We start from the raw sequence: 57,671 nt of genomic DNA, 5'->3' as shown, positions 1-57,671 counted from the left end.
AATTGCAGCTCCTCGCGATGCAATCCGCAGCCAATAAAGCCACCACGACCGGTTCGACGGACACATTCACCTTGGAACTGATGAAAAAGTTCATGGACCCCGCTTCCGCGAACATGTCGTTCAACGTATTCTCCAATACGGATTCCGGCTGGCTCGTCACGGGCAACACTACGCAGGAACCCGCCAAGATACTGATCGCCGCCGGGGCAACTCTGACGGTGCCGATCATCGCCGGCATGGCTTTCCCGGCTTTTGCGAAAGGGCGTGAAAAAGCCCAGCAAAATGTCTGCATCGCCAATCTCAAGATGATCGATGGTGCCACTCAGCAATGGGCTTTGGAGACCCGCAAGACAGATAAAAGCCGGGTGAACCTTCAAGCCGTCGCCAAGTATCTCAAGAACGGTGTCCTGCCCACGTGCCCCAATAATGGCACCTATTCCGTCACCATCGTGGAAGAGGCACCCAAGTGCAGCCACCCCGGCCATGCGCTTCCTTGATGGAGCGCGGATCATCCCAATACAAAGCAACTCCCGGATATCGGGCTACGTAATTTAGTTTCCTCTCCCCTACCTAAGGACTGAGCATTACCCATAAGTGGTCACCAGCGTCCAGCCAGCGGGAACTCCCTTATTAAGGTGGGGCAAAGCTGCCGCTTTGCCCTGACTTTGGCCTTCACCGCCGACCTCTCAAATGAAACCGGCCCCCGAAAAACGCAGCTCTCCCTGTCCTCAGTCTTGTTCATTCACGCTTTATAGACTTGTGGGTAATGCTCAGACCTAAGGAGGAGAGTTTTGGGATGACGTTTGAACGCGCCGGAAATTCCAGGCGAGCACCAGCATGACCAAGACGGTAAGCGCCGAAAGAGCTCTCCCCCAACCAAACCGGAAGTCATGATAGTAGATGCGCACGGTGCTATGCCCTTGAGGGATCACCACCGCCTGAAACGCATGGTTGGCCCGCATCACCTGCGCAGGCATGTCATTCACATAGGCTCGCATGCTGGGATGCCACGATTGTGCGATGACTGCCACCGTGGTTTTTTCCGCATATGCTTGAAACGTGATCTCATGGGATTTCACCAACAAGTTGCTCACGCTGGCCTGGAGACATTGCACCGGGTCTGGAGACGAGACCGGTTGGGATAGCCACACCGTCTCTCGAGGGTTGAAATCCTCCGCGAGGACGCCGGCCAAGGCTTTCTTTTCATCCGCTTCCACTATGATCTGCTGCCCCGCTGTCACCAGTTTCATGGCGTTCGTCCGCGCCACCCACTCCACCGCTGACTTGGGGGACGTCTCATAACGCGCTCCCAAGAAATCCAGCAAGGCCGCCGGAGGCGGTGTGTTCGTCATGGCATAGATTTTATCCTCGAGTTCTTTTTGCCACTTCAAGGGCAAGGTGGAGGAACCGTTCACCTTGGGTGTGCTGTCCAGCAGATTGAGATTCGACCACAGGGCGAGACGTCGGCCGAAGAATTCCTGCTCAAACTCGGGGACCGTGCTCATCAGCATCATGTCCTCTGCCTTCGACGAGATGAAGACACGGTAAAAATTCTCTGCCGTCACTTTGGGAAGCTGTTGATGCTCGCGAACGACGTTTGCCTCGAACACCCGCGCCGGCAGTGTGGGATTCAGCTTGGGATAATGCAGGCACGCATCGCCGATGAAAAGCGAGAGCACCGCCAGTTGTGCCAGGCGGCGCTTCATCACCTCGCTCTCCAGCAAGATGAAACGTAAAAGCGTCAGCGCACCGGCGAACACAAAGAAACGGATCAAGGTATTGCTGCGGATCACCTGCCAGTTGTCATACCCATGACGGCAAACCCAGGCGACGCCCACCGTCAAGAGCATGAGTCCCGCCACACTGCCGATGATCCAGCCAAAGCGCCTGCTTTCCCGCAACGCATCTCCTGCGCGACCGCTCGCCAGCGCCTGCCAGCCGAACGCCGCCAGCAAAATGAGCGCAGGAACCGCGAGGTAAATGAACTTCACCGGGAAGCGGATCAGCGACCACACGGGGATCATCTTACGCACCGCTTCATAGCCGGGCAGGTTGCCACCCATGGCGAGTATCAGCCCGAGCAAGGCTATGCCCGCCCACACCCAGCGGATCCGCCGCTCACTCTTCACCACGCCAAAGACCGCCAGCACCAGCACCGCTGCACCACAATAATACGTGCTGATGAATTGCTGCCCTTCCTGGTAGAATGTGCCCTGATACGTCATGATCTGCCGGATCATCGGCAGGAAAAGATTCACCCAGCCCCAGAGCGGGATGGACCAGTTGTTCGTGCTGAATCCAGGCGTGCGATAGGAGAGGTCCAGAGTTTGCAGGAACGGCAGCAATTGTGCCGCACTCAGTCCGGTGACCAGCGCGATCACGCCCGCGAAACGCCCAAAATACTTCATCACCCGGCCATGAAGCCACCAATCCCCCATCACCCACACCAGTGCGGTGAACCAGGTGAACAGGATGAGTTCCGGCACACCAGAAAGCATCTGCAGGGTGGCGATCACCGCCGCGCCCAGCACCCACTTGCCGCCGAGTGTCCATGCCTTGCGCACGCTCCACAGCACCCATGGCAACCAGCCGAGCACCACCGCATAGTTCGGCCACATGAGCCCCGAAAGGGTTGCGCCATTGAACACATAAAGTGTCCCCGCCAACGCACAGGCAAAGCCCCCCAGTCGCAAATCGGCAGCCAGTTTCCGCATGCCCATACCGGCGATCCAAAGGTGCAACAGGCAGAAGAAACCGAGCGACCAGGGCATCGGCAGCACCACCATCAGCAGGCTGAGCGGATACAAAACCATCGTGCCCCATTGCGCGAGGAACGGTGCGCCGCAATCACTGTACGGATTCCACAGCGGCAATTCGCCCGCCAGGATGGATTCCCGGTAGTGATGCACAAAACCATAACCGAGCACGCCATAATCGCGGAAGAACAACGCCTTGCTGCCAAAGAAAACTCCCGGGTGCGTGAGGATGAGCGCCAGCGCAAGGAAGGCACCGAAAGCGCGTGCAGGATGCGCCTCCGCCCACGCCAGCAAACGCATTTTCGGATCGGCATCGGGCTGGTTCACAAAATCGCCTTTTTCATGATCCGGAGAGGCAAAAGCAGAGACAGCACGGCGGCCAATGCCGTGAACCACTTGATGATATTGACGGGCGTCTTGACCGGATTCCTCGCGGTATTGTCCTGCATCGGGCGTAGTGTTGCCTGAGTTCCAAGCCCTTGTCATGCCGGAATCTGCGCGTGTGGTTCCTTGCCCCGATTGGCGGCAAAACGTGTTTAGGACTGGCCTTGTGTGTTCGGCTCCAGTACCAGCTAGGTCCGATATGGATAGCCGACGGGATTTCTATGACGCTCGTGCCGCTTTGCGCCCCCAGGAGGCGAATCGTCACTATCACCTGTTGCTCCAGCGGTACTTCGCCTTTTTCGTGCCGCCCGGCCTGCGTGTGCTGGAGGTGGGTTGCGGTGTAGGCGATCTTTTGGCTGCTGTGAAGCCGTCCCAAGGCGTCGGCATCGATTTCAGCCCCCAGACGGTCGCCCTGGCCAAGGAGCGGCACCCGACACTGGAATTTCAGGTGGCACAGGCGGCGGCGCTGCCTGATCTGGAGCCGTTTGACTACATCATCCTCTCCGATCTGGTGAATGATGTGCCGGATGTGCAGGCCGTCCTCGAGCAATTGCACAAGGTGTCCCATCCGCGCACGCGCATCGTGATCAATTTCTTCAACAACGTCTGGCGACCGATGCTCTCGGCGGCGGAAAGCATGGGACAAAAAGCTCCCACCATGTTGCAGAACTGGCTCTCCAGTTCTGATATGCAGAACCTGCTGCATCTCGCCGGCTGGGAGATGGTGAAAACGGACACCCGCATCCTCTGGCCGGTGAACACACCGTTGCTGGGGCCATTCCTGAACCGCTTCATCGCGCCTTTCCTGCGTCCGTTTTGTCTCACGGTCTTCATGGTGGCGCGGCCGCGGCCGCAAGTGCCTGCAGACCGGCATTACTCCTGTTCCGTGGTCATTCCCGCCCGCAATGAGGCCGGTAATATCGAAGCTGCCGTGCAACGCACTCCCGAGATGGGCAAAGGCACGGAGATCATCTTCATCGAAGGGCATTCGAAAGATAACACTTGGGATGAGATCCAGCGCGTCGCGGCCAAATATCCGGACCGCAAGATCAAGGTGCTCAAACAGCAGAGCAAGGGCAAGGGCGGTGCCGTGCGTGAAGCCTTCGCAGCCGCCACGGGCGACATCCTGTTCATCCTGGATGCCGATCTCACCATGCCGCCCGAGGAATTGCCCAAATTCTACGAAGCGGCCCGCAATGGCACGGCTGATTTCGTGAACGGCGTGCGGCTCGTCTACCCGATGGAAAACGAGGCCATGCAATTCCTGAACATGATCGCCAATCACTGCTTCGGCCTCGCCTTCAGCTGGCTGCTGGGACAGCGGATCAAGGACACTCTCTGCGGCACCAAGGTCGTGTTCCGGCGGGAGTACGACGAGATCGCGCGAAACCGCAATTACTTCGGTGATTTCGATCCTTTCGGTGATTTCGACCTGCTCTTCGGCGCGGCCAAGCTGAATCTGCGCATCATCGACCTGCCCATTCGTTATCAGGCACGCACTTACGGGGAGACGAATATCCACCGCTGGAGCCACGGATGGTTGCTGCTTCGGATGGTCATCTTCGCAGCCAAACGGTTGAAGTTCCTCTCATGAGTTCCCTGCCGCTGCAACAGCATCAAAAGGAGATTCAGGCCAACCAGGCCGTCTGGGCTGAGAAACCGCTTTTGCGCGCCGTTTATGCCGGACTGTATGCGCGGATACTGCCGCATATCGATGTCCGTACTCCGGGCATCGTACTGGAGATCGGTTCCGGGATGGGCAATCTGAAAACTCATCTGCCCACAGCGGTCTGCTCCGATCTGTTCCGTGGTCCGGCCATCGATGTGATGTGCGATGGTTACGATCTGCCTTTTGCCGATGAGAGCGTTTCCCATCTCGTGCTGTTCGATGTGTTCCATCATCTGGAAGTGCCCAAGGCATTTCTGCGTTCTGCCCGCCGGGTGCTGAAGCCAGGCGGGAAAATCATCATCATGGACCCTTACATCAGCCTGAGCAGTTATGTGGTGTATGGGGCGTTCCATCACGAGCCTGTGGCGATGGGCGACCTGATCCGTAAGGAAGATGTTTTTCCCGGCCCCCGCCATTACTACGCCGCACAAGGCAATACCACGCGCCTCTTTTTCCGGGATGAATGGCCCGAGTGGTTGCAAGGATGGAATGTCCGCCATCGTGAACCCTTCAGCGCCTTCTCCTACTTTTTAGCTGGCGGCTTCAGCCGCCGGGCGTTTTACCCGCTTGGTTGGCTGCCTTTTTTCCGCAAGCTGGACCGCTGTCTGACACCTTGGCCCAAACTCTTCGGCGGCAGATGTGTCATCGTGCTGGAGAAACCTGTGTCCTGAAGGCATCATCTAGCGCCTTCAGAAAGCATTTCAAATCAGAGAAATCAGGCAGGACGGCGAGGGCGCCCTCAGCGCGTAAACGCACAGCGCGCTCACCCGAGCCGATGCCGATGAACGGCCAGTTCAAGGCTTTGCACGCGCGGGCATCCCACACACCGTCACCGATGTAGATCACTTTCTCGCGGGCACCGAACCGTTCCGCGGCGCGTTGGCGGGATATCTGCATGATGGTCACACGGTCCGGGGCGTCATCCGATGACGCAGCCGGATGATCTTCAAAGCGCATTCCCGCGCTGCGCATCTTCAAACTGGCAGATGCGCCCCAGGCACCGGTGGCGAGGGAGACGCCGTATGCAGTTTCGCCGGTCAGATGCTTGAGCATGGCGGGAGCGCCAGCGATAGGCACCATGGGATTTTCCGCAAGCATCTGGCCAAGTAACGCGAGGAAGTGATCGCGGAAGGCATGTAACTCATCCTTGGCCGGCGTGCGACCAGTGCGCGTCTCGTGGAGTTCGTGCAAAAGACCTGCATCGGTGACGTGTTTGTATTTGGACCAATCCGTGTCCACGTCGTGAAAGTTCCAGACTTCGGCGAGGGCGCGGATGAAGCAGATGTCATCTGCTTGCACGGAATGGGTCAACGTGCCGTCGATGTCGAAGATGATGTGAGGCATGGGTGAGAGAGAAAGCCAGTTGGGATTGGGATGATTTTCACATGTTCCGGGCACCCCTCACTCCGGCCCTCTCCCCTCCAAGGGGCGAGGGTGGTGAGGAGCGCCTCTGTGTTTTTCAGCTATAGAGTGAAGTTCATGGCGAGATTTATTTAGTGGTGCCGGTCAATGACAAGTCGCTGAACTCGATGTCCGTATCGAAGCCGCCCCAGACTTCCCAGCCGACGAGGAGGCACGCGAGGAAGTAATCTTCGGCGCGATAGATGCGGCGCTTGCCGTGTTGGAAGGATCGCTGCGTGGCGGCGGAGAGGCCTTCGCGGATGAGCTGTTTCACATCGATGTCATAGGAAATTTTGCGACCGGCTTCGAGTGTGGGTTGGCTGCCGGAGAAATAGACGCCATCACCGAATTGATCGAGTCCGAGCCAAGGTGTGGAACCGGGCACGTGGCGATTATCACCTTCCGAATAGATCGCGGGCACGAGCATGTAGAACTTACCGCCATCAGCGACGCGGTTCGCCGTCTTGGGCATGATGACGATGGCGAAGTAGAAGATGGCGTGGTTGGGGGCTTTGTAGTCAGAGCTATGGTCCCACGTGCTGCTGCGGACGAGGCGATTCAGCTTCACCTTCGCTTGCAGGCGCAGCCGGTCGTATTTCTCGAAGGTCAGTTTTTCCGCGTCCGGAATGATCGTGAGTGGATTGTTGTCTTTGGCGAAGTGCTGGCCGATGAGGAAGTGAGGCCAGACGGTGTGAGGATTGCCATACTTGGGTGGCTTGCCGCTTTTATCCGGCAAGTTCAGCGCGCCGCCTTCGCGCCATTCTTTGCCGGTATCGTAGAGCAGATGCACGCGGCCTTTTTCGAGGAGGCATTGCTTGGCGAGGTTGGTCGTCTGCCAGATGAATTCGCCGGGAGCTTTCACCGTGGGCGTCTCGCGATGGTGCGCGAAATGGAGTTGCTCGCTGATCTCCCAGAACGCCCATTGGGCATTGGTGAGGCCTTTGCTTTGCCAGCGGGTGAGGCAATCGGCGCGTTCAGTTGCGGGCAAGTGATTGGCATAGCCTTGCGTGATACCGTGAAGGAGTCGGGGATCGCGAAGGAGTTGTTTGGATTGGGAATCGGCGGCGTGGGTGGAGAGAGTTAATGCGTGAAAGCAGAGGATAAAGAACAGCGCGATATGTTGGCGGATGAACATCTGGAAGGATGATGCGGGAGATAGGGAGTGTCCTCAAGGTGGATTGAAGGCAGAAAGGATGCAACCCGGTCCGGGTAGGGGGGATTTCAATGTGCTTACCCAGGGCAGGTCTGCTCCTGCGTCGCAGACCAACCCTGGGCTGATTGATTGGAACCCCGTTGTTGGGGTTCAGGTAGAAAAAATTCCGTTTCCGAGTCAGGAACTTAAGCGCGCATGCGACGGCTCCGCATCTCTACAGTGTGACACATTCGAGCCAGAGTTCCACGGCTTCGGCGAGCATGGCGTGGGCTTGGTTACGGGGCTTGCCCTGGTTGGCGACCTAATTCCGGACAGGTGGGCACATGCCAGCGTTCGTTCTTCTTGATGACAGCCGTGAGCGAGGGCAGTTCGATGACTGCTCCATCTTTATAAATCCAGCCTGGTCTCATATTAGTGGGATTCTCCAAATAGTCTCGGCGGCAAGCGAAGTTGTGAGGCTGCTCCAAGGATGCAAACCGCAGTGGATTTTTGAGGTGATGTCGAAACGATCGTAATGGTTCAGGATGCGATGTCTGGGGGGGAAGCCAGAGGCTGAAAAGGAAAGCCTCCGGCTTCGAGACATTTTCTTGCCCACGTCCCTCACACCGCCACGTCCGATTCCACCGTCCCGGTTTCTTCATTCTCACGCTGGAACAGGCTGAAGCCGAGTGTGAGAGGTCCCACGCGGCCGATGAACATGAGGGCGATGAGGATCCATTTGCCTCCAGCGGTCAGATCACCCGTGATGCCCATGCTGAGGCCCACGGTGCTGAAGGCGGAGACGGTCTCGAAGAAGAGGGGCAGGAAACCGTGCTTCTCCGTCAGGCAAAGCAGGAACAGGCCACCGGTCATCAGGCTGATATAAAGCGTGGTGGAAGCGGCGGCCGTGCGCAGGCGGATGGGCGGCACGGCGTGTTTCCAGAACTGCACTTGGCGATGTCCGCGCAAGGTGGACGCGAGAATGGCGTAGAGCGCGGACACACTGGTGGTCTTGATACCACCGCCTGTGCCGCTGGGCGAGGCACCCACGATCATGGCGAAGAACAGCAGCACCAGGGAAGCGGAGGAAAGATTGCCGATGCTGATGGTGTTGAAGCCCGCCGTGGTGGACGCGCTCATGATCTGGAAGGCGGCGGCGAGGAAGCGTTCCTTGGCCGGGAGCAACTGGATGGACGGCTCGGCAAAATAGAAGAGCGGCGTGGTGATGAGCCAGATGGCGGCGGTCATGAGCAAGATGAGCTTCGACGTGAGGGTGATGGTGTGCTGCTTGCGGGTGGCGGCGAGCCAGGCATCTTGCAGGACGATGAAACCGATCGCGCCGAGATAGCAGAGCGCGCCGATGGTGAGGTTCACGGTGGTATTGCCGGCAAAGGCTTCGAGGCTGTTGTTGTTCAAACTGAAACCGGCGGTGGCAAAGGCGGAGACGCAGTGAAAGAGCGCGGACCAGAAGGGGTTCTCCACGCCGGCCGCGCGGAATTCAAAGTAAAGCAGCGCGGTGCCGATCGTCTCAATGAGAAGGGTGAAGACGAGCACCTGGCGCACGAAGAGTGGGAGGTCAAAGCCCTTGGGGAGGGAGAATTCCGCGTGCAGAATCTTCAGGCGCACGGGCGAGAGCGTCTGGCCGCGCGAGAGGATGAGCGCGGAGGAGACGGTCATGTAACCAATGCCGCCGAGCTGGAAGAGGATGAGCAGCACCAGTTCACCCCAGAAGGTGTAGCTGTCACTCACGCTCACGGTCGTGAGTCCGGTGGTGGACACGGCGGAGACGACGTTGAAGAGATTGTCCAGCCACGCGACAGGCTGCGCCTGCGCGGGTGGCAGACAGAGCAGCAGCGTGCCGATGAGGACGTAGGAGAGAAACCCCAGCACGAGAAGCTGGGCCGGCTTGAGAGAGACCAACCAGTTTTTCACAGTTCACCAAACCGCCTCCGGCAAGGAAGGCGGGTCCATGTTCAAGGACGGCGTCGCCAGCGAGGCTCAAAAGCTCCGCCAACGGCACAGGCCAATCAGTTTTCAAACGGGGTGATCGTGGACGCCGTGGACTTCACGGCGCAGAGGACCGCCCTTCCAAACGCCGACGAGGTTAGCTGACGGGCTAGGTCTCAGAAGTGACCCCGAAGGCCAGTTGCCTGGCATCGTGCGCCCCGTCCCGGTGTGACCCGGGAGTTTGGGTTCCCCGTGCTGACTTGCAGGAAGGCAAGGCAGCTTAGGCTGCGAACAAGGGAACGCTCGGACAATGGGGTGGGTTTGTCAATGCGGGCATAAATATGCGGTTTGGGGCAATTTTCAGGTCAAACAAGTGAGGAGGCGGATTCCGCGAATTGTCGCTATTTTTAGGTAGGGAAAATTAAGGCTCGGCTGTTGGTTTTCGTTTTAACTTGTTTATTTCGAGTTTGTTAGGGGGGTAAAATATTTTCAGAAAAGGGGAGGCATGGACAGCCAATGTCCTACCCCCCTCTACATACTGATCGCAGAAAAGTAAAAGAAAGGTTCAGTATGAAGCTGACGGAACAGAGTGAGTTGAAGTTGGAAACGTGGTGCAGGCCGGTGAGTCGCCGGTATCGGAAGATCAGCCAGGCCAGTTGGTGGTTTGGGCAGATGCGGAGGGCCGTCGAGCAAGCTTGTCCCGCGGGAATGAAGAATGAGGAGGGGAAACATCGAACACCGGTTGCACCGGTTGGCCTATGCATCGAACTCTGAACATCGAGCGGGGGCCGGTGGCACCGGCGGGCCAATGGGGAAGGGAACATGGAACATTGGAGGAAAAAGGTAGGTTAGTGGCGGAAGTGTCCGCCAAGGTAGGGACTGCCGGCTGGAATCCGGCAGCACATTAGTTGAATTATTGGGCGGCGGGAGCGTCGGTTTTCTCGTTGCTTCGAGGTGGCAGCACAGGTTGATATTATGCGCATGAATTTCACAGGTTGGACACGGAGCGGGTTGACCGGGGCCATGGCGATGTTGTGGCTGGCGGGTGTGGTGTCCCTGTGTGCGGCAGATGTCGCGGTGCCAGCGAAGGAGGCGGTGAAGCGGTTCAAGCTGGAGGACGGGCTTCGGCTGGAACTGGCGGCGGCGGAACCGCAGATCGCGAGTCCGGTGGCGGTGGCGTGGGATGAATCGGGGAAGATGCTGGTGGCGGAGAATCGCGGGTATCCCACGGGACCGGGCGAGGGGAAGCCGCCGGTGGGTGTCTTGGCGCAACTGGAGGATGTGGATGGCGATGGTTACTACGAGAAGCGCACGGTGTTCGCGGATGGGCTGACGTATCCGAACGGTTTGCAGCGGTGGATGGGTGGCTGGATCGTGACGTGCGCGCCGGATGTGCTTTACTTCAAAGACACGAATGGCGATGGCAAAGCGGATGTGCGGGAGGTGTGGTTGACGGGGTTCGGCACGAACCAGACGACGCAGTTGCGCGTGAGTCATCCGACGCTTGGGCCGGATGGCTGGATCTATCTGACGAGCGGGTTGACGGGGGGAGAGATCACGTCGCCGAAGAATCGGAAGATGGCGGCGGTGAAGTTCACGAAGAATGATTCGCGCTTCAATCCGCGCACGTTTGAATTCGAAGTGCTCGGCGGCACGGGCCAATACGGGATGACGTTCGATGCGTTTGGACGGAGGTTCACCACCTCGAATCGCAATCCGTTGCAACACATCGTGCTGGAGCCGCGGCATCTGAAGCGGAATCCGCATTATGCTTTTTCCGAGATGGTGCAGGATGTCGCGCCTTCGGGTGATGCGGGCAAGGTACATCCGTTGAGCGCGGATGGCACGACGGCGTCATTCATGCCCAGCTTGATGAGCGCGCCGCATGCGGGGTCATTCACCTCGGCGTGCGGCAGTCATATATTTTACGGCAGTGCGCTGACACCGAAACATGTGGGTGATGTCTTCGTGTGTGAGCCGGCGCAGAACCTGGTGCAGCGGCAGGTGCTCCTGCTCAACGGGGCTTCGTTCCGTTCGGAACCGGCGGATGAGAAGAGCGATTTTCTGGCGACGGCGGATAGCTGGTTCCGCCCGGTGTATGCGACGACGGGGCCGGAGGGCGCGCTGTATATCTGCGACATGTATCGCCGGGTGGTGGATCACCCGCAGTATCTGCCGGAGAACATCCGCAAGACGGCAGATTTCGAGAGCGGCAAAGACATGGGCCGTATCTATCGCGTGGTGGGCGCGGAGATCCCGGCAAAGGAATTGGCGGAGAAACGGCTGCCAAACCTGGCAAAGTTGAGTGCCGATGAGGCCATGCGCAAGCTGATGGCCACGAACGGCTGGGTGCGAGAAGTGGCGCGGCGGCGCCTGATCGAGAACCCGGACGGGATGAACCGCACGGAGATGCAGCGGTTGTCACGCGCACGGGGAAATGATTACGGCGCGGCGGCGGCGGTTTCGGCTTCTTTTGCCACGCGGCCGCGGGATGAAAATTTCATGCGCGGGCTGCTGGCGAATTCCTCGGCGGACATCCGGGAGATGGGTTTGGCCATCGCGGAACGCAGTTATACGGATTCGCAATTCCTGGTGGAGGTGATCAGCCGCTCGGCGGAGGACCGGGATGCGCGGGTGCGGTTCCAATGTGCGCTGGCTCTCGGGGAAGGAAAGGATTCGCGGAGCATCGCACCTCTGTTGCGCATCGCGTTGCGTGACGGCGAGGACAAGTGGACACGTGCCGCTGTGCTGACATCCATCGGTGCTCAGGCGGATGAATTGTTCAAAGGCCTGGTGGAGGAGGGGAATCGCGGTACGCCGGTGAATCCCGTGCTCATGCAGTCGATGGGGCAGATACTGGCAGCGAGCCAGCCGCCGGAGAAAATGATCTACCTGCTGACGCTGGTGAACGCAGAGACGGAGCCGGACTGGCCGCTGGCATTTCTGAGCGGCGTGGCGGAGGGCTTGCGCGGCAAGGTAAAGGGGAAGGAAAGTTCGCCCGTGTTGAATTTGGTGGCGATGGAAACGGCGTATTCCGCTGAAGCCACTGGCGTGGTGAAGGCACTTTTCGAACGCGCCTTGAAGGCGGTGCAGAATGTGGAAGCAGGTGATGCCCGGCGCCTCGCGGCCATCGGATTGCTGGCACAGGCGGATTACGCACAGGCGGGAGATATTTTGCTGAGCCTGGTTGATCCGAAGCAGGCGAAAGAATTGCAGATCGCGGCGATCCGTTCGCTGGGTGTGATGAACGAGGTGAAGGTGGGCGAGACGTTGCTGGGCCGTGAACGTTGGCGCGCGTATTCGCCGCCGGTGCGTGAGGCCGTGATCAGCACGGCGATGTCACAGGTGCGTTTCCTGCCGGCGTTGCTGGATGCGGTCGAGGCGGGACATGTGCAGGTATGGTCGCTGACCCCTGCACGACGGACGCAATTGACGAAGCATAAGGATGAGAAGATCCGCACGCGCGCGGAAGTGCTGTTCCAAGGCGGAGGCGGCGGAGATCGCATGAAGGTGTATGAGGAATACAAATCGGTCTTGGCGCTGAAGTCGGACGCTAAGAACGGCCATGAGATGTTCAAGAAAGCGTGTGCGTCGTGTCACAAGCTCGGTAGCGATGGCGCGAATGTGGGGCCGGATCTTACGGGTGTGAAGAACCAGACGGCGGAAGTGCTGCTCCTGCACATCTTGGTGCCCGAGTTCGAGATTTATCCGGGCTACATCAGTTACGAAGTGGAGACGAAAGATGGCGAAAGCCTCACGGGATTGCTGGCATCGGAGACGGCATCGAGCGTGACGTTGAAGCGGGCCTTGGGCCAGGAGGACACGATTTTGAGGGCGAATATCGCGAAGATGGCATCCACGAGCCTGTCGCTCATGCCGCAGGAACTGGAGAAGACGATGACGAAGCAGGAGCTGGCGGACTTGATCGGTTTTCTGAAAGGGAACTGAGCGTAGAAAGTTTACTCACCCTTCTTCGCGTTGATGCGCCCGGTGTCGGACATGACCTTGATCTTGGTGTAATAGGCACGAAGGTCGGCGAGGTGTTGGACGGCGGGCTTGCGGGTGAGGGTGTAACCGGTCATGGCCTGATCGCTGCACAGTGGCGGATCGGCATGGAGGAGTTCTCCGGGTTCGAGCGGGGCATTGTCCTGCTGGAAGGCCCAGAGGGGTTCGAGATTTAAGGTCGTGTTGGGATCAGCCTGCACGGCTTCGATGAAATCGGGCAACGTGAGGTTGAGTTCAGTGATGTGGCCCAGTTCGGCTTCCATCATCGCCACGAGGCCATTGCGTAGAAGAAACTGGTTTCCGAGATAATCTTGGCCGAAGGGGATGTCCGTGGCTCCCATAGCACGGTAATATGTGTGGAAAGCGTGCTCGCTCATCCAAACACGGCGCAGGGAGTGCCACTCAGGATCACGGCTGGCCCCGCGGATGTGCAAGCCGCCACTGAATTGGACGAAGCCATTGATCTGCTCCAGCAAGGCGCGCAGCTCCGGCGGCAGCAGTTCGAACAGTTCGGGATCGTCCACTGGCGGCCCCTGATATGTCACTTGCACGAGTTCCATGATTATCCCCAACACCCCGAACGTGACGGCCTGCGACGTATGACTTCAAACGTCATCATGTCGAAAACATGCTCAGGTGTTCGCCGCAACATAGTGGGACAATGTGCCAGTGTCGAGTGTTGCCGCAGCCAGACGACTTGCAAAATGGGTGATGTCACCCGTTCTGCCGGGCCATTTTGCGAGGGAAAATAAATCCGTTTCACGTTTGCGCGGCTCACGGAAAAAAGCTATCTTTAACATAATCAACCAAAACCAACGCCGGAGATTTATCCGCGTGGTGGTAAAGGGTTTCAGGGCATGCCGCCTGCGGCTGGGTCTTCCGCCCAACCAACACATCCATCATGCAAACTCACGGGACTCTCGACCACCTTCTTAGCCAGAAAAACCAGGCGCTCTGGAGCATCTCTCCTCATGCGACCGTCTTCGAGGCCATCCAGATGATGGCCGATCATAATGTCGGCAGCGTGATGGTCATGCGGGAGGGCGAATTGCTCGGCGTGCTTTCAGAACGCGACTACACGCGCAAAGTCATCCTGAAAGGCCGCCAATCCCGTCAGACCTTGGTGGATGAGATCATGACCTCGCCCGTCATCACGGCACCGTTGAATCTCAGTATTGAGGATGCCCTTCGTATCATGAGCGAACGCCGCGTGCGCCATCTGCCCGTGATGCATGATGGCAACGTGGTGGGTGTCGTCTCCTTGGGCGATCTCATCAAATGGGTCGTAGCCGCCCAAGACGCCACCATCATCCAGCTGGAGAGCTACATCACCGGCAGCAGCTACGCTTAATTTTTCTATGTAACAAATCCTCGTCCTCGGTGTCTTGCTCGTGAAGTATGGGCACCGAAACGATGGATGAACTGGGACAGGACGCCGCTGCTGTAGCTGCAGTGCGTGCGGGTGATGCGGAGCGTTACCGTGAACTGGTGGAGCGCCATGAAAGGCGCGTTTTCGGTGTGGCATGGAGCCGTTTGGGAGACGTGGCGCTGGCCGAAGAGGCGACACAAGAAACTTTCATCAAAGGCTTTCACCGTCTGTGGTTGCTGGCAGATGGAACCAAATTTTCCGGCTGGATCGCCTCCATAGCCCGCAATACCGCCATCAATGTTGGCCTGCGGCATCGTCGTGAATTGGAAAAGCGCGAGCGCTGGGCCTTGGATCAGCCTGTGGCTCAAACCTCCGATGATTCTCATGAGAGTTACGATCCGGATACCCTTCAAAAAACCCTGACCCAATTGTCCCCGGTGCATCGCGAGTGTCTGGTCCTGTTCTATCTGGAAGGTAAAAGCGGTGAAGAGGCGGCGAAAGCTCTGGGGATTTCAGAATCGGCATTTCGCGTGCGTCTGCTGCGGGCAAAAGGCGCGTTACGCGAGAAACTTGAGCTCGCGTTGGATGAATCACTCACCAAGTTGCGACCGTCCAAGCCCTTGGTGCCTGCCATCATGCTTTCGATATTAACCGCTTCTTCAGCGCAAGCAGCGGTGACTGGTGCGGGGCTGGGACTGGGAGCCAAAGTGTTTTCCTCCGTGAGTAAATCGGTGCTACCATCTTTGCTGGCGCCGTTCCTTGGATTGATCGGCCTGTTGCCGGGCATGCTATTGGCGTGGCGTTCACGCCAGCTGGAGCGGGAAAACTTTCGCGAGCCGGACGGTTTTCGAACTCGTTTGCATGACCATTTCAGCCGGAGTTTCTTGTGGGGATTCCCTCTGCTTCTGGCCTTGTTTGTAGTGCTCCAACAATTGGGGACAGCCACGTGGGGGCTACGAAAAACTCTCTGCATTCTGACGCTCCTATTATCAATCCCTACCGCCCTTGGATTGCGTTTGTTGACCATCAATCGTAACCGGTTTTATGTGGTAAGTGTCTTGGGAACTTGCGTGATCTATGCCGTTTTCGTGGCGGTAGCCTTGGATGTTTTGCCGATGACGGCTGTATCTCTATCCGTGATCTTTTCCAGTTTTATCTCGCTCTTTTCGGGCGAACGCCCGGTTCGAATGGATTACAACCTGTTCCTTCGCGCCGTCCAAAATCTCTTGGTGCCGAAGAGAAAAATTGAGGCACAGTTGGTTACGACGTTGAATAGTGACGGATTGCTATCCTTCGCCCGCTTCTTGGGGAGCAAATGGCTGGCTAATGACTATCGCTGGAATAAGCAAGGGCTACAGTTGTTTCTACCTCCGGTGAAGGGCTCTTTTTTGAGCAATATGATGCGAGTCTTTATCCCTTTTAGAATGGGTTTGTCATCTGTTGTTTTGCAATGGGACGGCTTGGTGTCGGCGCATTTAGGGCGGGAAGATTTGACCGCTTTGCACGCCATGGAGGCAGGTGGGTTATGCGCCACCGCCACTCTCGAAAAACAAGTCGAGGCGGCGGTGGCGCAGTCTTGGCGAGATTTCCGAGCGGGTGATTTGGTCTTGGCCCGACGGAGTCTGGGAGAGATTTCTGATGAAGTGGTGTTCCTAGTTCCTCCCGTTCATTCCAAAGGCGTTCGTTGGCAACGGCTAGTCATGGGGATTTGTTTGCCCTTGTTTGCCGGACTTTTGCTCGCTCTGTATTGTCGCCCGCTTTGGTTTGAAAACCTCAAGCCGGTCGCTCGTAGTGAAATGGAAATCCGCTCTGCCTTGCGAGAATTCAGCCATAAATCTGACAAAGATATGCTGGGCGATAGAGCAGTGTCTGCCTTACTGCATTCTTTCGTTCGTCCGGCGAAAGAAGATTTCGAGCCGGAAACCTTGAGGATATTGCAGAGCCACTTGCTGCAATCTCAGGGGTTTGGCGCGGAGGTGGCTGTGCCTGAAAAGCTGGTCCGGTTGAACTATTCACAAATGCTTGGGCCAGCACTGGCAGCGGGATGGTTCACGCTCGCTGACTTTCAAGTGACACCGGAACAAATGGCGGAATATCTCCATAAGGATCGGCACGCATCCGCGAGATGGATGCTTTCGAAAAGGCTCGTGCGCATTGACGATGCTGAATACACGATAGAAATCTTGGAGTCATGGCAGATGGCGCGGTTGCGATTTTTGCGTCAAGTGAACAGCCTTGATCTGTTGGAGCGCGAGAAACTCATCCGGCAACTGGCTTCCTGGCAGGTGACCTCTGCTGCGGCTTATGCGGATCGCCCTCCGTTGCCGAACTGGCGTCAGGCACGAGGTCTGTTTGCGACGGTGAATTCACCGGTTCTGGCAGATACTTATAATGTCGTGGCGGCGCTCGAATTGTTGGGCGGTTTGGATCGCATTGACCGCGAGGCCTGCATCCAAGGTGTTCTTCGGCTGCATCGCGGCGAAGGGTTTTTCTTTGGCAGACCCATGCAAGGTGAGCGGAAACTTTCCATTCGCGGCGATGCCCGCGATACCTTTTGCGCTTTTGAGGTCCTTCGCATCCTTGATGGGCTGAACCGCATTGATGACTTGGCGGACTGGAAATTCCGAGTGCGTTCCAATCGCCAGCCGGATGAGGTCCCCGGCGATGAGATCGAAGCTTGGCTCTGCCAGCAGCGCTTGCAGCGCGTCATTCGTGAGCAAAAAGAAAATCCCCAAGCTCCGGTCCGTTCTTTGTCTGAGCCTTGATTGCTCTGGCCAAGCCGATGCCTTTTTCCTACCTTTCGTTGCGTCCCTGAAACGCAGCGCATGAATCTCTCGAAGTACCCCCGGAACGTACGGCTCTTTGTGCTGTTCCGGATGCTCTTCAACGCGCGCTTCTATTATCCTGTCTTCGCGGTGATGTTCCTGGATTACGGTCTTTCCATGGGCGAGTTCGCCTTGCTGAACGTCGCTTGGGCAGCCGCGATCGTGGGCTTGGAAGTCCCTTCCGGTGCTTTGGCGGATCGTTTTGGCCGCAGTTTGATGGTCAAGTTAGCCGCTGCATTGATGGTTCTGGAAATGGCCATCATCGCTTTTGTGCCCGTTGGTAATCATGCACTGGTGCTCGGTGCATTCCTCTTGAATCGAATCCTTAGTGGCGCAGCAGAGGCCTTGGCCAGCGGCGCGGATGAAGCGCTCGCCTATGATTCTTTGGTGGAGGCAGGGATGCAAAACGAATGGCCGCGCATTCTGGAAGCCATGATGCGTTGGCAGGCCTTGGGCTTTACCGTGGCGATGCTCGTCGGCGCAGCGGTGTTCGATCCCATCTTCATCCAATCCATCGGTGGCATGCTGGGCTTGGACTGGCAGGTGGATAAATCCCTCACCATGCGCCTGCCGGTGATTCTCACGCTCATTTCGGCGGCGGTCATTTTCTTTGCCTGCTTGAGTTTGAAGGAAGCAAAGCTGGTCACTCATCAGGATACGGCCGAAGCCAGCGGCACTATAGATCTCATGCGGCAGGCTGGTGGCTGGATTCTGCGTACGCCAGCCGTGCTCGGCCTGCTGGTGGTGGGTTTGTTGCACGATAGTTTCACACGCGTTTATCTCACGGTAGGTTCGGAATATTACCGGCTGATTAAACTGCCTGAATTTTCCTTCGGCATCATCGGTGCGGTGTTTGCCGCCATGGGTTTTGGTCTGCCTATCTTGTCGCGCTGGCTCGCGGAGAATCGCCCGCAAGGTTTTAACTTCAGTCTCGTAGCTCTATTGAACGCCTTGGGCCTGATCGGTCTGGGCGTGGCCTTGCCTTACTTTGGGCTTATGTTCCCGCTCCTCATGCGCATCGGCATGGGCTTTATGAATTTCTTCATGTCGCACTACCTGAACCAGTTGGTGGATTCGCGGCAGCGCGCTACAGTGCTGAGTTTTCGCGGGCTTATCTTCAATTTTGGTTACGGCTTCATGCTGCTTGTGTATGCGGGCATCTACCAGATCCACGGCATGAGCATGCCTGGAAATGAGGATGAAATCTTCCGACGCAGTTTGGCTACCTTGCCGATCCTCTTTTTCGCGGCGGGTATTGTCGTCTGGATCATCGCCCGCCGCTGCCGAGCTCAGAATGGCCACGGTATGAAGGCTTAAGGCGCACCTTTTCCCATGCATTGACCTTTGCCCGAAGCACGGTAGCATAACTATTGGTTCCCATCGCGTTGCAGGACGATTTTAAAGAACCAAAACCGTCATATGCGTAAACTGGCATTTCTAGCAGTCGTGCTTTTTGCGGGCGTCGCCGCCTTAGCCGTAGCGTCTCATTTCAAAACGGTTGGCCAGCTTGAGGCACGCATCCAACAACTTGAAGCCAAGGTGCTGACGGCTCACTCTCAAAGCGAATCTGCTCTCGCTGCGAGTAAAGCCGCCCGCCGCAGCAACAGCGCTGCAGCTACTGCTGCTGCCTATGATGATTCCAATCTAAACCTCCGTGTCGCAGATGCGGAGGATTCCATCGTCGAACTGCGTCGCGCCACGGATTACCTGATGGAGCACGGCCAGATCCCGCTCGCCGATCGCAAGATCGAGGAGCTCGCCGCCAAACTTGCAGATGGCACGTTGCCCGATGCCGAACGCTTGAATGCCTTACGTCTGTTGCGTCGTGGACGTGCTTTGTCTGATACGGCTGCGACATCTGCGGTCAACTGGCTCCAAGTGGCTGCCACGGATGACCTGAAGCGCGAGATCCTTCGCGGCTTGGAGAACGCCACCAACGGCGTCATCAAACAACCGATGCTCGCTTTCGCAGATAATCCAAACAATGCGCTCCGTGAACAGGCTTTCGAGAACTTGCAATCCTTCGTGAACGACCCCGCGGTGGAACAAATGCTGTGGGCCAAGCTGCAAACCGAGACAGACCCGCGCGCACGTCAGGAAATCATTCAAGGTCTCACGCGGGGCGATGCCACTCCGGAACGAATCGCCAGTCTGCAAGCACGGGCACAGAATCCAACCGCTTCCATGGAAGAACGATTGCTCGCCTTGCAAGCCTTGCGCGGTTCACGCACGGAAGTGCAGCAGATCGTCGCTTCGTTCGCTGCCACGGCGCAAAGCACTCAAGACCCGAATTTGCGCGCACAGATATTCGGAGCTTTTGATGGCATTGCCGATCCAACGCTAAAAGTGCCGCTCGTCTATGGTTTGCAAGATGGGAATGCCCAAGTGCGTGCCCGCGCGGCGGATGCCTTGAGCAACTACGCCAACGATCCCGCCGTCCAGCAATGGCTCCGCTACGTGGTGGATAATGACAGCGATCCACGCGTTCGTCGTGAAGCCATGCAAGCTTTGGAAGAAGGGCAACGTCGCGGGGGCCCGCAAGGTCAGGGGCAACGCCGTAATTGATTCTGCCCGAGAAAACTTTTCAGCCCGTTCCTCTTTCGCTATCGTGTGCCGCACGATGAGCAAGGCGATCATTCAACCGCCCGAAGGTGGCACCCGCTACTTGGTGTTGGGCGATGAGGTTTTGGTGAAAGTCCACGGTAAGGACACCAAGGGGCTGTATTCCCAAGTTTCCGTAGGCGGTCTGGCGGGCAAAGGTCCGCCGATGCACATCCACCATCGCGAGAACGAGACGTTCTACTGCATCAGCGGCGAATTCAAAGTCATCTGCGCCGGAACGGAATATAAACTCACACCTGGCATGGTGGCGCATCTTCCCCAAGGCGTGCCGCATCGCTTTGAAGCCAGCGGCCCCGGTGATAACCGTATGCTCGTGACCATCACGCCCGCAGGCTTTGAAGGTTTCTTCGAAGAAGTCGGCGCGATGAGTGCGGAGGAGCAGCAGCAGAATATCCCGCAAGTGATCGCGATTGGAGAGAAATACGGTTTGGAGTTTCTGCGGGAATAGATAGGTCTATTCCTGAATTGCCAGCCGCCCGATTCCGTCTATAAGAGCAGCGAACCATATATGAAATCTCTGCTCACTTTTGTTGCGCTCACGGCAACCGCGCTTTCACTTTCCGCCGCGGATGTGGAAAAAGGCTTCAAGCCCATCTTCAACGGCAAAGACCTGACCGGTTGGCGCGGTAACCCGGAACTCTGGTCCGTGCAAGACGGCGCCATCACTGGCAAGACGCCTGCCGATCCCGCTGACGCGAAGAAATCCGTGCTTAAACACAACACGTTCCTCGTCTATACGAACGGCAACGTGAGCGATTTCGAACTGCGCCTCTCCTACAAGATCGTCGCGGGCAACTCTGGCATCCAATACCGCAGCAAGGAACTCTCACAAGGTGACTTCGGTCCGATCGTCGGTGGTTATCAGGCAGATTTCGAAGCCGGCAAGACCTACAGCGGCATCCTCTACGAGGAACGCGGTCGAGGCATCCTCGCCCAGCGGGGGCAGAAGACCACGGTGAAGCCGGAGGTGGAAGTGGATCAAAAAGGCAAGAAAGTGAAGAAAGCCGATGTGCAGGTGACTGGCGAAGTCGGCAAATCCGATGAGATCCAGGCAGGCATCAAGAACGAGGACTGGAATGACTACGTGGTCATCGCCAAAGGCAACCACCTCCAGCACTTCATCAACGGCAAACAAACTGTGGATGTGACGGATGAAGATGCAGATAAACGTGCCAAAGAAGGCATCCTTGCCCTTCAGATCCACGTGGGCCCGCCGATGACTGTTCAGTTCAAGAACGTGCGGATCAAAGAGTTGAAGTAGGCTTTTCAGGACAAAATGTGTAGGGGGCGTCTCGGTAAACGGGGCGCCCCAGTTTATTTTTTGCGGAACGGAGCGGAGATGCGATTGCAATTCGCAGGGGAGAGGTAAATGATTGCAGTGTTTTGCATGCCTGCAAGGTGCTGATCCTCCGGCTTTAAAGCAGGTCAGGCGGGGCGGTTAATTTTTCCCCAGCCTGGCGAAAATACCCATTGATTCGAGTCTGATTAACCGTATTCTCTGCGCTCCGCTGTTGGGAAATCCTCAGAGTGCAGATGTTTCTTACATGCGCGCTGGTCGGTTTGATCGCGCAGATGATTGATGGTGCCTTGGGCATGGCCTATGGCGTCAGTTGCAATACTTTCCTGCTCAGTGTCGGAATCGCCCCCGCAGCCGCGGCTGCCAGTGTGAAGACGGCTGAAGTCTTCACCACGGGCGTCTCCGGCTTGGCTCATCTCAAGCTGGGGAACGTCGATAAAAAGCTTTTTCACCGGCTGGTATTTCCCGGCGTAATCGGCGGTGTCTTAGGGGCTTATATCCTGACTAACTTGGACGGAGACAAGATCAAGCCCTACATCGCCATCTATCTCCTTATCATGGGCGCGGTGATCATCAAGAAGGCTTTCAAACGACCGGTACATAAGGAAGAGAAGCATCATCATGTGTCAGCGCTGGGGTTCTTTGGCGCGTTTATGGATGCCATCGGTGGCGGCGGCTGGGGTCCTATTGTGACTTCTACACTATTGGCTGGCGGACGTGAGCCGAGAACCGCCATCGGTTCTGTGAATACAGCCGAGTTCTTTGTCACCATTGCCCAAGCGGCCACGTTTACGGCGTTCTTGGGTTTGAAACATGGACCGGTAGTTCTGGGATTGATCATCGGTGGTGTGGCGGCGGCTCCTGTGGCCGCTTACGTGGTGAAACATATTCCAGCCAAGAAACTTATGATTACAGTGGGGGTGCTGATCATCTTGTTGAGCATCCGTACGCTGCTGCTGAGCTTCAAGTAAGCGTCTTTTTACCCGGTTGCATCAAAAAAGTTCTAGGGCCATTTTTCAGACATCAGATTGATTGTCATTTCTGGGGTTGGCATGCTTTAGGCTAGTCTCATCAAGTGTGTCTCCTTGGCGATAGCCCCCGGTAGCGGCGCCCGCCGCGCCGGGGGCACTTCTCTGGAATACGGAGAATCAGCTGGAAAATGAAATCGTGAAAATACTTGTCCGTCAGGAAGTCACGAACCAATTTCTCAGTGACTTGGGCAGATGGGTGCCGGATGAAGCGGAAGCCATGAGCTTTCCGAACCGCACCAGTGCCTTCCTCTTCTGCATCCGATTCTACATATCCGGCGTCCAAGTCGTCGTTCATCATGATGACGGTCATTGGGAGAGGGCCTAGTTTTTCCCGGGGTTGACAGCAGGCGCGGGCAAAGGGACTTTACCTCTATGGGGACAGGTTGAAGAGTAAGTTTTCAATCTCGTCCAAGCATCTCATGGGCAGCAAACAGACAATAACGATCATCATCGCGATATTGCTCGTGGCAGGCATGGGTTTCCTGCTCCATCGACAGCAAAAATTGGAGCAGGCGTGGATGACGGAGCGTGCCTTGTTGCACGATCAGACGGCCATGCAGAAGCAGCAGCAAGCACAGGCCGAGGCTGCGCAAAAGCAGGCGACGGAACGTGCGTCCCATCTGCAGGAGCAATTGGCCGCCGCGACCAACGAATTGGAGTCGGCCAGGCTCAAGGTGGAAGCCTACGAAGCCAAGCGCCAGATCGAGGCTCAAGCGCTGGCGGCAGAGGTGAAAAAGAATTCAGACTTAAGCGCGTTAAAAGCCGAGGTCCCCGAGCCGAAAACGGTCACCACCGCCACCAGCGGGAAAAAAGAGCAGAAGATACTGACATTCCCGAAGTTGATGGGGCCTGGCGGAAAAATACTGGCGACAGATGCGGAATTTCGCACGCAATTCGGCCGTCGTTTTGTTTTCAAATCCAGTGAGGGGCGGGCAGTTGCTTATGATGTGGATGAGTTGCATCCTGGCGTGCTCCTGCACCTTGGCTTGAACCGCGAAGCATCGGTGGCTGCTCAATCGGAGATAGACCGGCAGGCACAAGTCGCGGAGCAGAAGTATCGCGCCAATCTCGCGGCCCGCGCGGAAGTCGAGAAGAAGAACGCAGAGATCCGCGCCAAGATGATGGTGGAATATGCAAAACTGACAGAAGAGCGCCGCAAATCTAAACTGGAGGAAGACTTGAAGATTCAGGCGGCAGAAACGGAGCGGTTAAAGGCAGAAGCCTCGATGCGTGCCGCCGATGCGGCAGTGGAAGAGGCCTTGCGACCATTTTATCCTGAGTACTTTATCCAGCAAGTCCTGACCCCGCCGGTCATCGTCGTGCCGCAGCCGCCCAACCAGCCGCAGCAATACAATCAGCCCACCAATCCGTTTGTCCGCGATCCGCGGGTCAACTGACAAGGAGCTTTAAGTCAGGAATTCTTCAACGCATCGATGCCCATCTGCGGTGTCCAGATCTTGGGGCCACTGTCAGCTTTCGTCTCCAGACGACGCGCTTTCAGTTCGATGTAAGGCGGTATGAACGCCGAGCGATGGCTGAAGCTGCCGTGCGCGGCATCCTTCTCCGTATAGCGCGGCTCCATCACTTCTTCGATGATGAAGCCGGCCTTGCACAGGCCGCCGAGCAGATCGCCCCAGCGATGCACGAACTCCATCGTGCCGGCTTCACGATGCACACTGGGCGCGCTCTCAGGTAACGGTCCTTGGCGATAATACTCCTCCTGCACCACGTAACCATAAGGTGTCGGCTTGAGCGTCGCTTGCAAATTGAGCGGCTGCTTGTGCTTGCTCATATACATACCACCTGGTTTCGTTACGCGCGCCACTTCATGGTAAACCTTGCGAATGTCTGGCACGTAACATGTGCTCACAGGTTGCACCACCACATCGAAGGTAGCTGATGCAAGCTGTGACAAATCATCCATGGACGCTGCGAGCGTTTCGAGCTTGAGCCCGCGTTGCTTAGCCACCGCATGGTCTTGCTCCAGCATGGCCGGGCTGATGTCCACCACCGTCACAATCGAACCCACAGCGGCGAAGAGCGGACCTTGTCTTCCGCCGCCACTGCCGAGACAGAGCACACGCTTGCCCGCGATGGGTTGCGGCAACCAACCGATGCGATCCAGGGCGAGCAGGGGATTGCGGAAATCTTCTTCCGTGGCCACGGAAGTGTGGCGCTTCTTCTCTCGAACGCGCGCATCCCATGCCTCGCGATTATGTTCGTAAACGTCCATTGCAGGGAAATTGATAGACTAAAACTTTGCCGTGCTCAATCAGTTGCGCCAGCGCCAGATGCCCGCCAGCACACTGCCGATGACGGAATGGAAAACACTGGAAATGGCGCAAGGCACGGCCGTGAGCGGTTCAGCGGGGAAATGTTTCTTTGCAAGCACAACGCCGAGACCGGAGTTTTGCATGCCCACTTCGATAGAAACGGTACGGCACACTTGTTTGTCATAACCCAAGATGCGGGCGAAAAGGTACCCGAGCAAAAAGCCCAGCGCATGCAAGAGAAACACTGCAAGAATCAGTTTCCCTGCTGAGTCTTTGACCGCCGTTGCGCTCTGGCCGATGATGCTCGCACAGATCAATGCAATGGTAACTACTGAGATGAGCGGGGCTACAGGCTGGATCGAATTTACCAGTTTCGGTGAATAATGATTCGCCAGCAGCCCGATGACGACCGGAAGGATGACCACTTGCACCGTGCTGAAGAACAGGCCCCAAGCATCCACATGGATCAAAGTTCCGGCGAGCCATTTGGTCAGCAATGGCGTCATGAAAACGGCGGCAAACGTGGTGCACATCGTCATCAGCACCGACAAAGCGACGTTCGCACGGGCGAGAAACGTCACCACGTTCGAGGCCGTTCCGCCCGGACAGCAGGAGACCAGGATCAAGCCTACGGCAAAAGGCGTCGGAAGCTCTAACATTCTCGCCACGCTCCAGCCGAGAAAGGGCATGATTGAGAATTGTGCGAAGAATCCCACGGCGATCGGACGCGGCATCTTCAGCACGTCTTTGAAATCTTGGAACGTCAGCGTCACGCCCATGCCCAACATGATGATCGCCAGGCCGAGCACGATGAGATTGCTATCGAACCACGTGAAGAGCGGCGGATGCACCAGCGCGAGCAAGCCTCCGGCCAGCACCCAAACGGGAAACAGATTGGTGGCGTGCGCGAGCAGACGTTGCATAAGTGCGCTGTGTATAGGCGGGAGGCCAGCGCTTCACAATGGAAAACGGGCATTGCCAGCGGTGAACGAAGCTGCTAACCAATCTGACGTCAGCCGGAAGCGGGTGTGGTTCAATGGTAGAACGTGGGCTTCCCAAGCCTGAAACGAGGGTTCGATTCCCTTCACCCGCTCCATTTCTTTCCACTTTCCCCTATGCATATTCAGGCGGTTGCTCAGCAGCGTTGACTGCCTTGGAAATTGCGAGACAGTGGTGGCTCATATCCCTATGAAATCCCTTTGCTTGGTGCTGTGCGTTTCTGTTCTGGCGTTGAACCTGTTCGGCGCGGACAAACCGGAGCGCCCGAATATCATCCTTATGATGGGTGATGATCATGGTTGGGAGGAGACCGGGTACAACGGGCATCCGCATGTAAAAACACCCGTGCTCGATGAGATGGCACGATCCGGTCTCCGCTTTGACCGGTTCTATGCTGCGCACCCGAGCTGTTCCCCGACCCGAGCCAGCTTCCTGACCGGCCGGCATCCGAACCGGATGGGCACATTCGCCCCCGGCTGGTCCTTCCGTCCGCAAGAGGTGACCATAGCGCAGATTCTCCGGAATGCCGGCTATCGCTGCGGCCATTTTGGTAAATGGCATGTTGGAGCGGTGAAGCAGGAGTCGCCTGTAAGTCCCGGGGCGATGGGGTTTCACGAATGGCTTTCGCATGACAATTTTTTCGAACTGAACCCGTCCCTCTCACGGAACGGCGGTGCGCCGGAAGTCTTCAAAGGAGAAAGCTCGGAAGTCCTGGTCAACGAGACGATTCGTTTTATCGATGCGGCAACGCAGGCAAAGCAGCCTTTCCTGACCGTCGTCTGGTTTGGTTCACCACACGAACCTTACAGTGGAGGCTCCGCCGATCTGGCCCTGTATGATGATCTGCCCGGCAAATACAAAAAGCCCGTCAAGCTGACCTCCAACGAGACTGGCGGGGCGGTGACACGGCCACAGGGCGAGGTCTTGCGCGAACGTTATGCTGAGATCACCGCGATGGACCGGGCCATCGGTACCTTGCGCAAGCATCTGGCGGCGCAAGGCCTGAGGGAAAATACGTTGATCTTTTACTGCGGGGATAATGGCACCTCAGCGGACGCTGCCTTGGGATTTCCCCATCGCGGTGTCAAAGGGCAGGTGTACGAGGGCGGCATCCTGGTGCCGGGAATCATCGAGTGGCCCGCCCGCATCCCCAAACCACGGGTCACCGATTTCCGCGCGTCCACCAGCGATCTTTTGCCCACGCTGTGTGCTCTCGCCGGCCAACCCTTGCCCTCCCGACCGCTGGATGGCGTGGATCTCAGTCCGGTTTTGACAGACAAGCTCCAGGTGCGATCCAGTCCCTTATATTTCTGGGAATACAACACCTCCCGATTCGCCGGCAGCAAGCCTGAGCCGTATATTGATCCCAAGCTCCAGGCCGGAACCACTCCGCTGGTCAAATTGCAGGGTGGCAAAGCGACCCGCGATTTTACCAACTACCGGCACCCGGCCATCACAGAACTGGATTATCGGGGACCGCGCGCGATCCTCGATGGGAATTTCAAGCTGGTGGTTCACGAAGGGAAGGATGACGTGCTGCGGCAGGAACTCTTTGACCTGAAAGCGGATCCGGCTGAAAAACAGAACCTGTTTAACGAGCGGCCGGACACCGCCCGTAAACTCCAAGCCCAGCTCCGGGAGTGGCAACAATCAACGCTCAAGAGCCTCACCGGTGCCGACTATGGGAAGTGACTTCAACCGCTGGGCGTCGTGAGGTCTGTTCCTAGTTTTGCAGGTGTATAGGTGTTTCCTATCGTTGGATAAGGAAACAAGTATTTCAACTATTGAGACCGGGATGGTTTGATAGGGATATCGCAAACACCGGTTTTGTCTGGTTTTAATTTTTAACCGATAGAAGGGAAAACAAGCACATGTCATCAACCGAAACCAAATGCCCGTTCACACATGCCACCGCTGGTGGCGGCACGACTAATCGCGACTGGTGGCCGAACCAGTTGAGAGTGGACTTGCTGAATCAGCATTCTTCCAAATCCGACCCGATGGGGGAGGAGTTTGATTATGCGAAAGAGTTCGCGAGCCTTGATTATGCAGCATTGAAGAAGGACATCGCAGCGTTGATGACGGATTCGCAGGATTGGTGGCCGGCGGACTTCGGTCATTACGGTCCGCTGTTCATCCGCATGGCCTGGCACAGTGCGGGTACTTATCGCACCGGTGATGGCCGTGGTGGCGGTGGTCGTGGTCAGCAACGCTTTGCTCCGCTGAATAGCTGGCCGGATAACGTGAGCCTGGACAAGGCGCGTCGATTGCTCTGGCCGATCAAGCAGAAGTATGGCCGCAAGATTTCCTGGGCGGACTTGATGATACTTACGGGCAATGTCGCGCTGGAGACGATGGGCTTCAAGACGTTCGGTTTCGCGGGCGGACGTGCTGATACTTGGGAGCCGGATATGGATGTGTATTGGGGCCGCGAGGTCAAATGGCTCGGCGGTGATATCCGTTACGCGCATGGTTCCGAAGGTGTGGAGAAAGAACACGGCGTGCTTGTCTCAGAGGATGATGCAGACGGAAAGATCCACAGCCGCAATCTGGAGAATCCGCTGGCGGCGGTGCAGATGGGGTTGATCTATGTGAATCCGGAAGGTCCGGATGGCAATCCTGATCCGATCGCAGCGGCGCGTGACATCCGCGACACGTTCGGTCGCATGGCGATGAATGATGAAGAGACGGTGGCGCTGATCGCGGGTGGTCACACGTTTGGCAAGACGCATGGTGCCGCGCCGGCATCGCATGTGGGCAAGGAGCCGGAAGCGGCTTGCCTTAGTGAGCAGGGCTTCGGATGGAGCAACAGTTTCGGTACGGGCAAAGGCGGCGATACGATCACGAGCGGCTTGGAAGTCACGTGGACCACGACGCCGACGAAGTGGAGCAACAACTTCTTCGAAAACTTGTTCGGCTACGAATGGGAACTCACGAAGAGTCCGGCAGGTGCGCATCAGTGGACGCCGAAGAACGGTGCGGGAAATGGCAAGGTGCCTCATGCGCATGATGAAGGGAAACGCATCGCGCCTTCCATGCTGACGACGGATCTCGCACTGCGCTTTGATCCGGCTTACGAGAAGATATCGCGCCGATTCCTGGAGAATCCTGCGCAGTTCGCTGACGCGTTTGCACGGGCTTGGTTCAAGCTCACTCATCGTGATATGGGGCCGCGGGCACGTTACCTTGGGCCAGAGGTGCCGAAGGAAGAGCTCATCTGGCAGGATCCGATTCCGGCGGTGAATCATCCGTTGATCAATGAGCAGGATGCGGCAGTGCTGAAGGGCAAGATTCTGGCATCGGGCCTGACTGTCTCCGAACTGGTTTCTACGGCTTGGGCATCTGCGTCGACGTTCCGTGGTTCGGACAAGCGTGGCGGTGCGAATGGTGCGCGCATCCGTCTGGCGCCGCAGAAGGATTGGGCGGTCAATCAACCGGCTCAATTGGCGAAAGTGATCAAGACTTTGGAGGGCATCCAGAGCGCGTTCCAAGCGGGTGGCAAGAAAGTCTCGCTGGCAGACTTGATCGTGGTCGGTGGCTGCGCTGGTGTGGAGCAGGCGGCGAAGAATGCGGGCCACACGGTTACGGTGCCGTTCACGCCGGGGCGCGCGGATGCTTCGCAAGAGCAGACGGATGTGGAATCTTTCGCTGTGATGGAACCTGTCGCGGATGGTTTCCGGAATCATCTCAAGAAGAGATATCGTGTCCCGGCGGAAGCATTGCTGATCGACAAGGCGCAGTTGCTGACATTGACGGCCCCTGAAATGACGGTGCTCATCGGCGGCCTGCGAGTCTTGAAGACCAATGTGGGAAACACGCCGTACGGTGTCTTCACCAAGCGTCCGGAAGCGTTGACGAATGACTTCTTCGTGAACTTGCTCGACATGGGCACTGAGTGGAAGCCGGTGTCATCAGATGCAGAAGTGTTCGATGGGCGTGATCGTGCCACGGGTAAGACGAAATGGAGCGGCACGCGTGTGGACCTGGTCTTCGGATCGGATTCACGTCTGCGCGCGGTGGCAGAGGTCTATGCCAGTGCGGATGCGGAGAAGAAGTTTGTGAAGGACTTCGTTGCTGCGTGGGCCAAGGTGATGAACCTGGACCGCTTTGATCTCGAGTAAGTTTGACTCTACTCATGCAAAACAAAAGGCCGTCCATTTCTGGGCGGCCTTTTTGTTTTTAAGTGGACTGAGTGACGAGCCGAGTTATTCCTGCGGGTAAACGATGATGCGGTCATGGACGATGATGGCGAGGTCGTTCTTGCCATCGCCGGTGAGGTCGATGACCACGGCTTCGCGCGGTTCGGGCTGGCCGCCGCGACGGCCACGGAAGGTGCGTTCCTCGAAAACCTGCCAGCGATTGGCGGGCGAGAGGTGGTGCGGCTTCTCATAGGTGACGATGTCGATGTAGTTCTTGCCGGTCTCAAGGAACACGAGGTCTTTCACCTTGTCGTTATTCAGATCACCGGAGACGACGTCCATGAGGTAGGCGTCTTTGATAGGAGATTCGTAGCTGTCCAGTTCGGTGAGTTCCCAGACCTGGCCAGCGGGATTCAGCCAGCCGATGCTGTTCGCGCCGATGAGGGAGAGTGTGTTCGCGGAAGTGGCGTTCATGGCCATGGGCAACAGCGTGTTGAAGTCAGTAACGGCGAGGGAGAGATTTTTTACTGCCTGCCAGACGCCGGATTCGCTGCGCTCACAGACGGTAAGCGCTTTGCGTTCGGCATCCAGGAGGAAGAGTGTGGCGGCTTTGCCTTTGCCTGAAGGAACTGCGGCGGCACCGGTGATGCGGGAGTTCGCGGCGGAGCCGTTGATTTGCTCTTTCACCTTCAAGCGCCAGAGAGTGTCTTTGCTGCTTTCGCCGTTTTTGTTTTCTTCACGCTCGAGAACAACGGCGCGGAGGAAGTTCTTTTGCGCGAGGAGGAGTTCGGGTTTGCCATCCGCATCGGCATCCAGCGTGGCCATCCAAGGTTGCTCCATAGTGCCGCCAGGAGGGGCGACATCGATCTCTTCGAATTTACCATCCGCCTGCTGACGGAGGATTTTCACCTTCTCGTAGGGGATGAGCACAAGCAGATCAGTGAGCCCGTCCTGATCCACGTCATGCAGATGCATGGCGGCGGGGTTGGACTTGAAGCTGTCGGAGAGCTTGTGCGTGACAGGTGCGCCTTTCGGTGTGAGGAACTGGAGACTGCGTTTGCCGTCGTCATCTACGATGACGGCGAGTTGCTGCTTATCGCCTTTCAAAATGGCGCCGGCGGCGAAGGCGAGGGGGCGACCCTTGATGGGCAGCACTTCAGGAAAGGCAAGGCGGCCTTTCGCGGAGAAGCGGGTGACGCCGATCTGACGTTCATCGCTGCTGAGCAGGAAGACTTCTTTCTGGCCATCGTCATCCCAATCGGCAGCGGCGAGATCGGTGACGCCAGCGAGCGAAGGGAAGGTTTGAGGTGAGCCGAGGCCACCTTTCGCCTGCGCGAGATAGACGGTGATCTGGCCGCTGTTCGGCTCGGCGACGATGAGATCATCGCGCTTGTCCTTGTTCACATCCAGCCAGAGTGTGCCGCGACGGGATTTGTCGGTGCGCGTGAGCGGGAGGACTTCCATCTGGCCGAGCTTGAGTTGGCCGAGGGTGGATTCGGCGTTCTTTTGCGTGAAGTTATAGATCTGCGCGCGGCCGGAGGCTTGTGCGATGGTGACGATCTCGGTACGGCCATCGCCATCGAGGTCATCGGACCAATAGGAGCGGATGGGTGGCTGCTCGAAATGGGTCTCAGGTCCGAGATTGCCCTCGGTGTCTTGCAGACGGAAGCGGAAAGGGTTCGCGTTATCCCAATTCACGAGCAGAAGGTCATCGCGACCATCGCCGTTGATGTCCAATACTTGCAGCGCTTTCACATTGCCGGTGAAGGGAATCTTTTCAGGTTCGGCGAGCGTGCCATCTTCTTTTTGTTTCAGGACGTAAAGGAAGCTCTCGGACAGGAGGATGAGATCATTGCGTTTGTCGCCGTTGATGTCGCCCTCGGTAAGACCGTTGGGAGTGAGCTGACCGTCATCGATGGGCCAGCGCTTGGGGGTGCTCCAGCCGTTCTTGCCGTCGTTGAGGATGACGACGAGTTCTTTGGGTTCGCCATAGTAGGCGATGTCCGGCTTTTTATCGCCGTTCAAATCTTTTACCGCGATGCTGGCGATGCGCTTCTCGGAGGCGATGGCGTCGATCTTGAAGCGGGCGTCGGTGGGCAATTCATTGATCTCTTTTTTAGCACCGATGACTTCTTTGCGCTTCTCGGGCGGTTTACCGGTCTGGTTGAAGAGGATGTTGATCTTGGAGCGCGAGTTGTTGACGACGATGAGGTCGTTGAGGCCATCGCCATCGATATCGGCAGAACGGAGGAGGCTGAACTGGCTATCGATGGGGTAAATCTCTTTGCCAGCGAAGCCGAAGGTCTTGGGGGCATCAGCGGCGGTGGTGCTTAACAGGGAACCAGAGAGGGCACCGAGCCCCGCGTAGGCTTTCAGACGTTGAAATACGGAGGCCTTGGAAACGTGCGGAGAAAACTCGCGGCGAAACATGGCGGGAAGGTGCCAGTGAATGAGGCGGTTGGCCAGTCCAAGATTTAAGGAAAGGGTTTAGCCGCAGCCCCGACTAGAAGCCGGGGTAAAATGGGCACAGATCAACACGGATGGGGAAGAGAGATTTACGATTTTGGAATTACGATTTACGGGACCGAGGGGGAGGCGCTTGGGTCAACCAGCCTGCTGTCGATTGATGGCGTCGACGTGGCGGGGCCAGACGAGGTGGAAATCTTTGCTGGTTATAATGGTGGTGTTGGGAGTGAAACGGCCGACTGGTTCCATCTGCATCATGCCGTAATCATCCATATTATGGGTTTCATCGTAAACCAGAACAGTGCCGGATTCGAAGAGCTGGATCTGTCGCCCTACGAAACCTTCTTCTGATGTCTCATAATAAATCGCCGACTTTCCCCACGCGCTGCGACGGGGGAAGAAGCCGTCGTCTTGTTCAACGGTTTGCTTGAAATATTTGATGAAGGGATTCGCAGGCAACGGATCAAGGTTTCTTAGGAGTTTCCGGCAGGGCGAAGGCGACGATGCTGCCGCCACTAGGGCGACCGGATTTGCCGCCGCCGGCGTTGATGACGACGTATTGGCGTCCGTTGATCATGTAGACGCTCGGTGTCGCATTACCGCCGAAGGGCAGCTTGGCTTGCCAGAGGATTTTGCCGGTGTCTTTGTCAAAGGCGCGGATGGTTTCATCGGCAGTGGCGGCGATGAAGATGAGGCCGCCGGCAGTGACGACGGGGCCGCCGTAGTTCTCAGTGCCGGTGGGCGGGATGCCTCGCGCGGTGAGTTTTTCGTATTCGCCCAGGGGGACTTTCCATTTGATCTCGCCGGTGTTCAGGTCCACGGCGTTGAGTGTGCCCCACGGCGGTTTGATGGCGGGGTAGCCTTCTTTATCCTGATAGCGGCGGAAACCGGCGAAGGCGTATGAGGGCGGATTCTTGGTGGAAGCCGCAGCGTTGTTGTTCGCTTCATCGGGGCGACCGCCGGTGCTGAGGGTGTTTTCGTTGCGGACGTAATCGAGGATGGCGGTGCGGGAGCCTTCAGGGATCATGTCGAAGGCGGGCATGCGGCCGCCGCCTTGGCGGGTGATGGTCTCGATCTCCAAGCGGGTCTTGCGTTTCTCGACGTCAATGAGCGAGGGGAAGCCGCCTGCGAGATTGCCTTTGCGATCGAGGCCGTGGCAGGGGCCGCAATACACCATGTAATCGCGTTCACCGGCGACGAGCGGTTTGCCATCGGCGCGACGCGTCTCGACCATCTGCACGAGCCAGGGGATCTCGTTGATGTTCACGTAGTAGATGCCGTTCGGATCAGCGGCACCGCCGCCCCATTCCATGCCGCCATCGAAGCCGGGGAACATGACGGTTTCATTCAGGCTGGGGGCGGGGAAGGGACCGAAGTTCGGCGAGGCTTTGATGCGATCGAGCGTGGCGATCTGCGCTTCGGGCGAGATATTGGAGACTTCGGCCTCGGTGTAGTATTGGCGCATCAAGGGCGCGGGCTTCGTGGGGAATGGTTGCGTGGGCCAGGCTTGTTCGCCGCGCAAATCGGATTTGGGAACGGGGCGTTCTTCGATGGGCCAGAGGGGTTCACCGGTGACGCGGTCGAAGACGAAGACGTAGCCGTGCTTGGTGCCTTGCGCGACGGCGTCCACTTTCTTGCCTTTGTGCGTGACGGTGAGGAGAACGGGCGGGCAGGGGAGGTCTTTATCTAGGAGATCGTGATGAACGATCTGGAAGTGCCAGAGGCGTTTGCCTGTCGCGGCATCGAGCGCGACGATGCAGTTCGCGAAGAGATTCATGCCGTGGCGCTCGCCGCCGTAGAAATCGGGTTCAGCGGTTTTCGTGGCGATGTAAACGATGCCGCGTTTTTCATCGAGGGACTGGCCGGGCCAGGGCATGACGCCGGTGGCGGACTTGTAGGCTTCCTTGGGCCAGGTGTCGTAGCCGACTTCGCCGGGGCGCGGGATGAGGTGGAAGATCCAGCGGCGTTCGCCGGTGCGGACATCGAAGGCGCGCACGGCTCCGGGGCCGCCCACACCGCCGAGGATCATCAAGTCCTTGTAGATGACGCCGGGGGTGTTCAGGCCGACGTTCGGGGTGTTCGCGGTGTCGAGGCCGGTGCCGAGGTGAAGTGAGCCGTTTTCACCGAAGCTGCGGATGAGCGTGCCGTCTTTGGGATTGAGCGCGAAGAGGTAATTGCCGACGGCGGTGAAGAGGCGTTGTTCTTCGCCTTTTTCATTTTGCCAATAGACAAGGCCGCGTTGACGTCCACGACCAGCGCCGGAGCGTTCTTTCGAGGGGTCCCACTTCCAGAGTTCCTTGCCGGTGGCGGCGTCGAGGGCGATGACTTTGCGCGTGGGTGAGGGCGTGAAGAGGACGCCGTTCACGATGAGGTTGTTCGCCTGATACTCGCCTTTATCACCGGTCTCGTAGGTCCACGCGACTTTGAGTTGCGTGACGTTGGAGCGGTTGATCTGGTTCAGCGAGGAGTAGAGATTGCGCTCCTTGCTGCCGAGGTAGGTGGACCAATCGGTGTTCGCCGGGCTGGCGGCGAAGGTGGTGGCGGAAAGGAATCCCACGCCCAACAAGGCGGCGATGCGGGTGGTAAGTCTCTGGCTCATGTGTGTTGAGCGTGATTAAGCCGCAAGTCTTAGATGGATTTCAAGTGGTTAGGGGAGAATTAACCACGGAGACACGGAGGGCGCTGAGGGGAGAAGGGGATTTTAGCCACAGATGGAACACGGATCACACGGATGGAAAAAGACGATAGCCGGGGATTTTAAATTTGAAGATTTGAAATTCAAAGGGAATGGATTTGACCGTGTCTCGATAAATATCAGGGAACGGAATACGGGTACGCAAACCGCTTCCTGATCGAGAAGGTTGTGTCTATTGAGGGAGGGCAGTTTATTTGGTCTTTTCTTTGAGCAGGGCGATGACGGCTTCGGTGATGTCGGTGACTTCGGTGCCCGCTTGGTACATGGGCTTTTCACGGGTGCCAACAATCAGATCATAACGGCCTTTGGCGTATTCTTCGGTGAGGCGTTCGACGGAGTGCTTCTCGCGGAATTCCTGAGCTAGGCGGTCGCGTTTTTCGATGAGCTCTTTGATGGGGGCTTTGGCTTCTTCGACGCGTTTGGAGAGCGCTTGCAATTCCGGATCAGGGTTGCTTTCTCTTTCCGGTAGGCCAGTTGAGCCGGTTGAAATGCGGATGGGGCGAACGGGGATAGAGCGTGTGCTGGCATTTGCCTGTGCTACTACCAATTGCATGCGTAGAGATTCATATTCTCTGATCTGGGCCTCGATGGCCGGGGAGAGCTGATCGGTTTGAGCGGTGCGGGCGAGGTGATCCCGGCTGGCTTGGGTGAGGGCAGAGAAAATCTTGTAATGATCCGCGGTGGCCCAACGCAGCTTGGTGGGAGCGGGTGGTGCTTTTGCCAATTCACTCTTGATAGTTTGCAGTTCGCTGAGAAGTGCTTGATTGGTCACCTTTGGTTCCTCGCGGCAGCAGCCGGCAAGGAACAAGCAAGTGACGAGCAGGAGCGGGATTTTCATGGATAGAGTTTCCTTTTGATGGGAGTGATACGAATGGCCTCAAGTAATGTTTCGCTCGGGACACTTGCTGAATCAGGCCTGGATCCAATAAGCACCATCGGACCATTTGATGCGTTTACCTTTTTCGATGAGCTGGCCGGTCATGCCGATGCCCCAGCCATCGCCTTTGATGATCTTGAAGGTGTCCTGGTTGGTGAATTGGCCGGTCGCGAGTGTCCCGGTTTCGTTGACGATGAGCAGGATGGGGCCTTGCTGGAAGATGGCGCAAGGTTTACCGGAAAAGAGCCAACGGCCAGGAGTGGAACGAGGATAATTGGGTTTGGCTTCGATGGCGAGCGCTTCGGTGGAGAGGAGAGCGCCAGCGGCGAGGGCCACGGTTTTCAGGGCGGTACGACGGTTTTGATTTTCCATAGTGTGTCTATTAGACGGTTGTGATAGGGATTTGCTCCAAGGGCTCGGACGAAACATTAGCACGAAGGTAGGAGCTGGCCAAGAGGGAGTTTTTTAGGGGCGAGATTTTGCCGTGGAGTCACGGAGGGGGAAGTTTTAGCCACAGATGGAACACAGAAGAAACACGGATGGATAGGCGCAGAAAGCGCAGAGGGGGCATCGAACATCGAACATCGAACATCGAACATCGAACATCGAACATCGAACATCTAACATCGAACATCGAACATCGAACATCGAACATCGAACATCGAACATCGAACATCGAACATCGAACATCGAACATCGAACATCGAACATCGAACATCGAACATCGAACATCGAACATCGAACACGGTTGCACCGGTGGGTAAATGAAGAAAAACCGGATTTTTAAACAAAAGGGCGCTAAGGTAGCGATGGGGAAGGGAAGAGTTTCAAGATTTTTGGTGTTCAGTCTTCAGAGGTGGAAGGCGCAGGCGGGACTTGGGCGGGTCGTTTTGGAAATGGAAGAAGCATCAGTTGGATGGGGCCGGTTTCTTGATATACCTGAGTGAGCAGTTGCGAGATCAATTCTGAGGCTTCAAAGGCGGTGGGAGGCAAAGGGTAGCGGACGAGGATGATCTCGCCGGGTGGTCGTGTTCCTAATTTTTCTGAAAGAGCTGGGATGCCCTTGGCTTGAAAAAAATCGCGGACAGTGTCGTTGAAGGCAACGTATTGGGGGAGAAGGCCGAAGCCGAGAGTCGCTGGTGCAGGAATGCAGTTCAAAGAAAGGAAACAATGGGAGCCGTAGATCAGGATGGAGATGACACGATCGTCTCCTGTAGAGTAAAAACGATGGAATGGGGCTTTTAAATATTCTACATCGGGGCCGCGCAATCGTTCGGTCTCCATGCGAGGCACTTTCGGTTTTATGACGTCAATCAAGTCCTTGCAGCCGGGCGGGAGATCGGTGCCGCGCTGGTGGAGATTGACGAAAGGGTTCATAGCAGTAGAAGGCTAAAGGGGATTTACGATTTTAGAAGTACGATTTACGAGAGTTACGCTGGAAGGATGATATTTATTTCCTCAATTAGCATGAATTGGGAAACGGCTGCATTCTGATTTTCTTGTTTGGATTAGTAAGATAACCGCGAAACACGCTTAATACGCGAAAGGGGGGAATTGAGAGTCCAGAGGAGATAAGAATAGTACCCAACTGGAACGCGGTGGTGTTGAAGAGAAACCTGATGGTCTATGCGGCGTCGCGGGAGCGGTCGAAGGGGTTAAAGGATTGAGTGGGAAATTGAATCTCGTCCGAGGGCGGATTGAGGCAGAGGAGTTCCAATCTCGCGATGTCGTCCAGCAGGAATCTTTTGGTCCAACTGCGGTTGAAAAGGATGTTGTAGTAATCCGACAAAGAGCGCCGGATCTGAGGCAGCATCTGCCGGGCTTGTGCTGGAAGGTTTTGAGAATGCTCAAGCTCTTCAACGATTTTGGAGCCTGCCGTGTAGTGTTGTTGGCACAGGTCCATGTTGGCTCCGCAACCCTCGTCGACCAATGTTCTTAAAGCGTTTAATTTTTCACTGAAACCTTCGCCTGTCATATCCCATCTCCGCTTGTCTAGGTTTTGACTAAAGATAATCGGGTTTTGATTTTGCGCAAAGTGCCTAATGGACTGGTTGATATGGGGTGTTTACCTGATTCTGCACGAAATTCCTTCTCGGGTAAGCCTGATTGAGAGGGGATGATATAAAGGGCGCCTCACGGAGACGAAGCCGGTTGAGAGGTGAATAAGGAGGGTGATTTAAGAGGGTTTTATCAGGGGAGGGTTAACCGCGAAAGACGCGAAATATGCGAAAGGGGAGTAGAAAGGCGAAATTTTTGACCTCAAATCGATATCAGGTGGATGTTTTGGCTTTAAAGTTCTGATTAGCAGCGGGTTATGCTGCTTTGAAATGTTTTTCAAAAAAAGGGACATGGACAGCCAATGTCCTACTGACTGTTTTAGATTAGGGACCATGAAGGATGAGTTATGCATCCGGAGCAAGGGACAGTGATGACGCTGGAAGGAGGGCGTGAGGAGATGGGAATGGAGCAAAATTTGGATGGTGGCAAGGAACGCGTTTTCTTGCGGCAAACGGATTGCCAAACGGGGCGTTTCCCTATATCCATGCGGCCCATGAAACGACTTCTCCCGACAGTTGGCGCTGCTTTATTGGCTATTGCCCTCGTGGTACAAGCCGATCCGCAAGATGAGCTTTACGCGACTTATTACGGCATGTTGCAGGACGCCGAAGCGTTGTTGGTGAAGGGTGAGGAGTCGGCGGCGTTGATCCGGTATCGCGATGTGCAGGAGGGGTTGCAGAAGCTGCGTTCCGCATATCCGAACTACAACGCCACGGTGATCCAATACCGGCTGGAGTATGTGAACCAGAAGATCGCGCCGTTGGCGGCGAAGTATCCGAACGTGAAGCCGACGCCTAAACCGGCTGTCTCTACGCCAGCGATGAAGAGCGGGCCGGCCAAGGAGAATGTGCCAGCGCCAGTGCCGCAGCCGAGTTTCTCGGACTCCGAGATCACTCGCTTGCACGATCAGTTGATCAGTCTGCAGACGGAGAAGATCATGCTGCAGAAGCAGCTCAAGGATGCGCTGGCGGCGAAACCCGCCGCATTGGACCCGAAGGAACTGGCCAAGGTGGAAGGAACATTGCTGGAAGTGCAGAAGGAGCGCGATGTGTTGAAGGCGAGCTTGCAGCAAGAGCAGGTGAAATCTGCCAAGATGGTGGATGCGAAGGAGATTTCAGAAACGAAATCACAATTGGCCGACGCCAACAAGGAATTGGCCAGCCAGAAGAGGGCGATGGCGAAGCTGACGGATGAGAACGCGAGCCTGGAGAAGAAAATCGGCTCGATGCGCGAGAGCAAGGAGCTGCCGCAGTTGAAGGAAGAAGTTTCGACGTTGAAGAAGCAGCTTTCCGATGCGAACAAGCTGGCGGGGAATGCGGCGAAATTAGAATCGTCGAACAAGGCTTTGGAAAGTCAGCTCGCGACAGCGAAGGCCGAAGCGGAATCCTTGAAGTCCGCCAATAAGAAGATGGGTGATGTGGCGAAGCTGGAGACGGAGAACCGGGCGCTGGCATTGGAGGCGACACAGTTGAAGGCGCAGACCGAAACTCTGGCTGCGCAGCTCAAGGATGAACAGAAGCGCGCGGCGAACATGGCGAAGATGTCCAATGCGGATGAGGGCTTGAAGAAGGAGCTTTCGGAGACGCAGAAGCGTTTGGCAGAGCAGCAGAAGGCGGTGGAGCAGGCGCAGACGGAAGCGAGCAGGGCGCGGTCGGCGGCGCAAAGCGAGATGCGTGATGCGGAGAAGCTGCGCAAGGAGAATGCGAAGCTGGAAGCGCTCCTGACGGATCCGAAGATGGGAGCGTCTGCGACGGCGGCACCGGTCGCGAACACGAAGGAAGTGGCGAAGCTGGAGAACAAGGTGCGCGATCTGGAAAAAGAACGCGACAGCCTGGAGAAGAAATTGAAGGAGGCAAGCAGCCGTTCGAATCGCCGTGACACGGACAAGGCGGCGGATGAGCTGGCGAACTTGAAGGCGCAACTCGAAGTGTTGAAGGCGACGAAGGTTCCTTACACGAAGGAAGAGCTGGCGCTCTTCAAGGCCCCGATGGTCTCTACGGGGACGTTGGTGGCGGCGGTGGACAGCAAGCCGTCGGCGACGGTCTCGAGCACGGTGGCAGCACCGGATCAATTGTCCGCGGAAGCGCGCAAGTTGATGGCGGAAGGCGAGCGCGCAGCGGCGGAGAAACGTTATGACGTGGCAGCAGAAAAGTATCAGGAGGTGCTGAAGTCGAACGGCAGCCATGTGTTCGCGCTCGGTCAGCTCGCAGCGGTGCAGATGGAGCAGAACAAACTGTCGGACGCGGAGAAGAATCTGGACAAGGCGCTGAGCCTGAAGAAGGACGACGCGTATGCGTTGAAGCTGAAGGGCATCATCGCATTCCGCCAGGACAAGTATGATGCGGCGTTGGAGAGCCTGAGCCGTTCGGCGCAGCTTGATCCGAACAATGCGGAAACGCAGAGCTTCCTGGGTATGACGCTGAGCCAAAAAGGTCAGCGCGGTGCGGCGGAAGCGGCCTTGCGCAAGGCGATCCAGCTGGAGCCGGGCAATGCGAATGCGCATCACAATCTCGCGGTGGTCTATGCGACGCAGACTCCGCCGATGACGGAACTGGCGCGCTGGCATTACCAGAAGGCGCGCGGTTACGGTCATCCGGCGAATGAGAAGCTGGAAGCGCTGATGGGCAAGTAAAGTATGTTACGCCAGGAAGTTCATGAAGTGACGATTCCTACGAAGGGACGTGGCTTCTATGACTTCACGGCGGAGGTGGATCGGTTGGTGGCCGGGGCGAAAATAAAGACGGGCCTCGCCACCTTGCACGTGCAGCACACGTCGGCTTCCCTGTTGATACAGGAGAATGCGGATCCGGAGGTGCGGAGGGATTTGGAAAGGTTCTTCACGCGTATCTGCCCGGATGGCGATGCGCTGTTTCGTCATACATGCGAAGGGCTGGATGATATGCCGGCGCATGTGCGGACGGCGCTCACGGCGGTGAACCTGAGCGTGCCGATCAAGGGTGGCTCAATGGTGCTTGGGACGTGGCAAGGGATTTACTTGTGGGAACACCGGACGCATGCGCATCGGAGGAGGATCATCGTCCACTTGCTCGGCGAGTAGATCAGAGGGTCGAAGGAGAAACGCCGATGGCAACGATGCTGCAGGCTTGGATGACGTTCAGGCCGAGGCGTTCGGCTTCGGCGAGGACTTCATCGGATTCGGTGCCAGGGTTGAGCCAGAGTTCATCGCAGCCTTTTTTCGCGATGTCGGGCAGGACTTTCAGGACGACGGGTGGGGGCAGATAGACGGTGACCATCTGGGGGCGCACGGGGAGATCGAGGATGCTGGGGAAGGTGGCCAAGCCTTCAACGGTGCTCTCCTTGGGGTTCACGGGGTAAACGCGGTGGCTCTTGAGCACGAAGGCGCGCACGGCTTTGTTGCCGAATTTTTTGCGGTCGCTGGAGGCACCGAGGATGGCTACGGTTTTCATCGCGGGAAAGTATAGTGCAGGATGGAGTGAATGACCAATGATGAAATGGCCGTTGCACGGAGCGAATGATATGATACGTGAAGTCACAGCGCAGGATGCGGAGAAGGTTTGTGCCATCTACAATCATTATGTGCTCAGCACGACGGTGACGTTTGAGGAGGAGGCGGTTTCTGCGGAGGCGATGCGCAAACGGTTTGCGGATGTGACGGCGGTGTATCCGTGGTTGATCTTCGAGACGGATGGACAGGTGTTGGGGTATGCGTATGCGCGGAGGTTTCATGAGCGTGCCGCTTATCGGCACACGGTGGAGCTGGCGGTGTATGTGGCGAACGGCGGCCACGGCAAAGGCGTCGGGAGTGCGCTTTATGGTGAATTGATCGGGCGGTTGAAGAAGCTAAACATGCATGTGGCGCTGGGCGGGATCGCGTTGCCGAATGAGAAGAGCGTGGCGCTGCATGAGAAGCTGGGTTTCAAAAAGGTCGCGCACTTGGAAGAGGTGGGCTGGAAGTTCGGGCAGTGGATCGATGTGGGGTATTGGGAGTTGAAGTTTTAATTGTAATGCAGAAGGCCGCACGTTCTTTCCAGTTCGATGCTGAAGCGTCTTGCTTGAACATAGGACGACGAAAACGAGGGCGAGGATGATTGAGGTATGGGTATAGTCTTCTTGGGAGTTCGCTTGCCGTTGGAGACGTTGCACCGCACAATCCCCCGCACAGATGCCGGAAACGATCCGCAACTGGGTCGAAGAGACGGAGCAGTTCGTTCTCGAAGTGATTTTTGACCGCCGCAAGGGCAAACGCGCCGCTGTGGTGCGTTCTGCTTTGTACGGATTGTCCAAGGTTTTCGAGGCGATCGTGAAGGCGCGCAAGTTCCTCTACGATGTCCGTATTTTGCGCGATTCCACGCTCGGCATCCAGGTGATCGCTGTGGGTAACATCACGGCGGGTGGCACGGGTAAGACGCCGGTGGTGGAGAAATTCGCGCGTGAATTGCAGGATCAAGGGCGTAAGGTGGCTATCCTTTCACGCGGTTATCGCTCCAAGCCGCCTCCCTTGCGCCGCCGCTTGATCAACAAGATTTTATTCCGGGAAGAGGCGTCGCCGCCGCGTGTGGTGTCGGATGGCAAATCTCTGCTGCTCGATTCCGAGACAGCGGGGGATGAGCCATACATGCTCGCGTCCAATCTCAAGGACGTGGTGGTGCTGGTGGATAAGGACCGCGTGAAGAGCGGCCGTTACGCCATCCAGAAATTCGGCTGCGATATCTTGCTGCTCGATGACGGTTTTCAGTATTGGAAATTGCGTGGCCGGCGGAAGGATATCGTGCTGATCGATTGTCAGCAGCCTTTTGGCAATGAACACATGTTGCCGCGTGGTACACTGCGCGAGCCGCCACCGCATCTCGCCCGAGCGAGTGTCATTTTCCTGACGAAGAGCGATGGCAACACAGCGGAGTTACGCAAGCGCATCGCGAAATACAATCCCACGGCTGGCATCATTGAGTGCGTGCATCATCCGCTCTACTTTGAGGATGTGTTCACCGGTGAACGGCATGGGCTGGATTTCCTGAAAGGGCGTCGCGTGGCCTCGTTCAGTGCCATCGCGCAGCCGGAGAGTTTTGAGCATGGTCTGACGAAGCTCGGTGCGGACCTGGTTTACACGAAAAGTTTCGCGGATCACCATCGTTTCACGCAGCAGGAAGTTTTGAACGCGATCAATCGCAGCAAGAAACGGCAGGCGGAAATGATTGTGACTACGCAGAAAGATGCGGTGCGTTTCCCGAAGATTGATCGGCGCGATTTACCCATCTATTTTATGCGCGTGGAGATCAAGATCCTGAGCGGTGCGAAAGACTTCCAGGATTGCGTGCGGCAGATCTGTTTCCGGTAAGGCAGGCATGGATAAACTGCTCTACATCATCGCGTGGGTGTTCATGAAGTCGCTGCAAGCGCTGCCTCTGCGCGGCGTGGCGCGGCTGGGGCGCGCGGGTGGCGGTCTAGCCTACTGGCTGGATAAACGGCATCGCAAGGTGGCCACGGAAAACCTGACGCATTGCTTCGGTGATTCGATGAGCCGCGAGCAGATCCGTGAGATTGCGAAAGAAAATTTTCGTAGATTGGGCGAGAACTACGCGTGCGGCATCAAGACGGCCGCGATGACATTTGAGGAGTTGCAGCCGCATTGCGAATTCATCGGTGCTGAGAAGTTGTTTCCTCCGGGTTCCCCGACACCTCCGCCGAATCGAGTAGTAGCTATCGGTCACTTTGGAAACTTCGAGTTGTATGCGCGCTTCGGCCAACTCGTGCCGGCGTATCAATGCGCGACGACGTATCGCGGTTTGCGCCAGGCATCGCTGAACAAGCTGATGCAAAGCATGCGCGAGAAATCGGGCTGCTTCTTCTTCGAGCGCCGCACGGATGCGAAGCTGTTGAAAGATGCGATGGCGCGTTCGGGCATGATCCTTGGGTTGCTTTCCGATCAGCATGCGGGAGATCGCGGTTTGCGGCTGCCGTTCTTTGGTCGCGATTGCTCAGTGAGCGCGGCACCGGCGGTATTGGCGCTGCGTTATCAATGCCACTTGCACACGGGCATCTGCTATCGCGTGGGCTTGGCGCAGTGGCGCATCGAGGTGGGCAGCGAGATTCCCACGACGTTCCGTGGTGAGCCGAGGCCAGTGGAGGATATTACGCGCGAGATCAATCTGGCGCTGGAAGAAGCCATCACGCGTGATCCGGCGAACTGGTTCTGGGTGCATAATCGCTGGAAGGCGCAGAAGTTTCGCGGCGGTGAGGCGACGAAGATCGCTTCAGCCGCGCGCACGACCATTCCCATCACGGACTTGGAGGCGGAGCCATGAGCGTGGAGCCGAAACGGATATTGGTGCGTGGAGTGAACTGGCTGGGTGACGCGGTAATGACGACGCCGGCGATGTTCCGTTTGCGCGAGAGATTTCCGCAGGCGCACATCACATTGCTGACGCCGGACAAGCTCGCAGGATTGTGGGAGAATCAATCGTGGTTGAACGAAGTCATCACATTTAGCGGGGAAGATTCACTTTGGAGCGTTGGAAAGAAATTGCGGGCGGGGAATTTTGATATGGGATTGATTCTGCCGAATTCCACACGCTCGGCTTTGGAGTTGTGGTTGGGCAGGGTGGGGAATCGGACGGGATACGGTGGTCGGGCACGATCCATTTTTCTGAACCGGGTGGTGGAGCGAATCCCTGGCATGGTGCCAATGCGGAAGCGGAGCGTAGAGGAGATCAAAGGATTGATTGCCGGAAAACCGGATACAGCACCGAAACCTACTTTTAAGGATCATCAGATGCATCACTATCTGCATCTGGTGGGAGCGCTGGGGGCAAAGACGGAATTGTTGGCACCCAAGATAGAGGTGAGTGCAGCGGAGCGGGTGGCGGTTTTGCAGAAGTTTGGTATTTCAACGAACGGCAAATTACTGTTGGGGTTAAATGTGGGAGCGGAGTACGGACCAGCCAAGCGTTGGCCGGTGGAGAACTTCATTCATGTGGCCCGACAAGTCAGTGAATCGCGACAGGTAGTGTGGTTAGTATTCGGCGGCAAGGGCGATAAAATATTAGCCGGGAAGTTAGAGGCGGGGATATGCTCTGAGACAGGTGAAAACGGTCCGCAAGTCGTCAATTTGGCGGGGAGAACTAATCTACGTGAACTCACGGTTCTGTTAGGTGCCTGTCGTGCAGTGCTTACGAATGACACCGGACCCATGCATGTGGCGGCAGCCTCGGGGACGCACGTTTTCGCGATTTTTGGGAGTACTTCACCAGAATTAACCATGCCGGGGCTGCCTACGGGCAATGAGGTGACTATCTTGAAAGGAAACGTTCCCTGCGCGCCCTGCTTTTTGCGGGAATGTCCGATAGACAGCCGTTGCTTAATATCGATAACGGTTGATGATGTGTGTCTGGCTCTAAACCGGGTGCTCTGATCATTGATCCGCTTGTCGAATTCAAATTAGGTTCAACGCTGGCCTTATGCTTTGGCCAGGGCTTCGATATCGATGGTGTCCGACTCGGTCGTGATGTCGGCGAACAACCACGAGGAGAGATAACGTTCTGCCGAGGACGGAATGATGGCGACGATCTGTTTGCCCTGATTCTCCGGACGCCGCGCCACTTGCAGCGCGGCCCAGATGATCGCGCCGCTGGAAATACCCACGGGTATGCCGTCCAGTTTGTTCACTTCCTTGGAGACAGGACCGGAATCTTCCTCCAGCACTTGGATCGTCTCATCGATGATCTTCGTGTTGAGATTGTCCGGTATGAAACCGGCACCGATGCCTTGCAGCTTGTGCGGTCCGGGCAAGCCACCGGAGATGACGGGCGATTTGGCAGGTTCGACGGCGATTGCTTTGAAGGATGCCTTGCGTGGTTTCAACACTTCCGCGATGCCTGTGATAGTGCCGCCTGTGCCTACACCGGCGACCACGAAATCCACTTTGCCATCCGTATCACGCCAAATCTCTTCCGCCGTCGTGCGGCGATGAATCGCCGGATTTGAGGGATTCGAGAACTGCTGCAGGATCACGCTGTTCGGGATGAGCTTGTTGAGCTCTTCCGCCTTCGCGATCGCGCCCTTCATGCCTTTCGCACCTTCGGTCAGCACGACTTTCGCGCCGAGGACTTTCAAGAGTTTGCGACGTTCGAGACTCATCGTCTCCGGCATGGTGAGGATGAGTTTCAAGCCACGCGCAGCAGCGGCGAAAGCGAGGGCGATGCCCGTGTTACCGCTCGTCGGCTCGATCAGCACCGAGTCCTGATTAATCTTACCGGCCTTGAAGGCGTCCTCGATCATCGCCACGCCGATGCGGTCTTTCACGCTGGAGAGCGGGTTAAAGAACTCGAGTTTCAGCAGCACTTCCGCCAAAGCACCATACTTCTGCGCAGTGCGGTTCAAGCGGACGAGCGGCGTATTTCCAATTGTCTCGGCAATGTTACTGTAGATTTTGGACATAGGTATATTCTGTTGAGGTTATAGGTCTCTCAGATAGCGTAATCTTCATCCGCGAAGACGCGGACATTTTTCAAGCGCACGAACACAGGAGTTCCGGCGAGCAGCGACAAGGCGACGCTCTCTTCCTTCGTCAATTCGACAGTGAAACGGGATTTGTCATCGCTGCGCTCCAAGTCCAAGTGCACAAGCGGACCGGCAGAATTGATGTGCTTGATGATGGCAGGAATGCTATCCGGCCCTTCGGCATGCAGGCTCACCTTGATCTCATGGGGGCGCACGTAAGCGACCGCCGGTGAATCATCCGCCACACCATGGCCGTGCGCGCTGATGGCAGTCTCGCCCAAGTGCACCCGGCCATCGCGGAGGCGGCCTTTGAACAGGTTCACATTACCGAGGAAGTTATAGACGAACGGATTGGCCGGTTTGTCATACACTTCATCCGGCGTGCCGATCTGCTCGATCTTCGCCTGGTTCATCACCACCACGCGATCGGCGACTTCAAGCGCTTCATCCTGATCATGCGTCACGAAGATGCTCGTGATGTGGATCTCTTCGTGGAGCTGACGGATCCAGCGGCGCAATTCCTTGCGTACCTTGGCATCGAGTGCGCCAAACGGTTCATCGAGCAACAACACTTTCGGTTCCGCCGCGAGCGCGCGGGCGAGAGCGACGCGTTGACGTTGACCACCGGAGAGTTGGTTCGGCAGACGTTTCTCGAACTGTTCGAGCTGCACGAGCTTCAGCAATTCACGCACGCGCGCGGCGATCTTCTCATCGCTCGGCCGAGTGGCTTTCGGACGCACGCGCAGACCGAACGCGATGTTCTCAAACACCGACATGTGACGGAACAACGCGTAGTGCTGGAATGCGAAACCGACCTGGCGTGAGCCGGTGGGCTTGCTTGTGACGTCTTCCCCATGGAAGAGCACCTGGCCCTGACCGGGATCAGGAAATTCCAGACCGGCGATGATGCGCAGCAGCGTCGTTTTGCCGGAACCGGATGGCCCCAGCAAAGCCAGCAGTTCACCCGGCTTGACGCTCAGATTGATGTTCTCCAGCGCCTTATACTCGCCGAAATGCTTCGAGATGTTACGGACTTCTATGCTCATTACAGGAAAATTTTAGTGGCCACCCGATTGATTCTGACGACCGCGCCATTCCACAATGCTCTTCAATAGCAACGTCACGAGCGCCAAGCAGGCGAGCAGTGACGCAATGGCAAAGGCGGCGACGAAATTGTACTCGTTATAAAGGATCTCCACGTGCAGTGGCATCGTGTTCGTCTCCCCTCGGATGTGACCGGAGACGACGGACACGGCACCGAACTCACCCATGGCGCGGGCATTGCACAGGATGACGCCGTAGAACAAGCCCCACTTGATATTCGGCAGCGTGACATGCCAGAAGGTCTGCCAACCGCTCGCGCCAAGGGTCAGCGCGGCGAACTCTTCGTCATTCCCTTGCGCTTGCATGAGCGGAATCAGCTCACGCGCGACGAATGGGAACGTCACGAAGATGGTCGCGAGCACGATGCCGGGCACGGCGAAGATGATCTTGATGTCGTTGTCTTGCAGCCACGGTCCCAGCCAACCTTGCGCACCGAAGAGGAGCACATACACCAGACCGGAGATGACCGGTGATACCGCGAATGGCAGATCGATTAACGTGATGAGCAGGCTCTTGCCCCGGAACTCGAACTTGGCGATGGCCCAGGATGCAGCCACACCGAAGATAAGGTTCAGTGGCACCGAGATACCGGCAGCGATCAAGGTCAGCTTGATGGCCGCCATGGCGTCCGGTTCCTTGAAGGCTTCAAAGAAAGCGCCAGCGCCGCGTCGAAATGCTTCCGCGAAGATCGCCGCGAGCGGAACGAAGAGGAACAAGCCTAGAAAAGTCAATGCGCCGCCGATCAGCAACACGCGGAACCACAAAGGGTCATGCGTGGCGTGACGGCTTTTGATGCCGCGACTTACTCGTGATGTAGAAGCTCCAGCCATGAGATCAAATCGTTATTATTTACGGGTGCGGGTCTGCGTCCAGCGTTGCAGCAGGTTGATGAGCAGCAGCAGCACGAAGGAGATGACGAGCATCACCACGGCCAAGGCGGTTGCGCCCGCGTAGTCATACTGTTCCAGTTTGGTGATGATGAGCAGCGGCGTGATCTCCGTTTTCAACGGCATGTTACCAGAGATGAACACCACGGAACCGTATTCACCTAAAGCGCGCGCGAAGGAGAGCGTGAAACCGGTGATCAGCGCGGGCAGCAGCTCTGGGAAGATGACTTTGCGGAAGGTCTGCCAACGATTCGCACCGAGGCTCGCTGCCGCTTCTTCCACTTCCACCTCGAGATCTTCCAACACCGGTTGCACGGTGCGGACCACGAAGGGCACCCCGATGAATACCAGTGCCACCAGCACGCCCTGTTGCGTGTAGGCGACCTTGATGCCCGCCGGTTCCAGATGCTGACCGATCCAACCGTTCTTGGAATACACGGCGGTCAAGGCGATGCCCGCCACTGCGGTAGGCAAGGCAAACGGCAGATCCACGATGGCGTCGATGATTTTACGACCGGGAAAGGTGTAGCGCACGAGCACCCAGGCGACGAGCAGGCCGAACACCATGTTGATGAGGCCCGCCAGAAACGCGGCGGTGAACGTCAGCTTGTAGGAAGCGACGACGCGTGGCGACGTAACCGCGGCCCAGAAGTCGGGCCACGTCATCGAGAATGTCTTGGCAAAAGTCGCCGCCAGCGGGATGAGGATGAGCAGGGTTAGATAAAACAACGTGTAACCCAGCGTCAATCGGTAGCCCGGTAGGACGCTTTTTTCAGTACGGACAAAAGGTATCATTAACTTCTAAAATGCGATGGCTTTACAGGTTCGGAGCGTAGGCCACTAGTTTGCGGTACTCGTTCAGGATCGCCTGCAGCGCGACTACGAAAGCTTTTTCCTGCTGATACTGTGGCGCGGCGTGCGGTGTCTCGAAGATGATCTCGAACGGCCTCGGCGTATTCCGTGGTGCACTCAGGATACCTTGGTAGCCCTTGCGGATGATGCCGTTGCGCGCATTGAAGCCATCGATTATCGAGTTATGATTACGCGGCAAAAACTCCTCAGCAGCTTTCAACGCCGGCTCGACGAGATGTTTCGTCAATGTCGCACCATGAGCGAAACCATAGAGACCATCGCTCGTATCATCCGCATGCAGTGAAACGATGCCGTGGAACGCATGCAAAACCAGCTCCTGCTGCAACAACTGCACTTCAGGCTCGCTCGTGTTGTTCCAGAACTCGCGATTCAGATCACGGCCACGGCGGGAATTGCGCGTATTGTCCTCGAAGCCCGTCGGATTGCACACGGGATAAACGAAGAGGCAATAGCCCTTGGCCAGTTCAGGAAAACGTTCGAGCAAGGTGAGGAATTGCACCAAGGCATAAGCACCCGCCGGTTCATCACCATGGATGGCAGCGAAGAGGCCGATGCGGATCGGCTCATCACCGCCCTTGGGACCGATGAACATGTAACGCGGCAGATCATAAGCCTCGCCGTGATGGTCGAACTTGCCTGCGCTTTTCACCAAGAGATTTGGCGAGGTTTCTGCGAGGCGATTCAACGGGGCGAGCAGGTTGGCGATGGAACGGCGTTGGGCCACCGTTGTTCTCGACAGGCTGGATTGCGTTTCAGTCGTGATGCTCATGTTATCGGTCAGTTAAAAATTGAGTGGCTTTCTCCCTGACCGTTTTTCAGGGAGAAAGCGCTGTTTGCGCGGCGCACACCACCAGTCAGCAGCTTCACATCGCAGGAAGCGGAATTGGGTAATGATTCCATAATGACTGGTGGTGTTGCGCGCACAGGGATGCTTACTTGGCGTAGATCTGATCGAACGTGCCGCCATCCGCGAAGTGAACTTTCTTCGCATTCGTCCAGCCGCCGAAAGCTTCATCGATGGTGAAGAGGTTGATCTTCGGGAACTGGGCGGCGTACTTCGCCACGGCCTTCTCCGAACGCGGACGGTAGAAGTGCTTGCCCGCGATGTCCTGGCCTTCATCCGAGTAGAGATACTCGAGGTAAGCCTTGGCCACGGCTTCCGTACCCTTCTTCTTCACGACCTTGTCCACCACCGTCACTGAGGGTTCGGCGAGGATGCTGATGGAAGGAATGACGACTTCATACTTGTCCTTGCCGAATTCCTTCAGCGCGAGGAACGCTTCGTTTTCCCAAGAGATGAACACGTCACCGATGCCGCGTTGCACGAAGGTGGTCGTAGAACCGCGCGCGCCGGAGTCCAGCACGGGCACGTTTTTGTAGAGCTTCTCCACGAAGGCTTTACCGGCCTCATCCTTGCCACCCGCTTTGCGCTTGGCGTATTCCCAGGCGGCGAGGTAGTTCCATTGCGCACCACCCGAGGTCTTCGGGTTCGGCGTGATCACGGAGACGCCCGGCTTGGCCAAATCATCCCAGTCCTTGATTCCCTTCGGATTGCCCGCGCGCACCAAGAACACAATCGTGCTCGTGTAGGGCGCGGAGTTCTGCGGCAAGCGCGTCTGCCAGTTCTGCGGGATCAGCTTACCCACGCTCGAGAGTGCGTCCACATCACCAGCGAGCGCCAGTGTGGCAACATCCGCTTGCAGACCATCGATGATGGCGCGGCCTTGTTTGCCAGAGCCGCCGTGCGATTGCTGGACGGTGACGGTGTCGCCCGTCTTGGCTTTCCAATGCGCGGCGAACGCTTTGTTATACTCTACATACAACTCGCGCGTCGGATCATAGGAGACATTGAGCAACTTCACTTCCGCAGCGAAGGTGGAGCCGGTCACCGCCAAGACAGCGGCCAAACCGAAGAACCGTTTGATTTTATTTGAGATTTTCATGCTGAGCTAAGATTTAAGTTTTTCGAAAGCGAATCCTTTAGAATGAGAACTGCACGCGGCTGAAGACGACCTTCTCGCCCTTGTCCAGCAAAGGACTCGGAGCGTTGCCTTGTGTATCAAAGTCAGTCTGTTCATAAGACAGGCTGAGTTTCAGGAAGCGGTTCAAGTGACAGTTCACACCCACTGCCCAAGAAAGGGCTTCGGTGGCCGAAGTGTTGGCATTGGCAAAGGTCGGGAAGGATTCATCATCCAAGTCGAGACCGCTGACGCGCGCGGACAGCTCGAAGGCCCCCCATCCTTCACTGCCCACCGTGAAGGGCTGGGCAGGTGAAACCGCCTTGAACGAGTTCTTTTCACCTGTCAGGAAGTAAGAGGCCGCCACTTGCCAGCCACTGTGATTCAAGGTGTTGACCGTATTGGCCGCTGTGCGGATCGACTGATGCGCAATCGCATACTCAGCGATCGCACCGAATGACCCCTTGTAATAGTAAGCCTGCGGCGAGATGCGCCACAACTCACCATCCCCCACCACGCCGGCATTATAGGCGAAGGCCGTCTGCTGGCCGGGAGATTGATGGCCGCGCAAAGCCGTCTTGTTGTTGCCGACCGTGCCGGCCACGCCAAAGCCCAATCCTTGGATCCATTCATTGTCGCTGTTGATGAACGGCGTCGCGAAAAGGCGTGCTGCCAAGTCCTTGTCGTCATCCGCAGCATCCGCATCACCGCTGCCACCATTGGCCACGCCATTGAATATACCCAACGCGTATTCCAAGCGGTTATCCAAGACAGTGCCGGAGAGCTGGATACCCAAATCGCGGTTTGGCAGCAGTTGCGTCGGGTAGGCGCGCTCGTTGAAGAGCAGGTTCGCACCGGATTGCAACCGCTCAAGGCCCACCGGTTCTTTGAACTTACCAGCCGTGATGTTCAGCCATGGATAATACTTGGCTGTCACATAAGCATCTTGCAGCAAACCGTTGTTTGCAGCGCCGACACCCACGTTGCTCGGGAAATCGAGCATGATGCGGTAATCGTAGTTCTTGAAAGCTGTGCCTTCGATGATCGGACGCACGCGGCGAAGCAAGAACTGGTCGTTAACGCCACCGGCGACATTGTCATCAATGAAGTAACGGCCATCCGCCTGCACATAGCCGCGAAGACGGAAGACGAAATTAGTATCTGGCGAGCGGACTGAGAAACCAGACGCACCCAAAGAAACCACCGGAGTCGTCTTCGCCTTCTCGGCGGAAGCCTCCTTGTCGATTTCCAGTTTGCGGTCTTGGATCTTCACTTTTTGTTCCAGTTCTTCGATGCGCTGAATGAGTTGTTTGATCAGAGTGGCTTGGTCAGACTGGTCAGTTTGCGCCTGTATTCCGGTGGCGCTGATCCCGATGGCCGTTACGACGGCCAGTTTTTTTAATCTCATGGAGTGGTGTCTTCATTTCAGATGCCTCCGTTTTTTGGGTCAGCTCCCGACGTTTAATTCTTGGCGCTCCTCGGGGAGAGGTTGCGATTCGATGACTGGCCAGGCCCCAGACGCCGGCGCGAGACGCGCTCGATCTGGACCACCTCGCCCTCATGGACGATTACTTGCACGGTGCCAAAGCGCAGACCGGCCACCTCTTCCTTCACGGCGGCCAGCCATAAGTCTGCGGCTGTCTCGGCGGTGTTATTCAAGTTTGTGCTGCTCATACGCTTGGTTCGTTTTCAGTTAACAAAATCTTTCTAATCCAAATATACAGTAAGTCAATCGGGATTATTATTTAAAGACGTAACACATTGATTTTGAGTGGGATAGAAATCATGAAAATCCATCTTAAAACTAAACTTGATTGGTTTAGTGGGGATTATGGTAGGTTTTGGGGCGTATGAAACTGTCGCTGCGCGGCGAATATGCCTTACGGGCCTTGGTGGTCCTAGGGTTGAACTACGGGGAGGAAGTTCTCCCCACCCAAGTCATTTCCGAGCGGCAGAACATTCCCAAGCGTTTTCTCGAGCAAATCCTCAATGATTTGAAGACTTTGGGCATTGTGGAGAGCAAGCGCGGTATCTCCGGCGGCTATCGTCTTAGAATGCCCCCTGAGCAGGTGACCTTGGCCGCGGTGATTCGCCATTTGGAAGGTCCCTTAGCTCCTGTGGGCTGTGTGAGTGAGAAGTTCTACACCCCCTGCACCTGCCCGGATGAGAGCAAATGTGGCATCCGCAGCATCATGAAGGAAGTGCGCGAGGCGATCGTGAAGATCCTGGAGCAAGTGACGGTGGCGCAGCTTTGTGATCGCGTGAAGCACTTGCAGGGGACGAATCAGGCGGTGTCGGACTACATTATTTAAATGACCAATGACGAAGCCCGAATGACCAAGGAATTCCCAAGCGCCGAGCCCTAAACCTGGGTCATTGGGAATTGGTCATTCCTTCGCCATTCGGATTTGGGCATTGGTCATTGAACGTGGGGTTCACAGTTTTGGATTCCATTTTCCTAAGTACCCGCTACTCTTACGTTTACCCTGAACGGCAGCAACGGCCAAGGGTATCTCAAAAATGAAAGCGAAGAAAGCGGTGTCCTCGAACCGGAAGGGCATTCTGGCGGGCGGCAATTTTATCATCGACCAGGTCAAACTGGTTGATGTTTATCCCCAGCGTGAGCAGCTCGCCAATATCCACAGCCAGTATGAAGGCACCGGTGGTGCGCCTTACAATGTGCTGGTGGACCTCGCCGTTCTCGGCGCGAAATTTCCGCTGCAAGCTGCCGGTCTCGTGGGCAAGGACGCGCTCGGCGCGCAAATCCTCGATCACTGCAAGAAGCTCAAGATCGACACGAAGTTCCTCACGGCTGCGCCTAAGTCTTCCACGTCTTACACGGATGTGATGACGGAGATGAATGGCCGCAAGCGCACGTTCTTCCACAATCGCGGTGCGAACGCTTTGTGGGACGGCAAGGATCTGAATTTCTCCAAGACGAAGGCAAAGATTTTCCATCTTGGTTATCTGCTGCTGCTGGACGCGATCGATGACGAGGACAAGAAGTATGGCACGCGTGGTGCCGCTCTGCTCGCTGCCGCGCAAGAAGCTGGTCTTAAGACAAGCGTGGACGTAGTGAGCGAGGACAGTGATCGCTTTGCCAAGATCGTTACGCCTGCGTTGAAGTATACGGACTACGCGATCCTCAATGAGATCGAGGCGGGCAAGACGACGGGCTTTAAGATCCGCCAAGCAGATGGCAAGTTGGATACTGTCGCGCTGCGTCATTCAGCAGGTGCGCTGCTCCAACTCGGCGTACGTGAAGTGGTGGTGATCCATTTCCCGGAAGGCGGCTTTGCCCGCACTCGCGATGGCAAAGATTACTGGCAGCCTTCACTCAAGCTGCCGGAGAAGTATATCGCAGGCACAGCCGGTGCTGGTGATGCCTTCTGCGCTGGCACGCTCTACGGTCTGCATGAAGACCTCGATCTGCAAGAGTGCTTGAAGATTGGCGTTTGTGCGGCGGCGGCATCGCTGTCCGATCCAACATGCACACTCGGCATGAAACCGCTGGCAGCGACATTGGCGCTGGCGAAGAAGTACGGTATCCGCCCGCCGTTGGAACGGGAGTTTTAAGCCGGTAGAAATTTAGGTTGAAAAGGCCGCATCGAAAGATGCGGCCTTTTTGTTGGAGCGCGACTCTCCGAGTCGCAGCAACTCCCATAAGCGAAGGCGGGCTATGCTTTCATCTGGCGTGTTCACACAGGATTTCTCTCATTGGTCACCAACTTTTCGGAAGCCAACGGAAGCATTTCTCCTTGCTGCGACTCGGAGAGTCGCGCTCCGCCAAAACGCCTTGTTGCGTCTGCTTCCGCAATCCGGTTCAATCCCCGACCGGTTTTTGACCGGACAATGATCGAAACGACGAACAACTATGAACTAGTGACGCTTGCCAATGGCGTGCGGAGTGTTTACTCGCGCGCACATGACGAGACGTTTCACCCCGTCATCGGGCCGGTGGCAGAGGCGGAGGCGCTCTACGTGCGGCAGTTACGTCTGCCCGAACGTTTTGCGGCGAGCACGGAAGAGTTTGTGGTGTGGGATGTCGGCCTGGGTTCAGCGGCGAATGTGTTGACGGTGCTGCGTTCTCTCAGTGGACTATGCGGCAAGCTGCGCATCGTCAGCTTTGATTGCACCTTGGAACCGTTGGCGTTTGCGCGACAGCACTCGGTGGAGCTGGGGTATCCGGTGGGATTTGAAGCGCAGTTGGAGATTTTACATGACCAGCATGAAGTGAAGTTCAAGCTGGGTGATGTGACGGTTCATTGGACCGTGCACGTGGCGGACTTTCCTGCTCTGCTGGATCAAGCGGCTAACGACGCCAGCTTGCGCACACAGTTGCCTGCACCGCACGCGATCCTTTACGACGCTTTTTCTCCGGCGACGAATACGGCGATGTGGACGTTGCCCGTGTTTCAGAAACTTCACACGTTCCTCGATCCGCAACGGCCCTGTGCGCTGCCGACGTATTCACGCAGCACGCTCTTGCGTGTCACCTTGTTGCTCGCAGGCTTCTACGTCGGTGCGGGTCATGCGACGGGGGAGAAGGAAGAGACGACCATCGCCGCGAACACGCGAGAGTTGCTCACGGAACCGCTGGGAGAAAAATGGCTGGGGCGCGTGCAACGGTCGCGTAGTGCGGAGCCGTTGATGGATGGGACATATCGTCAAGCGCCATTGAGTGAGGCAAATTGGGAACGGCTGAGAAAGCATCCGCAGTTTTCAACCAAGTGAAGGTTATTATGCGATTGGCATTCTCACCCCTCACCCCGGCCCTCTCCCCGTTGAGGGGAGAGGGAGAACATTTGCTGTCTTTTTTCGCAACTAGCGCATTTGGCACTCGCCGTCTCAACGCATCTGTCCCTCATCTGTGTTTATCTGTGTCCATCTTTGGTTAACCCGAAATGACTCATCACGAACAGTTCGCGGCGTTGCTGCAAGGCTCTGAGCCGATTCTCGCGCTCGCGCCGATGCAGGATGTGACGGATCGGCCGTTCTGGAACTTGATGAGTCGCTATGGCGGGCCGGATGTTTATTATACGGAATATTTTCGCGTACAGCCGACGTCCAAGCCGGAGAAATGGATCGTCGATGCGCTCGTGAATAACACTACGGGCAAACCGGCCATCGCGCAGATGATCGGGAATGACATTCCTGCGCTGGTCCGCACGGCGAAGGAGTTGGAGAAGTATGACATCGTGGCGGTGGATCTGAATCTCGGTTGTCCGGCGCCGGTGGTATATCGCAAGTGCGCAGGTGGCGGTTTGCTGCGTGAGCCGAAGCGGGTGGATAGTATTCTCGGTGCGTTGCGAGATGCTATCTCGGTGAAGTTCACGGTGAAGACGCGCATCGGCTTCGATAGCCCGGCGGTGTTTGAGGAGTTATTGCCCATTTTCGCGAAGCATTCCATCGATCTGCTGACGGTGCATGGGCGCACGGTGCTGGAGATGTATCGCTCGGAGGTGCATTACGATTATATCGCCAACGCAGTGCAAGCGATGCGTTGTCCAGTCATCGCGAATGGAAACATTTATTCACCGGCGAAAGCGGAAGAGGTTTTGCAGCAGACGGGTGCGAAGGGATTGATGATCGGGCGTGGGGCGATTCGTAATCCGTGGTTGTTCGAGCAGATCCGGCAGCATCGGCGTGGTGAAGCGGTTTTTGTGCCGCGCGGGCGAGATGTGCTGGAGTATGTGCATCATCTCTGGGCGATGACTCCGCAAGAAATCATCCGGGAAAACGCGCAGGTGCAGAAGATGAAGAAGTATATGAACTTCCTCGGCATCGGTGTGGAAGCGAGCGGGCAGTTCCTGCACGACATCCGCCGGTGCTCAACGCAGGCCGAGTTCTTCCGCATCTGCGAGACTTACATGGATAACGATGCGCCAATGCCGTTGTTACCGTTCAAACTCGATCTGGCTTCGACGGATGTGGTGGGCGGGGAGCATTTATAATCCTTCAACGATTCCCGGATTTGAGACCGGGTGAATATGGATGGCTGTTTTTTTGGGGGGAGTGATTCGCAAGAATGACAGTGGCTGTGTGGCTGGCAGGGTTTATTTGGTAAAGCCACTTTTAGAGGTTGGATAGGGGGCATGACAGTGTGGTCTTAACGCGCAATTCCATAGTGGATTTTGTCCTGAAATTGGATGTCTTTGTATTATTTTTAGATAACAAGGTCGTAGAGGTGCTATTTTTAGTTGCATGGCATTAGGATTGCTGCATTCTTATGATGCGGTAAGTGGAAGGCAATCTGTGGACATACATTGAGTCGTATTCATAACATAAAACCGCCTTTCGCTGGGTCCACGCCGCGCAAAAGAAAGGTAAAAGTATGAAGATCCAAACTACGCGCAAGAGCGGTTTCACGCTCGTTGAAATCATGATCGTGGTGGCCATCATCGGCCTCCTGGCTGCGATCGCGAT

51 protein-coding genes, 1 tRNA gene and 1 riboswitch (1 of these 53 running past the window's edge) are annotated in these 57,671 nt (G+C 56.7%); of the genes, 27 read left to right on the top strand and 25 right to left on the bottom strand.

Going from position 1 to position 57,671, the window contains the following annotated elements:
- Positions 1 to 497, top strand: partial view of a hypothetical protein gene (locus VGH19_13165; GenBank protein HEY1172317.1) — the 3' portion only. 1,150 nt of this gene lie to the left of the window's left edge; the window shows 497 of its 1,647 coding nt (coding positions 1,151-1,647); its start codon lies off the left edge, out of view; the stop codon is at positions 495 to 497.
- A 279-nt stretch (positions 498 to 776) separates the two neighbouring features.
- Here VGH19_13165 and VGH19_13160 read toward each other — a convergent pair whose 3' ends face one another.
- Positions 777 to 3,242 carry a YfhO family protein gene (locus VGH19_13160; protein HEY1172316.1) on the bottom strand — a complete coding sequence of 822 codons (2,466 nt, stop codon included), beginning with the start codon at positions 3,240 to 3,242 and terminating at the stop codon, positions 777 to 779.
- Positions 3,243 to 3,339: 97 nt separating this feature from the next.
- Between VGH19_13160 and VGH19_13155 the strand changes: the two genes are divergently transcribed.
- On the top strand, positions 3,340 to 4,734 hold the full coding sequence (locus VGH19_13155) for a glycosyltransferase (protein ID HEY1172315.1): 1,395 nt from the start codon (positions 3,340 to 3,342) through the stop codon (positions 4,732 to 4,734).
- On the top strand, positions 4,731 to 5,480 hold the full coding sequence (locus VGH19_13150; GenBank protein HEY1172314.1) for a class I SAM-dependent methyltransferase: 750 nt from the start codon (positions 4,731 to 4,733) through the stop codon (positions 5,478 to 5,480). The genes VGH19_13155 and VGH19_13150 overlap by 4 nt, the downstream gene beginning before the upstream one ends.
- Here the strand turns inward: VGH19_13150 and VGH19_13145 are convergent.
- From VGH19_13145 to VGH19_13130, 4 genes are all read right to left on the bottom strand, one after another.
- A complete protein-coding gene (locus VGH19_13145; protein ID HEY1172313.1) occupies positions 5,452 to 6,153 on the bottom strand; it encodes an HAD family hydrolase in 702 nt (233 codons plus the stop codon). The two genes, VGH19_13150 and VGH19_13145, sit on opposite strands and share 29 nt — an antisense overlap.
- A gap of 145 nt (positions 6,154 to 6,298) precedes the next feature.
- Positions 6,299 to 7,345, bottom strand: a complete 1,047-nt coding sequence (locus VGH19_13140) for a hypothetical protein (GenBank protein HEY1172312.1) — start codon at positions 7,343 to 7,345, stop codon at positions 6,299 to 6,301.
- A gap of 293 nt (positions 7,346 to 7,638) precedes the next feature.
- Positions 7,639 to 7,773: a hypothetical protein gene (locus VGH19_13135; protein HEY1172311.1), complete on the bottom strand. Its 135-nt coding sequence runs from the start codon at positions 7,771 to 7,773 to the stop codon at positions 7,639 to 7,641.
- Between the two features lie 190 nt (positions 7,774 to 7,963).
- A complete protein-coding gene (locus VGH19_13130; GenBank protein ID HEY1172310.1) occupies positions 7,964 to 9,274 on the bottom strand; it encodes a potassium transporter TrkG in 1,311 nt (436 codons plus the stop codon).
- Positions 9,275 to 9,421: 147 nt separating this feature from the next.
- Positions 9,422 to 9,586: riboswitch (cyclic di-AMP (ydaO/yuaA leader) on the bottom strand.
- Positions 9,587 to 10,264: 678 nt separating this feature from the next.
- Between VGH19_13130 and VGH19_13125 the strand changes: the two genes are divergently transcribed.
- Positions 10,265 to 13,237, top strand: coding sequence for a PVC-type heme-binding CxxCH protein (locus VGH19_13125; protein ID HEY1172309.1), 2,973 nt, complete (start codon positions 10,265 to 10,267; stop codon positions 13,235 to 13,237).
- 11 nt (positions 13,238 to 13,248) lie between these two features.
- Here the strand turns inward: VGH19_13125 and VGH19_13120 are convergent, their stop codons facing one another.
- On the bottom strand, positions 13,249 to 13,854 hold the full coding sequence (locus tag VGH19_13120) for an SMI1/KNR4 family protein (GenBank protein ID HEY1172308.1): 606 nt from the start codon (positions 13,852 to 13,854) through the stop codon (positions 13,249 to 13,251).
- Between the two features lie 341 nt (positions 13,855 to 14,195).
- Here VGH19_13120 and VGH19_13115 point away from each other — a divergent pair, with 341 nt between their 5' ends.
- The 9 genes from VGH19_13115 (at position 14,196) to VGH19_13075 (ending at position 23,835) form a co-directional block, all read left to right on the top strand.
- Entirely contained in the window at positions 14,196 to 14,645 is a 450-nt protein-coding gene (locus VGH19_13115) for a CBS domain-containing protein (GenBank protein HEY1172307.1), read from the top strand.
- 137 nt (positions 14,646 to 14,782) lie between these two features.
- Positions 14,783 to 17,428, top strand: a complete 2,646-nt coding sequence (locus VGH19_13110) for a sigma-70 family RNA polymerase sigma factor (protein ID HEY1172306.1) — start codon at positions 14,783 to 14,785, stop codon at positions 17,426 to 17,428.
- Between the two features lie 60 nt (positions 17,429 to 17,488).
- Positions 17,489 to 18,805: an MFS transporter gene (locus VGH19_13105; protein ID HEY1172305.1), complete on the top strand. Its 1,317-nt coding sequence runs from the start codon at positions 17,489 to 17,491 to the stop codon at positions 18,803 to 18,805.
- 102 nt (positions 18,806 to 18,907) lie between these two features.
- On the top strand, positions 18,908 to 20,053 hold the full coding sequence (locus tag VGH19_13100) for a HEAT repeat domain-containing protein (protein HEY1172304.1): 1,146 nt from the start codon (positions 18,908 to 18,910) through the stop codon (positions 20,051 to 20,053).
- 55 nt (positions 20,054 to 20,108) lie between these two features.
- Complete coding sequence (locus VGH19_13095) at positions 20,109 to 20,558, top strand: cupin domain-containing protein (GenBank protein HEY1172303.1); 450 nt, start codon at positions 20,109 to 20,111, stop codon at positions 20,556 to 20,558.
- A 60-nt stretch (positions 20,559 to 20,618) separates the two neighbouring features.
- Complete coding sequence (locus VGH19_13090) at positions 20,619 to 21,371, top strand: DUF1080 domain-containing protein (protein ID HEY1172302.1); 753 nt, start codon at positions 20,619 to 20,621, stop codon at positions 21,369 to 21,371.
- A 272-nt stretch (positions 21,372 to 21,643) separates the two neighbouring features.
- Complete coding sequence (locus tag VGH19_13085; protein ID HEY1172301.1) at positions 21,644 to 22,378, top strand: sulfite exporter TauE/SafE family protein; 735 nt, start codon at positions 21,644 to 21,646, stop codon at positions 22,376 to 22,378.
- A 196-nt stretch (positions 22,379 to 22,574) separates the two neighbouring features.
- Positions 22,575 to 22,763, top strand: coding sequence for a hypothetical protein (locus VGH19_13080; GenBank protein HEY1172300.1), 189 nt, complete (start codon positions 22,575 to 22,577; stop codon positions 22,761 to 22,763).
- A gap of 94 nt (positions 22,764 to 22,857) precedes the next feature.
- Complete coding sequence (locus VGH19_13075; GenBank protein HEY1172299.1) at positions 22,858 to 23,835, top strand: hypothetical protein; 978 nt, start codon at positions 22,858 to 22,860, stop codon at positions 23,833 to 23,835.
- A gap of 14 nt (positions 23,836 to 23,849) precedes the next feature.
- Here VGH19_13075 and VGH19_13070 read toward each other — a convergent pair whose 3' ends face one another.
- The gene (locus VGH19_13070) at positions 23,850 to 24,671 is read right to left on the bottom strand and encodes a class I SAM-dependent methyltransferase (GenBank protein ID HEY1172298.1); all 822 of its coding nucleotides are present in this window, start codon (positions 24,669 to 24,671) and stop codon (positions 23,850 to 23,852) included.
- A 39-nt stretch (positions 24,672 to 24,710) separates the two neighbouring features.
- Positions 24,711 to 25,634, bottom strand: a complete 924-nt coding sequence (locus VGH19_13065) for a bile acid:sodium symporter family protein (GenBank protein ID HEY1172297.1) — start codon at positions 25,632 to 25,634, stop codon at positions 24,711 to 24,713.
- A gap of 99 nt (positions 25,635 to 25,733) precedes the next feature.
- Here VGH19_13065 and VGH19_13060 point away from each other — a divergent pair.
- From VGH19_13060 to katG, 3 genes are all read left to right on the top strand, one after another.
- Positions 25,734 to 25,807 (top strand) — tRNA-Gly (locus VGH19_13060).
- 92 nt (positions 25,808 to 25,899) lie between these two features.
- On the top strand, positions 25,900 to 27,402 hold the full coding sequence (locus VGH19_13055) for a sulfatase-like hydrolase/transferase (GenBank protein ID HEY1172296.1): 1,503 nt from the start codon (positions 25,900 to 25,902) through the stop codon (positions 27,400 to 27,402).
- Positions 27,403 to 27,581: 179 nt separating this feature from the next.
- Entirely contained in the window at positions 27,582 to 29,831 is a 2,250-nt protein-coding gene (gene katG, locus VGH19_13050; protein HEY1172295.1) for a catalase/peroxidase HPI, read from the top strand.
- Between the two features lie 84 nt (positions 29,832 to 29,915).
- Here katG and VGH19_13045 read toward each other — a convergent pair whose 3' ends face one another.
- The 7 genes from VGH19_13045 to VGH19_13015 form a co-directional block, all read right to left on the bottom strand.
- Entirely contained in the window at positions 29,916 to 32,279 is a 2,364-nt protein-coding gene (locus tag VGH19_13045; protein ID HEY1172294.1) for a VCBS repeat-containing protein, read from the bottom strand.
- A gap of 174 nt (positions 32,280 to 32,453) precedes the next feature.
- A complete protein-coding gene (locus tag VGH19_13040; protein HEY1172293.1) occupies positions 32,454 to 32,774 on the bottom strand; it encodes a hypothetical protein in 321 nt (106 codons plus the stop codon).
- Between the two features lie 4 nt (positions 32,775 to 32,778).
- Positions 32,779 to 34,914, bottom strand: a complete 2,136-nt coding sequence (locus VGH19_13035; GenBank protein HEY1172292.1) for a PQQ-binding-like beta-propeller repeat protein — start codon at positions 34,912 to 34,914, stop codon at positions 32,779 to 32,781.
- Between the two features lie 286 nt (positions 34,915 to 35,200).
- Positions 35,201 to 35,848 carry a hypothetical protein gene (locus VGH19_13030; GenBank protein ID HEY1172291.1) on the bottom strand — a complete coding sequence of 216 codons (648 nt, stop codon included), beginning with the start codon at positions 35,846 to 35,848 and terminating at the stop codon, positions 35,201 to 35,203.
- Between the two features lie 72 nt (positions 35,849 to 35,920).
- Positions 35,921 to 36,259, bottom strand: a complete 339-nt coding sequence (locus VGH19_13025; GenBank protein ID HEY1172290.1) for a hypothetical protein — start codon at positions 36,257 to 36,259, stop codon at positions 35,921 to 35,923.
- A gap of 471 nt (positions 36,260 to 36,730) precedes the next feature.
- Positions 36,731 to 37,264, bottom strand: a complete 534-nt coding sequence (locus VGH19_13020; protein ID HEY1172289.1) for a hypothetical protein — start codon at positions 37,262 to 37,264, stop codon at positions 36,731 to 36,733.
- A gap of 247 nt (positions 37,265 to 37,511) precedes the next feature.
- Positions 37,512 to 37,862, bottom strand: coding sequence for a hypothetical protein (locus VGH19_13015; GenBank protein HEY1172288.1), 351 nt, complete (start codon positions 37,860 to 37,862; stop codon positions 37,512 to 37,514).
- Positions 37,863 to 38,438: 576 nt separating this feature from the next.
- Here VGH19_13015 and VGH19_13010 point away from each other — a divergent pair.
- Both VGH19_13010 and VGH19_13005 read left to right on the top strand, forming a co-directional pair.
- Complete coding sequence (locus VGH19_13010; protein HEY1172287.1) at positions 38,439 to 40,577, top strand: tetratricopeptide repeat protein; 2,139 nt, start codon at positions 38,439 to 38,441, stop codon at positions 40,575 to 40,577.
- Between the two features lie 3 nt (positions 40,578 to 40,580).
- Positions 40,581 to 41,003 carry a secondary thiamine-phosphate synthase enzyme YjbQ gene (locus tag VGH19_13005; GenBank protein HEY1172286.1) on the top strand — a complete coding sequence of 141 codons (423 nt, stop codon included), beginning with the start codon at positions 40,581 to 40,583 and terminating at the stop codon, positions 41,001 to 41,003.
- Position 41,004: 1 nt separating this feature from the next.
- On the opposite strand, the gene VGH19_13000 is transcribed toward VGH19_13005, so the two are convergent.
- Positions 41,005 to 41,373: a CoA-binding protein gene (locus tag VGH19_13000; GenBank protein ID HEY1172285.1), complete on the bottom strand. Its 369-nt coding sequence runs from the start codon at positions 41,371 to 41,373 to the stop codon at positions 41,005 to 41,007.
- 70 nt (positions 41,374 to 41,443) lie between these two features.
- Between VGH19_13000 and VGH19_12995 the strand changes: the two genes are divergently transcribed.
- The 4 genes from VGH19_12995 (at position 41,444) to waaF (ending at position 45,335) form a co-directional block, all read left to right on the top strand.
- Positions 41,444 to 41,926, top strand: a complete 483-nt coding sequence (locus VGH19_12995) for an arsinothricin resistance N-acetyltransferase ArsN1 family B (GenBank protein HEY1172284.1) — start codon at positions 41,444 to 41,446, stop codon at positions 41,924 to 41,926.
- A 163-nt stretch (positions 41,927 to 42,089) separates the two neighbouring features.
- On the top strand, positions 42,090 to 43,262 hold the full coding sequence (lpxK, locus tag VGH19_12990; GenBank protein ID HEY1172283.1) for a tetraacyldisaccharide 4'-kinase: 1,173 nt from the start codon (positions 42,090 to 42,092) through the stop codon (positions 43,260 to 43,262).
- A 7-nt stretch (positions 43,263 to 43,269) separates the two neighbouring features.
- On the top strand, positions 43,270 to 44,229 hold the full coding sequence (locus VGH19_12985; GenBank protein HEY1172282.1) for a hypothetical protein: 960 nt from the start codon (positions 43,270 to 43,272) through the stop codon (positions 44,227 to 44,229).
- Positions 44,226 to 45,335 carry a lipopolysaccharide heptosyltransferase II gene (gene waaF, locus VGH19_12980; GenBank protein HEY1172281.1) on the top strand — a complete coding sequence of 370 codons (1,110 nt, stop codon included), beginning with the start codon at positions 44,226 to 44,228 and terminating at the stop codon, positions 45,333 to 45,335. The genes VGH19_12985 and waaF overlap by 4 nt, the downstream gene beginning before the upstream one ends.
- A 44-nt stretch (positions 45,336 to 45,379) precedes the next feature.
- Here the strand turns inward: waaF and cysK are convergent, their stop codons facing one another.
- From cysK to VGH19_12935, 9 genes are read right to left on the bottom strand one after another with little or no spacing between them, the layout of a single operon-like run.
- The gene (gene cysK / locus VGH19_12975) at positions 45,380 to 46,360 is read right to left on the bottom strand and encodes a cysteine synthase A (GenBank protein HEY1172280.1); all 981 of its coding nucleotides are present in this window, start codon (positions 46,358 to 46,360) and stop codon (positions 45,380 to 45,382) included.
- 29 nt (positions 46,361 to 46,389) lie between these two features.
- Positions 46,390 to 47,469, bottom strand: a complete 1,080-nt coding sequence (locus tag VGH19_12970; GenBank protein HEY1172279.1) for a sulfate ABC transporter ATP-binding protein — start codon at positions 47,467 to 47,469, stop codon at positions 46,390 to 46,392.
- A gap of 12 nt (positions 47,470 to 47,481) precedes the next feature.
- A complete protein-coding gene (cysW, locus tag VGH19_12965) occupies positions 47,482 to 48,357 on the bottom strand; it encodes a sulfate ABC transporter permease subunit CysW (protein ID HEY1172278.1) in 876 nt (291 codons plus the stop codon).
- 15 nt (positions 48,358 to 48,372) lie between these two features.
- A complete protein-coding gene (gene cysT / locus VGH19_12960) occupies positions 48,373 to 49,209 on the bottom strand; it encodes a sulfate ABC transporter permease subunit CysT (GenBank protein ID HEY1172277.1) in 837 nt (278 codons plus the stop codon).
- Between the two features lie 22 nt (positions 49,210 to 49,231).
- Positions 49,232 to 50,056 carry a succinylglutamate desuccinylase/aspartoacylase family protein gene (locus tag VGH19_12955; protein HEY1172276.1) on the bottom strand — a complete coding sequence of 275 codons (825 nt, stop codon included), beginning with the start codon at positions 50,054 to 50,056 and terminating at the stop codon, positions 49,232 to 49,234.
- 8 nt (positions 50,057 to 50,064) lie between these two features.
- Positions 50,065 to 50,187 (bottom strand): hypothetical protein, encoded by a 123-nt coding sequence (locus VGH19_12950; GenBank protein HEY1172275.1) that lies wholly within the window; start codon positions 50,185 to 50,187, stop codon positions 50,065 to 50,067.
- 32 nt (positions 50,188 to 50,219) lie between these two features.
- Positions 50,220 to 51,230, bottom strand: a complete 1,011-nt coding sequence (locus tag VGH19_12945) for a sulfate ABC transporter substrate-binding protein (protein HEY1172274.1) — start codon at positions 51,228 to 51,230, stop codon at positions 50,220 to 50,222.
- Between the two features lie 37 nt (positions 51,231 to 51,267).
- Positions 51,268 to 52,653: a porin gene (locus VGH19_12940; protein HEY1172273.1), complete on the bottom strand. Its 1,386-nt coding sequence runs from the start codon at positions 52,651 to 52,653 to the stop codon at positions 51,268 to 51,270.
- Positions 52,654 to 52,706: 53 nt separating this feature from the next.
- The gene (locus tag VGH19_12935) at positions 52,707 to 52,919 is read right to left on the bottom strand and encodes a YezD family protein (protein ID HEY1172272.1); all 213 of its coding nucleotides are present in this window, start codon (positions 52,917 to 52,919) and stop codon (positions 52,707 to 52,709) included.
- Positions 52,920 to 53,095: 176 nt separating this feature from the next.
- Between VGH19_12935 and VGH19_12930 the strand changes: the two genes are divergently transcribed.
- The 5 genes from VGH19_12930 to VGH19_12910 form a co-directional block, all read left to right on the top strand.
- Positions 53,096 to 53,557 (top strand): Rrf2 family transcriptional regulator, encoded by a 462-nt coding sequence (locus VGH19_12930; GenBank protein HEY1172271.1) that lies wholly within the window; start codon positions 53,096 to 53,098, stop codon positions 53,555 to 53,557.
- Positions 53,558 to 53,765: 208 nt separating this feature from the next.
- Positions 53,766 to 54,821 carry a carbohydrate kinase family protein gene (locus VGH19_12925; protein HEY1172270.1) on the top strand — a complete coding sequence of 352 codons (1,056 nt, stop codon included), beginning with the start codon at positions 53,766 to 53,768 and terminating at the stop codon, positions 54,819 to 54,821.
- Positions 54,822 to 55,097: 276 nt separating this feature from the next.
- Positions 55,098 to 55,979: an MnmC family methyltransferase gene (locus VGH19_12920; GenBank protein ID HEY1172269.1), complete on the top strand. Its 882-nt coding sequence runs from the start codon at positions 55,098 to 55,100 to the stop codon at positions 55,977 to 55,979.
- A gap of 170 nt (positions 55,980 to 56,149) precedes the next feature.
- Complete coding sequence (locus VGH19_12915; GenBank protein ID HEY1172268.1) at positions 56,150 to 57,199, top strand: tRNA-dihydrouridine synthase family protein; 1,050 nt, start codon at positions 56,150 to 56,152, stop codon at positions 57,197 to 57,199.
- Between the two features lie 380 nt (positions 57,200 to 57,579).
- Positions 57,580 to 57,671 (top strand): prepilin-type N-terminal cleavage/methylation domain-containing protein (locus tag VGH19_12910; GenBank protein HEY1172267.1); only part of this gene is annotated, 92 nt, incomplete at its 3' end.

The sequence above is a fragment of the Verrucomicrobiia bacterium genome (genome assembly GCA_036405135.1).
Lineage (GTDB): Bacteria > Verrucomicrobiota > Verrucomicrobiia > Limisphaerales > JAEYXS01 > JAEYXS01.
The sequence above is the reverse complement of the archived record's forward strand: the minus strand, read 5'-3'. Positions and strand labels throughout refer to the sequence as shown.

Bases quoted from the DNA above. Each gene is read 5' to 3' on its own strand.
- VGH19_13075 (HEY1172299.1), top strand. From the start codon at position 22,858: ATGGGCAGCAAACAGACAATAACGATCATCATCGCGATATTGCTCGTG.
- VGH19_12925 (HEY1172270.1), top strand. From the start codon at position 53,766: ATGAAAGCGAAGAAAGCGGTGTCCTCGAACCGGAAGGGCATTCTGGCG.
- VGH19_13090 (HEY1172302.1), top strand. From the start codon at position 20,619: ATGAAATCTCTGCTCACTTTTGTTGCGCTCACGGCAACCGCGCTTTCA.
- VGH19_13115 (HEY1172307.1), top strand. From the start codon at position 14,196: ATGCAAACTCACGGGACTCTCGACCACCTTCTTAGCCAGAAAAACCAG.
- VGH19_13015 (HEY1172288.1), bottom strand. From the start codon at position 37,862: ATGACAGGCGAAGGTTTCAGTGAAAAATTAAACGCTTTAAGAACATTG.
- VGH19_12950 (HEY1172275.1), bottom strand. From the start codon at position 50,187: ATGGAATCATTACCCAATTCCGCTTCCTGCGATGTGAAGCTGCTGACT.
- VGH19_13025 (HEY1172290.1), bottom strand. From the start codon at position 36,259: ATGGAAAATCAAAACCGTCGTACCGCCCTGAAAACCGTGGCCCTCGCC.
- VGH19_13150 (HEY1172314.1), top strand. From the start codon at position 4,731: ATGAGTTCCCTGCCGCTGCAACAGCATCAAAAGGAGATTCAGGCCAAC.
- VGH19_13125 (HEY1172309.1), top strand. From the start codon at position 10,265: ATGCGCATGAATTTCACAGGTTGGACACGGAGCGGGTTGACCGGGGCC.
- cysK (HEY1172280.1), bottom strand. From the start codon at position 46,360: ATGTCCAAAATCTACAGTAACATTGCCGAGACAATTGGAAATACGCCG.
- VGH19_12970 (HEY1172279.1), bottom strand. From the start codon at position 47,469: ATGAGCATAGAAGTCCGTAACATCTCGAAGCATTTCGGCGAGTATAAG.
- VGH19_12930 (HEY1172271.1), top strand. From the start codon at position 53,096: ATGAAACTGTCGCTGCGCGGCGAATATGCCTTACGGGCCTTGGTGGTC.
- VGH19_13035 (HEY1172292.1), bottom strand. From the start codon at position 34,914: ATGAGCCAGAGACTTACCACCCGCATCGCCGCCTTGTTGGGCGTGGGA.
- VGH19_12985 (HEY1172282.1), top strand. From the start codon at position 43,270: ATGGATAAACTGCTCTACATCATCGCGTGGGTGTTCATGAAGTCGCTG.
- waaF (HEY1172281.1), top strand. From the start codon at position 44,226: ATGAGCGTGGAGCCGAAACGGATATTGGTGCGTGGAGTGAACTGGCTG.
- VGH19_13005 (HEY1172286.1), top strand. From the start codon at position 40,581: ATGTTACGCCAGGAAGTTCATGAAGTGACGATTCCTACGAAGGGACGT.
- VGH19_13105 (HEY1172305.1), top strand. From the start codon at position 17,489: ATGAATCTCTCGAAGTACCCCCGGAACGTACGGCTCTTTGTGCTGTTC.
- VGH19_13010 (HEY1172287.1), top strand. From the start codon at position 38,439: ATGAAACGACTTCTCCCGACAGTTGGCGCTGCTTTATTGGCTATTGCC.
- VGH19_12995 (HEY1172284.1), top strand. From the start codon at position 41,444: ATGATACGTGAAGTCACAGCGCAGGATGCGGAGAAGGTTTGTGCCATC.
- VGH19_13070 (HEY1172298.1), bottom strand. From the start codon at position 24,671: ATGGACGTTTACGAACATAATCGCGAGGCATGGGATGCGCGCGTTCGA.
- VGH19_12920 (HEY1172269.1), top strand. From the start codon at position 55,098: ATGATCGAAACGACGAACAACTATGAACTAGTGACGCTTGCCAATGGC.
- VGH19_13065 (HEY1172297.1), bottom strand. From the start codon at position 25,634: ATGCAACGTCTGCTCGCGCACGCCACCAATCTGTTTCCCGTTTGGGTG.
- VGH19_13020 (HEY1172289.1), bottom strand. From the start codon at position 37,264: ATGAACCCTTTCGTCAATCTCCACCAGCGCGGCACCGATCTCCCGCCC.
- VGH19_13145 (HEY1172313.1), bottom strand. From the start codon at position 6,153: ATGCCTCACATCATCTTCGACATCGACGGCACGTTGACCCATTCCGTG.
- VGH19_13045 (HEY1172294.1), bottom strand. From the start codon at position 32,279: ATGTTTCGCCGCGAGTTTTCTCCGCACGTTTCCAAGGCCTCCGTATTT.
- lpxK (HEY1172283.1), top strand. From the start codon at position 42,090: ATGCCGGAAACGATCCGCAACTGGGTCGAAGAGACGGAGCAGTTCGTT.
- VGH19_12935 (HEY1172272.1), bottom strand. From the start codon at position 52,919: ATGAGCAGCACAAACTTGAATAACACCGCCGAGACAGCCGCAGACTTA.
- VGH19_13155 (HEY1172315.1), top strand. From the start codon at position 3,340: ATGGATAGCCGACGGGATTTCTATGACGCTCGTGCCGCTTTGCGCCCC.
- VGH19_12915 (HEY1172268.1), top strand. From the start codon at position 56,150: ATGACTCATCACGAACAGTTCGCGGCGTTGCTGCAAGGCTCTGAGCCG.
- VGH19_13085 (HEY1172301.1), top strand. From the start codon at position 21,644: ATGTTTCTTACATGCGCGCTGGTCGGTTTGATCGCGCAGATGATTGAT.
- VGH19_13100 (HEY1172304.1), top strand. From the start codon at position 18,908: ATGCGTAAACTGGCATTTCTAGCAGTCGTGCTTTTTGCGGGCGTCGCC.
- cysT (HEY1172277.1), bottom strand. From the start codon at position 49,209: ATGATACCTTTTGTCCGTACTGAAAAAAGCGTCCTACCGGGCTACCGA.
- VGH19_13095 (HEY1172303.1), top strand. From the start codon at position 20,109: ATGAGCAAGGCGATCATTCAACCGCCCGAAGGTGGCACCCGCTACTTG.
- VGH19_12940 (HEY1172273.1), bottom strand. From the start codon at position 52,653: ATGAGATTAAAAAAACTGGCCGTCGTAACGGCCATCGGGATCAGCGCC.
- cysW (HEY1172278.1), bottom strand. From the start codon at position 48,357: ATGGCTGGAGCTTCTACATCACGAGTAAGTCGCGGCATCAAAAGCCGT.
- VGH19_13160 (HEY1172316.1), bottom strand. From the start codon at position 3,242: ATGACAAGGGCTTGGAACTCAGGCAACACTACGCCCGATGCAGGACAA.
- VGH19_13120 (HEY1172308.1), bottom strand. From the start codon at position 13,854: ATGGAACTCGTGCAAGTGACATATCAGGGGCCGCCAGTGGACGATCCC.
- VGH19_13135 (HEY1172311.1), bottom strand. From the start codon at position 7,773: ATGAGACCAGGCTGGATTTATAAAGATGGAGCAGTCATCGAACTGCCC.
- VGH19_12945 (HEY1172274.1), bottom strand. From the start codon at position 51,230: ATGAAAATCTCAAATAAAATCAAACGGTTCTTCGGTTTGGCCGCTGTC.
- VGH19_12955 (HEY1172276.1), bottom strand. From the start codon at position 50,056: ATGAGCATCACGACTGAAACGCAATCCAGCCTGTCGAGAACAACGGTG.
- VGH19_13000 (HEY1172285.1), bottom strand. From the start codon at position 41,373: ATGAAAACCGTAGCCATCCTCGGTGCCTCCAGCGACCGCAAAAAATTC.
- VGH19_13140 (HEY1172312.1), bottom strand. From the start codon at position 7,345: ATGTTCATCCGCCAACATATCGCGCTGTTCTTTATCCTCTGCTTTCAC.
- VGH19_13055 (HEY1172296.1), top strand. From the start codon at position 25,900: ATGAAATCCCTTTGCTTGGTGCTGTGCGTTTCTGTTCTGGCGTTGAAC.
- VGH19_13030 (HEY1172291.1), bottom strand. From the start codon at position 35,848: ATGAAAATCCCGCTCCTGCTCGTCACTTGCTTGTTCCTTGCCGGCTGC.
- katG (HEY1172295.1), top strand. From the start codon at position 27,582: ATGTCATCAACCGAAACCAAATGCCCGTTCACACATGCCACCGCTGGT.